The 56,568-nt window shown below is 58.3% G+C and carries 55 protein-coding genes (2 of these 55 running past the window's edge); 21 read left to right on the forward strand and 34 right to left on the reverse strand.

Features of this window, described 5'->3' with window-relative positions; translation table 11 throughout:
- Positions 1 to 228, reverse strand: partial view of a DUF3369 domain-containing protein gene (locus I6L41_RS20080; protein ID WP_101529634.1) — the start only. The gene continues 1,353 nt to the left of window position 1, outside the view; 228 of the gene's 1,581 nt are visible here — the first part of the coding sequence; the start codon lies at positions 226 to 228; the stop codon falls past the left edge of the window.
- 109 nt (positions 229 to 337) lie between these two features.
- Positions 338 to 1,219: a LysR family transcriptional regulator gene (locus I6L41_RS20085; RefSeq protein WP_216960897.1), complete on the reverse strand. Its 882-nt coding sequence runs from the start codon at positions 1,217 to 1,219 to the stop codon at positions 338 to 340.
- A gap of 158 nt (positions 1,220 to 1,377) precedes the next feature.
- Here I6L41_RS20085 and I6L41_RS20090 point away from each other — a divergent pair, with 158 nt between their 5' ends.
- Both I6L41_RS20090 and I6L41_RS20095 read left to right on the forward strand, forming a co-directional pair.
- Entirely contained in the window at positions 1,378 to 1,764 is a 387-nt protein-coding gene (locus I6L41_RS20090; protein WP_216960899.1) for a multidrug efflux SMR transporter, read from the forward strand.
- The gene (locus I6L41_RS20095; protein ID WP_005335659.1) at positions 1,761 to 2,081 is read left to right on the forward strand and encodes an SMR family transporter; all 321 of its coding nucleotides are present in this window, start codon (positions 1,761 to 1,763) and stop codon (positions 2,079 to 2,081) included. The genes I6L41_RS20090 and I6L41_RS20095 overlap by 4 nt, the downstream gene beginning before the upstream one ends.
- A gap of 78 nt (positions 2,082 to 2,159) precedes the next feature.
- On the opposite strand, the gene I6L41_RS20100 is transcribed toward I6L41_RS20095, so the two are convergent.
- From I6L41_RS20100 to hrpB, 3 genes are all read right to left on the reverse strand, one after another.
- Positions 2,160 to 2,561: a VOC family protein gene (locus I6L41_RS20100; protein WP_118854596.1), complete on the reverse strand. Its 402-nt coding sequence runs from the start codon at positions 2,559 to 2,561 to the stop codon at positions 2,160 to 2,162.
- Between the two features lie 58 nt (positions 2,562 to 2,619).
- Complete coding sequence (gene mrcB, locus I6L41_RS20105) at positions 2,620 to 4,938, reverse strand: penicillin-binding protein 1B (protein WP_118854597.1); 2,319 nt, start codon at positions 4,936 to 4,938, stop codon at positions 2,620 to 2,622.
- Positions 4,939 to 5,011: 73 nt separating this feature from the next.
- Positions 5,012 to 7,459, reverse strand: a complete 2,448-nt coding sequence (hrpB, locus tag I6L41_RS20110) for an ATP-dependent helicase HrpB (protein ID WP_216960901.1) — start codon at positions 7,457 to 7,459, stop codon at positions 5,012 to 5,014.
- Between the two features lie 178 nt (positions 7,460 to 7,637).
- Here hrpB and thpR point away from each other — a divergent pair, with 178 nt between their 5' ends.
- The 9 genes from thpR to I6L41_RS20155 all read left to right on the forward strand — a co-directional run bounded on the left by thpR (position 7,638) and on the right by I6L41_RS20155 (position 16,020).
- Positions 7,638 to 8,180, forward strand: a complete 543-nt coding sequence (thpR, locus tag I6L41_RS20115; RefSeq protein WP_216960903.1) for an RNA 2',3'-cyclic phosphodiesterase — start codon at positions 7,638 to 7,640, stop codon at positions 8,178 to 8,180.
- A complete protein-coding gene (gene sfsA, locus I6L41_RS20120) occupies positions 8,177 to 8,920 on the forward strand; it encodes a DNA/RNA nuclease SfsA (protein WP_216960905.1) in 744 nt (247 codons plus the stop codon). The genes thpR and sfsA overlap by 4 nt, the downstream gene beginning before the upstream one ends.
- Positions 8,921 to 9,039: 119 nt before the next feature.
- Entirely contained in the window at positions 9,040 to 9,489 is a 450-nt protein-coding gene (dksA, locus tag I6L41_RS20125; protein WP_005335644.1) for an RNA polymerase-binding protein DksA, read from the forward strand.
- Between the two features lie 111 nt (positions 9,490 to 9,600).
- Positions 9,601 to 10,509, forward strand: a complete 909-nt coding sequence (gene gluQRS, locus I6L41_RS20130; RefSeq protein WP_113739795.1) for a tRNA glutamyl-Q(34) synthetase GluQRS — start codon at positions 9,601 to 9,603, stop codon at positions 10,507 to 10,509.
- A 168-nt stretch (positions 10,510 to 10,677) separates the two neighbouring features.
- A complete protein-coding gene (gene pcnB, locus I6L41_RS20135) occupies positions 10,678 to 12,144 on the forward strand; it encodes a polynucleotide adenylyltransferase PcnB (protein ID WP_005335642.1) in 1,467 nt (488 codons plus the stop codon).
- An 11-nt stretch (positions 12,145 to 12,155) separates the two neighbouring features.
- Entirely contained in the window at positions 12,156 to 12,665 is a 510-nt protein-coding gene (gene folK, locus I6L41_RS20140; protein ID WP_005354659.1) for a 2-amino-4-hydroxy-6-hydroxymethyldihydropteridine diphosphokinase, read from the forward strand.
- Positions 12,662 to 13,456, forward strand: coding sequence for a 3-methyl-2-oxobutanoate hydroxymethyltransferase (gene panB / locus I6L41_RS20145; protein WP_005335640.1), 795 nt, complete (start codon positions 12,662 to 12,664; stop codon positions 13,454 to 13,456). The genes folK and panB overlap by 4 nt, the downstream gene beginning before the upstream one ends.
- Before the next feature lie 200 nt (positions 13,457 to 13,656).
- The gene (gene panC / locus I6L41_RS20150; protein WP_040068294.1) at positions 13,657 to 14,511 is read left to right on the forward strand and encodes a pantoate--beta-alanine ligase; all 855 of its coding nucleotides are present in this window, start codon (positions 13,657 to 13,659) and stop codon (positions 14,509 to 14,511) included.
- A 144-nt stretch (positions 14,512 to 14,655) separates the two neighbouring features.
- Positions 14,656 to 16,020: a cation:dicarboxylase symporter family transporter gene (locus tag I6L41_RS20155; protein ID WP_216960907.1), complete on the forward strand. Its 1,365-nt coding sequence runs from the start codon at positions 14,656 to 14,658 to the stop codon at positions 16,018 to 16,020.
- 83 nt (positions 16,021 to 16,103) lie between these two features.
- On the opposite strand, the gene I6L41_RS20160 is transcribed toward I6L41_RS20155, so the two are convergent.
- The 8 genes from I6L41_RS20160 to hpt all read right to left on the reverse strand — a co-directional run bounded on the left by I6L41_RS20160 (position 16,104) and on the right by hpt (position 21,874).
- The gene (locus tag I6L41_RS20160; RefSeq protein WP_216960909.1) at positions 16,104 to 16,631 is read right to left on the reverse strand and encodes a rhodanese-like domain-containing protein; all 528 of its coding nucleotides are present in this window, start codon (positions 16,629 to 16,631) and stop codon (positions 16,104 to 16,106) included.
- A gap of 4 nt (positions 16,632 to 16,635) precedes the next feature.
- Positions 16,636 to 17,073, reverse strand: a complete 438-nt coding sequence (locus I6L41_RS20165; RefSeq protein ID WP_216960935.1) for a MauE/DoxX family redox-associated membrane protein — start codon at positions 17,071 to 17,073, stop codon at positions 16,636 to 16,638.
- Complete coding sequence (locus I6L41_RS20170) at positions 17,070 to 17,378, reverse strand: DUF3343 domain-containing protein (RefSeq protein WP_216960938.1); 309 nt, start codon at positions 17,376 to 17,378, stop codon at positions 17,070 to 17,072. The genes I6L41_RS20165 and I6L41_RS20170 overlap by 4 nt, the downstream gene beginning before the upstream one ends.
- Positions 17,375 to 18,157: an acyl-CoA dehydratase activase gene (locus I6L41_RS20175; RefSeq protein WP_216960940.1), complete on the reverse strand. Its 783-nt coding sequence runs from the start codon at positions 18,155 to 18,157 to the stop codon at positions 17,375 to 17,377. The genes I6L41_RS20170 and I6L41_RS20175 overlap by 4 nt, the downstream gene beginning before the upstream one ends.
- Positions 18,158 to 18,166: 9 nt before the next feature.
- The gene (locus I6L41_RS20180) at positions 18,167 to 19,318 is read right to left on the reverse strand and encodes a double-cubane-cluster-containing anaerobic reductase (protein ID WP_216960943.1); all 1,152 of its coding nucleotides are present in this window, start codon (positions 19,316 to 19,318) and stop codon (positions 18,167 to 18,169) included.
- Between the two features lie 226 nt (positions 19,319 to 19,544).
- Positions 19,545 to 20,318: an ABC transporter permease gene (locus I6L41_RS20185; protein ID WP_005362866.1), complete on the reverse strand. Its 774-nt coding sequence runs from the start codon at positions 20,316 to 20,318 to the stop codon at positions 19,545 to 19,547.
- Positions 20,315 to 21,232, reverse strand: coding sequence for an ABC transporter ATP-binding protein (locus I6L41_RS20190; protein WP_201933394.1), 918 nt, complete (start codon positions 21,230 to 21,232; stop codon positions 20,315 to 20,317). The genes I6L41_RS20185 and I6L41_RS20190 overlap by 4 nt, the downstream gene beginning before the upstream one ends.
- A gap of 111 nt (positions 21,233 to 21,343) precedes the next feature.
- Positions 21,344 to 21,874, reverse strand: coding sequence for a hypoxanthine phosphoribosyltransferase (gene hpt / locus I6L41_RS20195; protein ID WP_005335618.1), 531 nt, complete (start codon positions 21,872 to 21,874; stop codon positions 21,344 to 21,346).
- A gap of 201 nt (positions 21,875 to 22,075) precedes the next feature.
- Here hpt and I6L41_RS20200 point away from each other — a divergent pair, with 201 nt between their 5' ends.
- Positions 22,076 to 22,690, forward strand: a complete 615-nt coding sequence (locus tag I6L41_RS20200; RefSeq protein ID WP_042079938.1) for a TetR/AcrR family transcriptional regulator — start codon at positions 22,076 to 22,078, stop codon at positions 22,688 to 22,690.
- Positions 22,691 to 22,762: 72 nt separating this feature from the next.
- On the opposite strand, the gene I6L41_RS20205 is transcribed toward I6L41_RS20200, so the two are convergent.
- Both I6L41_RS20205 and mpl read right to left on the reverse strand, forming a co-directional pair.
- A complete protein-coding gene (locus I6L41_RS20205; RefSeq protein ID WP_069529846.1) occupies positions 22,763 to 23,374 on the reverse strand; it encodes a flavin prenyltransferase UbiX in 612 nt (203 codons plus the stop codon).
- A complete protein-coding gene (gene mpl, locus I6L41_RS20210) occupies positions 23,371 to 24,741 on the reverse strand; it encodes a UDP-N-acetylmuramate:L-alanyl-gamma-D-glutamyl-meso-diaminopimelate ligase (RefSeq protein ID WP_042030470.1) in 1,371 nt (456 codons plus the stop codon). The genes I6L41_RS20205 and mpl overlap by 4 nt, the downstream gene beginning before the upstream one ends.
- A 257-nt stretch (positions 24,742 to 24,998) precedes the next feature.
- On the opposite strand from mpl, the gene I6L41_RS20215 reads away from it, so the two are divergent.
- Entirely contained in the window at positions 24,999 to 25,700 is a 702-nt protein-coding gene (locus tag I6L41_RS20215; RefSeq protein ID WP_005354622.1) for a phosphatase PAP2 family protein, read from the forward strand.
- Positions 25,701 to 25,769: 69 nt separating this feature from the next.
- On the opposite strand, the gene galE is transcribed toward I6L41_RS20215, so the two are convergent.
- The 7 genes from galE to barA all read right to left on the reverse strand — a co-directional run bounded on the left by galE (position 25,770) and on the right by barA (position 34,749).
- Positions 25,770 to 26,783 carry a UDP-glucose 4-epimerase GalE gene (galE, locus tag I6L41_RS20220; protein WP_100652867.1) on the reverse strand — a complete coding sequence of 338 codons (1,014 nt, stop codon included), beginning with the start codon at positions 26,781 to 26,783 and terminating at the stop codon, positions 25,770 to 25,772.
- 94 nt (positions 26,784 to 26,877) lie between these two features.
- Positions 26,878 to 27,867 (reverse strand): hybrid-cluster NAD(P)-dependent oxidoreductase, encoded by a 990-nt coding sequence (locus I6L41_RS20225; protein WP_110303520.1) that lies wholly within the window; start codon positions 27,865 to 27,867, stop codon positions 26,878 to 26,880.
- Positions 27,868 to 27,978: 111 nt separating this feature from the next.
- Entirely contained in the window at positions 27,979 to 29,628 is a 1,650-nt protein-coding gene (gene hcp, locus I6L41_RS20230; protein WP_216964007.1) for a hydroxylamine reductase, read from the reverse strand.
- A 289-nt stretch (positions 29,629 to 29,917) separates the two neighbouring features.
- Positions 29,918 to 30,385, reverse strand: a complete 468-nt coding sequence (locus I6L41_RS20235; RefSeq protein ID WP_216964009.1) for a Dps family protein — start codon at positions 30,383 to 30,385, stop codon at positions 29,918 to 29,920.
- Positions 30,386 to 30,540: 155 nt separating this feature from the next.
- Complete coding sequence (locus tag I6L41_RS20240) at positions 30,541 to 31,428, reverse strand: N-acetylmuramoyl-L-alanine amidase (RefSeq protein ID WP_216960945.1); 888 nt, start codon at positions 31,426 to 31,428, stop codon at positions 30,541 to 30,543.
- Between the two features lie 34 nt (positions 31,429 to 31,462).
- Positions 31,463 to 31,942 carry a DUF1456 family protein gene (locus I6L41_RS20245; RefSeq protein ID WP_005335594.1) on the reverse strand — a complete coding sequence of 160 codons (480 nt, stop codon included), beginning with the start codon at positions 31,940 to 31,942 and terminating at the stop codon, positions 31,463 to 31,465.
- Between the two features lie 89 nt (positions 31,943 to 32,031).
- Complete coding sequence (barA, locus tag I6L41_RS20250) at positions 32,032 to 34,749, reverse strand: two-component sensor histidine kinase BarA (protein ID WP_088868517.1); 2,718 nt, start codon at positions 34,747 to 34,749, stop codon at positions 32,032 to 32,034.
- A gap of 153 nt (positions 34,750 to 34,902) precedes the next feature.
- On the opposite strand from barA, the gene rlmD reads away from it, so the two are divergent.
- The 5 genes from rlmD to eno all read left to right on the forward strand — a co-directional run bounded on the left by rlmD (position 34,903) and on the right by eno (position 42,711).
- Positions 34,903 to 36,225, forward strand: coding sequence for a 23S rRNA (uracil(1939)-C(5))-methyltransferase RlmD (gene rlmD, locus I6L41_RS20255; protein WP_069528883.1), 1,323 nt, complete (start codon positions 34,903 to 34,905; stop codon positions 36,223 to 36,225).
- A 231-nt stretch (positions 36,226 to 36,456) separates the two neighbouring features.
- A complete protein-coding gene (gene relA / locus I6L41_RS20260) occupies positions 36,457 to 38,670 on the forward strand; it encodes a GTP diphosphokinase (protein WP_005335588.1) in 2,214 nt (737 codons plus the stop codon).
- 73 nt (positions 38,671 to 38,743) lie between these two features.
- Entirely contained in the window at positions 38,744 to 39,541 is a 798-nt protein-coding gene (mazG, locus tag I6L41_RS20265; protein ID WP_164536116.1) for a nucleoside triphosphate pyrophosphohydrolase, read from the forward strand.
- A 141-nt stretch (positions 39,542 to 39,682) separates the two neighbouring features.
- Positions 39,683 to 41,320 carry a glutamine hydrolyzing CTP synthase gene (gene pyrG, locus I6L41_RS20270; RefSeq protein ID WP_033113091.1) on the forward strand — a complete coding sequence of 546 codons (1,638 nt, stop codon included), beginning with the start codon at positions 39,683 to 39,685 and terminating at the stop codon, positions 41,318 to 41,320.
- Between the two features lie 89 nt (positions 41,321 to 41,409).
- A complete protein-coding gene (gene eno / locus I6L41_RS20275; RefSeq protein ID WP_005335583.1) occupies positions 41,410 to 42,711 on the forward strand; it encodes a phosphopyruvate hydratase in 1,302 nt (433 codons plus the stop codon).
- Positions 42,712 to 42,834: 123 nt separating this feature from the next.
- Here eno and I6L41_RS20280 read toward each other — a convergent pair whose 3' ends face one another.
- The 3 genes from I6L41_RS20280 to I6L41_RS20290 form a co-directional block, all read right to left on the reverse strand.
- On the reverse strand, positions 42,835 to 43,320 hold the full coding sequence (locus I6L41_RS20280; RefSeq protein ID WP_216960950.1) for a GNAT family N-acetyltransferase: 486 nt from the start codon (positions 43,318 to 43,320) through the stop codon (positions 42,835 to 42,837).
- Positions 43,321 to 43,609: 289 nt separating this feature from the next.
- A complete protein-coding gene (locus I6L41_RS20285) occupies positions 43,610 to 44,812 on the reverse strand; it encodes an SIR2 family protein (protein ID WP_128815161.1) in 1,203 nt (400 codons plus the stop codon).
- Between the two features lie 139 nt (positions 44,813 to 44,951).
- On the reverse strand, positions 44,952 to 45,632 hold the full coding sequence (locus I6L41_RS20290; protein WP_005362823.1) for a hypothetical protein: 681 nt from the start codon (positions 45,630 to 45,632) through the stop codon (positions 44,952 to 44,954).
- A gap of 732 nt (positions 45,633 to 46,364) precedes the next feature.
- Between I6L41_RS20290 and I6L41_RS20295 the strand changes: the two genes are divergently transcribed.
- A complete protein-coding gene (locus tag I6L41_RS20295) occupies positions 46,365 to 47,540 on the forward strand; it encodes an aspartyl protease family protein (RefSeq protein ID WP_216960953.1) in 1,176 nt (391 codons plus the stop codon).
- Between the two features lie 38 nt (positions 47,541 to 47,578).
- Here the strand turns inward: I6L41_RS20295 and I6L41_RS20300 are convergent, their stop codons facing one another.
- Together I6L41_RS20300 and I6L41_RS20305 are read right to left on the reverse strand one after the other, a co-directional pair.
- The gene (locus tag I6L41_RS20300; RefSeq protein WP_216960956.1) at positions 47,579 to 48,175 is read right to left on the reverse strand and encodes an MliC family protein; all 597 of its coding nucleotides are present in this window, start codon (positions 48,173 to 48,175) and stop codon (positions 47,579 to 47,581) included.
- Positions 48,176 to 48,361: 186 nt separating this feature from the next.
- Positions 48,362 to 48,727: a DUF2061 domain-containing protein gene (locus I6L41_RS20305; protein ID WP_216960960.1), complete on the reverse strand. Its 366-nt coding sequence runs from the start codon at positions 48,725 to 48,727 to the stop codon at positions 48,362 to 48,364.
- Between the two features lie 191 nt (positions 48,728 to 48,918).
- Here I6L41_RS20305 and I6L41_RS20310 point away from each other — a divergent pair, with 191 nt between their 5' ends.
- Positions 48,919 to 49,125, forward strand: coding sequence for a hypothetical protein (locus tag I6L41_RS20310; RefSeq protein ID WP_043821654.1), 207 nt, complete (start codon positions 48,919 to 48,921; stop codon positions 49,123 to 49,125).
- A 427-nt stretch (positions 49,126 to 49,552) separates the two neighbouring features.
- On the opposite strand, the gene I6L41_RS20315 is transcribed toward I6L41_RS20310, so the two are convergent.
- From I6L41_RS20315 to I6L41_RS20345, 6 genes are all read right to left on the reverse strand, one after another.
- Positions 49,553 to 50,452, reverse strand: coding sequence for an HNH endonuclease (locus I6L41_RS20315; protein WP_216960963.1), 900 nt, complete (start codon positions 50,450 to 50,452; stop codon positions 49,553 to 49,555).
- Positions 50,453 to 50,586: 134 nt separating this feature from the next.
- Positions 50,587 to 51,249, reverse strand: a complete 663-nt coding sequence (locus I6L41_RS20325) for a hypothetical protein (RefSeq protein WP_216960965.1) — start codon at positions 51,247 to 51,249, stop codon at positions 50,587 to 50,589.
- Positions 51,250 to 51,432: 183 nt separating this feature from the next.
- Positions 51,433 to 51,807: a hypothetical protein gene (locus I6L41_RS20330; RefSeq protein ID WP_025594819.1), complete on the reverse strand. Its 375-nt coding sequence runs from the start codon at positions 51,805 to 51,807 to the stop codon at positions 51,433 to 51,435.
- Positions 51,808 to 52,558: 751 nt separating this feature from the next.
- Positions 52,559 to 53,413, reverse strand: coding sequence for a 23S rRNA (adenine(2030)-N(6))-methyltransferase RlmJ (locus I6L41_RS20335; RefSeq protein ID WP_216960970.1), 855 nt, complete (start codon positions 53,411 to 53,413; stop codon positions 52,559 to 52,561).
- The gene (locus I6L41_RS20340; RefSeq protein WP_005343337.1) at positions 53,407 to 53,868 is read right to left on the reverse strand and encodes a DUF2390 domain-containing protein; all 462 of its coding nucleotides are present in this window, start codon (positions 53,866 to 53,868) and stop codon (positions 53,407 to 53,409) included. The genes I6L41_RS20335 and I6L41_RS20340 overlap by 7 nt, the downstream gene beginning before the upstream one ends.
- The gene (locus tag I6L41_RS20345; RefSeq protein WP_040068347.1) at positions 53,861 to 55,771 is read right to left on the reverse strand and encodes an ABC transporter ATP-binding protein; all 1,911 of its coding nucleotides are present in this window, start codon (positions 55,769 to 55,771) and stop codon (positions 53,861 to 53,863) included. The genes I6L41_RS20340 and I6L41_RS20345 overlap by 8 nt, the downstream gene beginning before the upstream one ends.
- A gap of 154 nt (positions 55,772 to 55,925) precedes the next feature.
- On the opposite strand from I6L41_RS20345, the gene I6L41_RS20350 reads away from it, so the two are divergent.
- The gene (locus tag I6L41_RS20350) at positions 55,926 to 56,339 is read left to right on the forward strand and encodes a CBS domain-containing protein (RefSeq protein WP_040068349.1); all 414 of its coding nucleotides are present in this window, start codon (positions 55,926 to 55,928) and stop codon (positions 56,337 to 56,339) included.
- 119 nt (positions 56,340 to 56,458) lie between these two features.
- On the opposite strand, the gene I6L41_RS20355 is transcribed toward I6L41_RS20350, so the two are convergent.
- Positions 56,459 to 56,568, reverse strand: the final stretch of a protein-coding gene (locus tag I6L41_RS20355) for a hypothetical protein (protein ID WP_216960973.1). Its footprint extends 1,552 nt past the window's final position; 110 of the gene's 1,662 nt are visible here — the last part of the coding sequence; its start codon lies beyond the right edge, outside the window; its stop codon occupies positions 56,459 to 56,461.

The raw sequence follows: 56,568 nt of genomic DNA on the forward strand, positions 1-56,568 counted from the left end.
CATGCGGCCAGCTTCGGCACCGCTGTAGGCATTGAGCAGCTCCAGCGGACGGGATTTGTAATGAATGTTGGATAGGGCCAGGCGGGTGGCATGATGGATATCCGGCTCATCATCCACGATCAGCACTTGCCATGGGTTGAGTGCCTTGGGGACCACGACCTCCTCATCATCGAGTTCGATGATGTCGTCGTCCAGCAAGATATCGTCCTTGTCTTGGGCACTGCTCATATCGGTTACGCCTCCGGCGCTCAATGAGTATGTGAACAGTATGCACGATCACATCCTCTCGGATCATCAGGATAAGTAGATATCGTGAGCTGGCTCCGCCTCTTTATCGCTACTCGAAAGGTTCCAGATACCCCTGGATCGACTTCTTCAACCAGGCCAACACCTTGCCGTGATAGGCGTTTTCCGCCAGATAGACCCCGTAATCCCGCCACTGCAGGCTGAACTTGTGTTTCAGGGTCAGCAGGGAGCCTTGTCGCAGCTGGCTCTGGATCAGTGGCGAGGGGAGTACCGCCCAGCCCAGTCCGTCCAGCACCGCATTGCACATCAACTCGAAGCTGGAGAGGCCGATATGCTGGCCTCCCACAGGTAGCAGGCTTTTTACCGAAAATTCATCTACATACGAGAGGGTGACCTGGGTGTGCTCGGTCAGATCCTGCTGTTTGACCCGCTTCAGTCCGGCCAGCGGATGGCTGGGTGCCACCACCATCAGGGTGCGGATCGGGTTGAGCACGTCGATATTGAGGCCGCTGCGCTCCTGATCTTCGGTAATAAGGCCAAAAGCGGCATCGACGAATCCCTCTTCCACCAGCGCCGGCAGTTCGGGTGGGGAGGCGAGCACCAGCGAGATACTGGTACCGGGAAACTGATTGTGCAGGCTGGCCAGCATCTCGCGCCACACCTGCTCGGGAATGGCGTCATCGCGGGCAACCCGCAGCGCCACTTCGGCCCCCGAAGCGTAATGTTTGCACTTCTGCTGCAGGCTGTTGGCTGCCTGCAGCAGGCGAGTGCAATCATCAAGCACCAGCTCGCCGATCTCGGTCAGGCGACTCTGATTGGCGCCTCGTTCAAAAAGTTCGACGCCAAGCTCAACTTCCAGCGCCGCGATGGAGGTGCTGACGGCGCTGCGGCTTTTGCCGAGGCGACGGGCAGTGTTGGCAATAGAGCCACTATTGGCGGACTCTACAAAGAGTTCTATCTGATATAGCTTCATGTTTTACAGGCTATGGCGGAGTTTTTCACTATCACCTTAGCGTGTCGAACTAAGGCAAGGCAAACCTGTGGCGTCGAAATAATCGACGCTGAGCGATTGTCGCGAGTTGCTTCTCCCCGTTTACCATCTCTCCCGTCGAAGCAACAAAGGCATCTTATATGTTATTAAGTCGTATGTTTCTGGCCCGGCTGTTTTTGACCGGCGCCATCGTGACCGAGGTCGCCGGTACCTCCAGCATGGCCATGATCCCCGAGCAGGGGGCTGGCTGGATGAATTACATCCCGATGTGGCTGTTGATCGGTTTCTCGTACTGGTTGCTGGCGAAAGCCGCCAAAACAATCTCCATTGGTATTGCGTTTGCGCTCTGGGAGGGGCTCGGGATCACCTTGATCACCATAGTGTCGGTCATGTTCCTTGGTTACGATGTGACCGTTCAGGAGCTGATTGGCCTGGCTCTCGCGATAGTGGGGATTGTTATGGTGACCATGGGGGAGACCCATGATGAGCCTGCAGGCAAGTCAGTAGAAGCGGAGGCCACAGCATGAGTCCGTTTGTGATTGTACTGGGTGCCGCACTGATCGATATCGGCGCCAACATGGCCATCAACCGCTCCAAGGGTTTTCGTTACAAGGGGTGGGGATTCCTGGGGATCATGCTGGTACTCGGCGCCTTTACCCTGCTCTCGGAAGCGGTAAGTGGCGGCCAGATTGACCTGGCTGTTGCCTACGCCACCTGGGGGGCTATCGGCATCGTCGGTACGGCGCTGGGCGGTTTGCTCTTCTTCGGTGAGCGGCTCAAGCCCATCGGCTGGGCTGGCATGATGGTGATGGCGCTGGCTGTCGTTATGCTGACTACCGCCTGATAACCTGAAGCAATAACAAAAGCCGCCCGATTGCAACCGGGCGGCTTTTGTTTGGCTGATTGCTTGGTCGATGCAGGCTCAGCGCGGCGCTTCGTAGAGTTCCAGCGGCAGGCCGTCGGGGTCGGCGAAGAAGGTAAAGCGCTTGCCAGTCAGCTCGTCCACCCGCACCGGCTCTACCTCGACCCGATTGGTCAGCAGGTGGGCGATGACCCGGTCAAGGTCGCTGACCCGAAAGGCGAGATGGCGCAGGCCGCACGCCTCGGGGCGGGAGGGGCGCTCGGGAGGCGAGGGGAAGCTGAACAGCTCCAGCTGGCTGCCGTCCGGCAGGGCCAGATCCAGTTTCCATGACTGGCGCGCTTCGCGCAGGGTCTCGGCGATGATGGGCAGCCCCAGCACCTCGTGGTAGAAGTGGCGCGAGCGTGGATAATCGCTGGCGATGATGGCCACATGGTGGATGGCGTCAAACAGCGGAAAGGTCATGGTGTTTCCTTGTCAGCAGCATAGTGAACGGGCAGCCTGCTCTGCCCGTGTCGTTGATCTAGTTGAAGAAACCGCCGAACCAGTCATCCAGCGCACTGCGCGGTGTCGCATTGCTGGCGCAACCGGCCGGGGAGCCCATGGTGGATGCTTTGGCCGGCACCTGCAGGCTGCCCGGGCAGTCGCTGGCGACGCGGGTGCCGCTGGCGCGGGAGAAGTTGGCCCAGGTGACCCCTTCCGGCATCTTCAATCCCAGACTGTTGACGCCGCGCTGGCTCATGTAGCCGCTAAAGAGCTGCAGGGCTCCGCTGGCACCCGTCAAGCCCGCCGGGGTGTTGTCGTCGCGACCGACCCAGATACTGACCAGCTCGTTGTTGTCCATCCCGGCAAACCAGGAGTCGCGCAGCTCGTTGGTGGTGCCTGTCTTGGCCGCCATGGTGGCGCCGGGGAACTTGGCACTGAGCGCGCGGGCTGTGCCCTGACTCACCGTCTTGGTCATGGCGAACAGGGTCAGCCAGCTTGCTTGCTGGTCGGTGACCCGCTTGGCGGTCTGATCATGCTGATAGAGCAGGCTGCCATCTCCGTTCACCACGGCGCGAATGGCCGACAACGGCTGGGTGAGCCCCTGATTGGCAATGGGCAGATACATCTGGTTCACCTCCAGCGGGGAGAGGGCCACCGCCCCCAGCACCAGCGACGGGTAGGGCTGGATCTCCTGCTGGACTCCCAGCTTGTGCAGGGTATCGACAACCTTCTCCAGCCCCACCTGCAGACCCAGATTGACGGTCGGCACGTTGAGGGAGCTGGCCAATGCATCCATCAGCGGCACGCTCTGGCGGAACTTGCGATCGTAGTTTTGCGGCGTCCAGACCTGACCATCCTGACCGCGAATACGGATCGGCTGATCTTTGAGCGGGGTCGCCAGGGTCAGGCCGTTGGAGAGGCCGGTGAGGTAGACCGCCGGTTTCACCAGCGAGCCGATCTGACGGCGGGCATCCAGCGCCCGGTTGAACCCGGCGTAGCGGGGATCGCGGCCACCCACCAGCGCCACCACTTCGCCCTTATGCCAGTCGGAGACCACCATGGCCGCCTCCAGCTTCTTCTTGCCGCGCAGTTTCTCGATATCGGCGAGGCCCGATTCGACCGCCCGCTCGGCCGCATGCTGGGCGATGGGGTCGAGGCTGGTGAAGATCTTGAGGCCGGACTGCTTGAGCAGATCGGCGCCGAAGCGGCTCTGGATCTCTCGCTTGAGCAGTCCCATAAAGGCCGGGGTACGGCCATAACTCATCTGGCCGCGGGCGATGATGCCGAGGGGCTGACGGCTGGCCAGTTCATACTCTGCCTGGGTCAGGCTGCCGTGATCCATCAGCAGCTTCAGCACCAGATCACGGCGGGTCTTGGCCCGCTCCGGGAAGCGCCATGGGTCGTAATAGGAGGGGCCTTTCACCAGACCGACCAGCAGGGCGACCTGATCGATATCCAGCTCGTTGACCGGAATGCCGAAGTAGAAGTAGGAGGCGAGGCCGAAACCATAGACCCCTTGCGAGAAGTTCTGCCCCAGATAGACCTCGTTGAGGTAGGACTCCAGGATCTCGTCCTTGCTGTAGCGATAGTCGATCAGCACCGCCATATAGGCTTCCTGCAGTTTTCGCCACAGGCTGCGCTCACGGGTCAGGAAGAAGTTTTTGGCCAGCTGCTGGGTCAGGGTACTGCCCCCCTGCACGGTGCGACCCGCGATCAGGTTGGCGAACATGGCGCGCATGATGGCCACTGGCGAGACGCCGCCATGCTGGTAGAAGTCGCGATCCTCGGTGGTGAGCAGGGTCACCAGTAGGCTGTCGGGCACTTCGGCGATACGCACCAGCAGGCGATCTTCCCGATCTTCGGTATTGAGGCGATCGAGCAGCACTGGGTCCATCTGGGCGTAACCGAGCTGGCGCTGGTTCTCCAGCGACTGGATCCCCTCAAGGCGCGGGCCGTTGAAGGTGAGGCGCAGGCCACGGGCTCCGTCGGCGCCGTCATAGAACTCGAACGGACGGCGAATAAGCTCGATGCGATTGCCGTTGATGGTGTATTCACCCGGCGTGTGAGGCTGGCGCACCTGCTTGTAGCTCAGCATGTTGAGCTCGCGCAGCATCTGGTCCCGCGACAGGCGCTGGCTGGGGTAGAGCTCCAGCGGACGGCTGTAGACCATCACCGGCAGCTGCCACTTCTCGCCATCGAAGCGCTCGCGCACCTTGGTATCGAGGTAGATGCCAAACACCACCATAAAGGCCGCCACCACCAGGGAGAGCTTGAAGCCAAGCCAGAACAGCTTGCGCCAGATGGTGCGTTTGGGCGCTGCCTTCTTGGGGGCACGCTTGCGTCGTTGGGTTGCCATAAATCCTCTTTGCTTTCCTTTATACTTGTTATGTCGCATTCGCGAACGTTCGAGCGGGATTAACCCATCGAACCTAGATGCCCATCTTCTTCTTGGTGACCTTGGTCGGCATCGCTTCCAGCGGATTATCCGGCCAGTAGTGGCGGGGATAGCGCCCCTTCATCTCTTTCTTCACCTGCTCGTAAGAGCCAGCCCAAAAGGCGGCCAGATCGGCGGTGATCTGCAGCGGTCGCTGGGCGGGGGAGAGCAGCTCCACCACCAGCGGCACCCGGCCATCGGCCACGCAGGGGGTCGAGCCTTGCCCGAACATCTCCTGAATGCGTACCGGGATCACCGGTGCCTGCCCCGGCTGATAGCGGATCCGCACCCGGCTGCCGGTGGGCGCTGCAAAGTGGCTCGGCAGCGCCTCGTCCAGCCGTTTGGGCAACGGCCAGGGCAGGGATTGGCGCAGGATGTCGCTCATATTGAGCCTCTTCAGCTGCTCCAGCCGTGTCATACCGCTCACCGCTGGCAGCAGCCACTGTTCCAGCGTGGCCAGCAAAATTTCCTCATCCATCGCGGGCCACCCCTCATCGGGCAGCCAGTCGCGGGCGCAGCGCAGGCGGGCCAGCAGCCCTTCGCTGCTCTCGTCCCAAGGCAGCACATGCAGCCCCTTGTGGCGAATGCCTTGCAGCAGGCAGCGTCCTTTCTGCTCGTCAGAGAGTTCGGTCAGCGGTCGTTGGCTCAGCACCAGCTCGCCGATCACCTGCTGGCGCTCGGCGCGCACCCGCTCCTCGCGCTCGTCCCAGTCGAACCATTGGCGCTCGCTTACCAGTTCCGGCAGCAGGCGCGCCAGCTCATCCAGCTCTATCGGTTCGGCGATAAAGATGCGGCTGCCGCGATCATTCTGCCCCATCTCGATGGCGATCAGCGCCCCTTGTCCCTGACAGGGATGACCTTCTACCAGATCGCAGCTCACCCCACCACTGAGTTGATAGCGACTGCCGCTGCGCAGTTTGCCGATGCGATCCGGCCAGGCGAGGGCACAGAGCAGCCCGAGCCACTGGCCCTGCGCATTGGCAGGGCGGGCGCCAAGCCGTTCAAACCAGCGGGCAGCGTTCTGGCGCAGGGCGTTTTGACGGCGGTGGAACAGCACAGAGAGGCGCTCCGATCCTCGCAGATCTTCTTCCTGCAACGCCAGCAGATAAGCGGCATCGGCGACAATCCCTGTCAGACCCTCGGACTCCAGCTCGCGGGCGCGTAGCAGCATGCGGGCTAGGCGAGGGTGGATACCGAAGGCGGCCATGGCACGGCCAGCGGGAGTGAGTTGTTGCTCACCCTCAGGCTTCATGGCGCCAAGGGCCACCAGCAGCCGCTTGGCACTGGCCACCGCAGCGGCGGGGGGCATGTCCAGCAGCGGCAGATCTTCCACCTTGGCCCCCCACTGGGCGGCATCCAGCAGCAGACCGGTCAGCTCCTGAGTGAGAACATCTGGCGGGCTCTGCTCGGCGAGCCGCTCCTGCACCTCGCTGCTCCAGAGCCGGTAGCAGACGCCGGGGCCGAGACGACCGGCGCGACCGGCCCGCTGGGTGGCGGAGGATTTGGCTATCTGGCGGGTCTCCAGTCGGGTGACGCCGCTTTTCAGATCGAACGAGGCGCGCCGCTCCAGCCCGCTGTCGATCACGACAGAGACGCCTTCGATGGTGAGCGAGGTCTCCGCCACATTGGTGGTAAGCACCAGCTTACGGCGGCCCGCAGGCGCCGGTTCGATGGCCGCTTGCTGTGCCGCCATGTCGAGGCGGCCGTAGAGGGGGGCGAGGGTCACGTCGTCCGGCAGTTTGTCTGCCAACCACTGCGCCAACCGCTCGATCTCACCCTGTCCCGGCAGAAAGACCAGCAGGCTGCCATCTTGATCGGCCAGCGCTTCGAGCACCACGGCGCCGACTTGCGGCTCCAGCCACTGCTGGCGGTTGGCGGGGCGGTAGTGGTAGTCGATGGGAAAGCCGCGCCCTTCGGAGCGAATCACAGGGGCATCCGGCAACAAGGTCTCGAGTGCAATGCCATCTAGGGTTGCGGACATAATCAAGAGCTTGAGGTCATCGCGCAGCCCTTGCTGGCTCTCGATGGCGAAGGCCAATGCGGTATCGGCGTGCAGGCTGCGTTCGTGGAACTCATCGAAGATGACCAGCGAGACGCCAGTAAGCTCGGGATCCTGCTGCAACATCCGGGTCAGTACCCCTTCGGTGACGATCTCGAGCCGGGTTGCTGCGCTGGTGCGGCTCTCGCCACGCACTCGCAGGCCGATGCGCTCGCCCACCTTCTCCCCCAGTTGGCGCGCCAGAAAAGTGGCGATATTGCGCGCCGCAAGGCGCCTTGGTTCCAGCATGATGATGCGGCCGGGTAGCCGGTTCTGACGCACCAGCTCCAGCGGCAGCAGGGTCGATTTGCCCGCGCCGGGTGGCGCCTGCAGGATCACGCTGGTGTGGCTGTCGAGGGCGGCAAAGAGTTCGGGCAATACCGAAACGATGGGGAGCTGGGACAAAGCGATGAGCACCTTCTGTGGCAACCGGTAAAACGGCGCCTATTCTGCCACAGCCGCCCGCGCCACCGTGAGTGGATGTGCGGATATGGCCACTCGGGCGGGAGGCTGGCGAGACATGGCCGGATAGCTGCCATAGAATGGGCCCATCCAATGAGCGTGAAAAAGGCATTATCACCACATGGCCAAACTCTTCTTTGCCCTGCCCGTCAAGGAGCTCGCCCCCGAGCTCATCGCCTGGCGCGATCAGCTGCCCTGGCCCGGTCAGCCGGTGCCGCAAGCCAACCTCCACCTGACCCTCGCCTTTCTGGGTGAGGCTGACGAGTTGACCACCCGCCGCCTGATCGCCGCCGTGGAGCGTCAGCACTGTCCGCCGCTCTCCATCAGGCTGGATGAGACCGGCTGGTTCAGCCGGGCCAAGGCCGCCTGGATTGGCCCGAAGGAGTGGCCCAACGAGCTGACCGTGCTGGCGAAGGCGCTGCGCCGCCACGGCGAGAAGTTGCGCCTTGGCAATGGCGAGAAGGGTTATCGCCCCCATGTCACCCTGTCGCGCAAGGCGGGTGAGGCGCCAGCCACCCTGCCTGCCCCAAATTTTCTGCTGCAGGCCGATGAGTTCTGCCTCTATCAATCCATCTCGACCCCGGACGGGGTGCGCTACGAGCCGCTTGCCTGCTGGCCGCTGCGCGCCCGGGTAAAAGAAGACGCGCGGAGGGCGAACCCGTGATATTCGATCCGCCGCTGCAATCCGGGCAGCTTATTGCCCGCTACAAGCGCTTTCTGACCGATGTCGAACTGGCCAATGGCGAGGTGATCACCATCCACTGCGCCAACACCGGTGCCATGACCGGTTGTGCCGATCCGGGCACCCGGGTCTGGTACTCCACTTCCGATAACCCCAAGCGCAAGCTGCCCAACAGCTGGGAGATCGCCGAGAGCCCGGCGGGCCACTTTATCTGCGTCAACACGGCGCGCGCCAACCAGATTGCCCGGGAGCTGATCGAGCAGGAGGCCATCGCTCCGCTGGCGGGTTACAGCCGGTTGCGCACCGAGGTGAAGTATGGCGAAGAGAACAGTCGCATCGATCTGTTGCTGGAAGATGACGAGAAGGGCAATTGTTACATCGAGGTAAAATCGGTCACCCTGCTCGACGAGCGGGAGGAGGCTGGCATGGGCTACTTCCCCGATGCGGTCACCGCCCGTGGTGCCAAGCATTTGCGCGAGTTGATGGCGATGAAAGCGGCGGGCCACAGGGCAGTGCTGCTCTTTATGGTGTTGCACTCCGGAATAAGCCGGATGCGCCCTTCAACCCATATAGATCCGCACTATAGTCTGCTAATTGAGCAGGCAATCGCGGCGGGGGTTGAAATTTTATGCTATCGGCCCCATGTTGTGGTGCAAGGCATGGTGGCTCAAGGGTTTATCCCGTTTGAATCTGGTCACCTGTTACCCGAGGGGAGTGCATAAATATTGGAGTGGGTAACATTATTGGTACGGCTCGTTTGCTTACCCGTTACCCTTCTGCTATAGATGTCGCCCTCAATTTATGGATGGCACGGGTAGCGTGCTGAATTAGGAGACAGGGCATGCCAACAGGCGAAAACAGGAAATCTCTGGGCCCCCTGGCCATTGCGGGTGTCGCGCCTTACCAGGAAAAGCCGGGTGAGGAGTACATGAATGACCAACAAAAGGCGCATTTTCGCAAGATCCTGGGTGCCTGGCGCAACCAACTGATGCAGGAAGTTGATCGTACCGTCGACCATATGAAAGACGAGGCTGCCAACTTCCCGGATCCCGTGGATCGTGCCGCGCAAGAAGAAGAGTTCGCTCTTGAACTGCGTACCCGCGACCGTGAACGCAAGCTGATCAAGAAGATCGAGAAGACCTTGCAGCTGCTTGAAGACGATGATTTCGGTTACTGCGAACACTGCGGTATCGAGATCGGTATCCGTCGTCTGGAAGCCCGTCCGACTGCCGACCTCTGTGTCGATTGCAAGACGCTGGCCGAGATCAAGGAAAAACAGATGGCCGGTTGATCCCGACCCTCTGGTATATGAAAAAGGGAGCTCGCGGGCTCCCTTTTTTATTGAGCTTTTGGCGGTCGCGCCCCAGAATGCAGCCTCAATGAATCGCTTACCCGAACAGTCATGCCAGTGAATCCCCCGTCCTCACCCTTTGCACGTCCCTATGTCGGCCGCTTTGCCCCCTCACCCTCAGGCCCGCTTCATTTCGGTTCGCTGATCGCCGCCCTCGGCAGCTTTTTGCAGGCCAGAGCGCAGCAGGGACGCTGGCTGGTGCGCATCGAGGATATCGATCCGCCGCGGGAGATGGCGGGGGCTGCGGCCCTGATCCTCAAGACCCTTGAAGCATATGGCCTCGAGTGGGATGGGGAGGTGATGTTCCAGAGCGTGCGCCACGGCCGTTATGACGAGATCATCGACCAGCTCTATCGGGCGGGGGACCTCTACTGGTGCCGCTGCACCCGGCGCGAAATCATGGCCGCGGGCGGTCTCTACAGCGGCCACTGCCGCACCCTCGGGCTTGCGGCCGAAGGTTGCGCCGCCCGGCTGCGCCAGCACCATCCGGTCTACCACTTCGACGATCGTTTGCAGGGCCATATCGCGGTCCCGGCGGCGCTCGCCGAGGAGGATTTTATTATCCGTCGCCGCGACGGGCTCTACGCCTACAACCTGGCGGTGGTGGTGGATGATATGGACAGCGGTATCACCGAGATAGTGCGCGGCGCCGATCTGCTGGAGCCCACGGTGCGCCAGATTGCCCTCTACCAGACCCTGGGGGCGCCGGTGCCCGACTGGGTGCATCTACCGCTGGCGGTGCTGGCAGATGGCAACAAGCTCTCCAAGCAGAACCATGCGCCGGCGTTGGCGCTCGATGAGGTGCGACCGGCCCTGTGGCAGGCACTGCACTTCCTCGGCCAGTGCCCGCCGCCCGAGCTGATGGCAAGCCGGATCGACGAGATCATCCGGTGGGGCATCGCCAACTGGCTGCTCGAACGGGTGCCCGCCAGCGAGAAGATCCCGCTCGCGGATTGCTGAGTCGACCAGGTGATTTTTGTTTGATTGAGCGTAAATTGCCGCTGTTGATTGTGATTTTATCGGGATGATCCGTTTCAAACGGGATCAATTGTCAGCACGGTTTTTCATTTGGTTAGGCGTGAGCTATGATAGGCCGCTATTTTTTGGCCTCCCGTCAATTTAGAAGTCATGAAGAGGTGTACCATTTTTTCCCAGATCGCAAACTTTTGCCGCAAGGTGCTCGGCAAGGAAGACGGCGAGCAGTCGGTGGAATCCCCCATTCCAGCCCGTGTCGCCGGTCAACGTCGTACCTTGAGCCGTGATCAGCACCCTATTTCGCGCAAAGAGATCAGCGAGAATGCACTCAAGGTGCTCTATCGCCTGAACAAGGGCGGCTACGAAGCCTACCTGGTCGGCGGCGGAGTCCGGGATCTGCTGCTCGGGAAGACGCCCAAGGATTTCGACATCGCAACCGATGCGACGCCGGAGCAGATCAAGGCGCTGTTCAGCAACTGCCGCCTGATTGGCCGTCGTTTCCGCCTGGCCCACATTGTCTTTGGTCGTGACGTGATCGAAGTGGCCACCTTCCGGGGTCACCACCATCAGGTCAATACCAGCAAACATGTGTCGGCCCAGTCTGATGAAGGCATGCTGCTGCGCGACAACGTCTACGGCACCATCGAAGAGGATGCCGAGCGCCGCGACTTTACCGTCAACGCCCTCTACTACAGCGCCAAAGATTTCACCCTGCACGATTTCGAAGGGGGTCTGGAAGATCTGGCCGAGCGCAAGCTTGAGCTGATCGGCGATCCCGAGACCCGTTATCGTGAAGATCCGGTGCGCATGCTGCGCGCCGTGCGCTTTGCCGCCAAGCTGGATATGACCATCAGCCCGCGTACCGCCGCCCCCATCAAGGAGCTGGCGCCGCTGCTGCAAGACATCCCTGCTGCCCGCCTGTTTGAGGAGACCCTCAAGCTGTTCCTGGCTGGCGACGGTCTGGCGACCTACAAACTGCTGCGCGAGTATGGCCTGTTCCAGCAGCTGTTCCCGCAAGTAGCGGCGTTGTTTACCCCGCACGGCAACTCGCCCTATGAGCAGTTTATCGAGCAGGCACTGATCGATACCGATACCCGCGTTCGTGAAGATAAACGCGTCACCCCGGCCTTCCTCTACGCCACCCTGCTGTGGGGCTGCGTCGAGGCCCGTGGTCGGGTGCTGGAGAACGAGAGCGGCCTGCCCTGGTATGACGCCTTCATGCTGGCGATCAACGAGGTACTGGACAATCAGGTGCGGATCATCGCCGTTCCACGCCGTTTCACCACAGATGTCCGCGACATCTGGGCACTGCAACAGCGGTTGACCCGTCGTCAGGGCAAGCATCCCGAGCGCGCCATGGAGCATCCCAAGTTCCGCGCGGCGTTCGACTTCCTGTTGCTGCGCAACCGGGTCGAGCGCGGTCTCGGCGAGCTGGCCAGCTGGTGGGAGCGCTATGTCGCCTCCAATCCGGATGTGCGCCCGCAACTGCAGCGTGAAGCGACCCGTCGCCCGGCCAGCGGTGAGCGCGGTGAGGCCCGTAGCCACGATGGCGAGAAGCGCAGCAGCAACAGCCGCAACCGTCGTCGCCCCCGTCGCCGCAAACCGAAAGTGGCCGAGTGACAACAGACGTGATGACCGAGGTCTTCATCGCCATTGGTTCCAACCTGTCTGATCCGCTGGGTCAGGCTCGTCGCGCCGTTGCCGCGTTGGCAAGGTTGCCGGAATCTGTGCTGGTGGAGGCCTCGTCGTTTTACAGCAGCCGCCCCATGGGGCCTGCTGACCAACCGGACTACGTCAATGCCGTGGCCCGGCTCAATACCCGGCTCGCGCCCCTTGCGCTGCTGGATCAATTACAAAAAATCGAGCTGGAACAGGGACGTGTGCGCAAAGATGAGCGGTGGGGGCCGAGAACTCTGGATCTCGATCTGCTGCTCTATGGGGATCAGGTGATCAACCATGAGCGCCTGATCGTACCCCACTACGGCATGAAGGAGCGGGAGTTCGTGCTGCTGCCCCTTGCCGAAATTGCGCCTGCTCTGGTGCTGCCCTGCGGCACCCCGCTCGCCCGACTGGTTGCCCGCTGCCCGCACAATGATTTGGCCATCATTGCCCCGCGTGCAGACGTACAGGAGCCTCTATGAGCAAGATCACCACCGCCAGCCTGTTGAAGATGAAGCAGGAAGGTCAAAAGTTCACCGCCATCACCGCCTATGATGCCACCTTTGCCAAGCTGTTCGACGACGAGGGGGCCCACGTGCTGCTCATCGGCGATTCACTGGGCATGGTGCTGCAAGGGGGTCAGGATACCCTGGCGGTCAACATGGATGAGATGGTCTATCACACCCGCTGTGTGGCGCGCGGTGCCAGCAAGGCACTGGTGGTCGCCGACATGCCGTTCATGAGCTACGCCACCCCCGAGCAGACTTACCAGAACGCTGCCCGCCTGATGGCGGCCGGTGCCCGCATGGTGAAGATGGAAGGGGGCGACTGGCTCTGCGACTCCATCCGCCACCTCACCCGCAACGGGGTGCCGGTGTGCGGTCACCTCGGCCTCACTCCGCAATCCGTTCATGTCTTTGGTGGCTTCAAGGTGCAGGGGCGCGATGAGTTTCAGGCACAGGAGATTTACCGTCAGGCCCTCGAACTGCAAGCGGCCGGTATCCAGCTGCTGGTGCTCGAGTGTGTGCCCACTGCGCTGGCCGAGCGCATCACCAAGGCGCTTCGCATCCCGGTGATCGGCATTGGTGCCGGCCCCGCGACCGACGGTCAGATTTTGGTGATGCACGATGCTTTTGGCGTCACCTCCGGCTATGTGCCCAAGTTCACCAAGAACTTCCTGGCCGAGACCGGCGATGTGCGTGCCGCCATCCGCCTCTATGTCCAGCAGGTGAGCGAGGGGAGCTTCCCCGGCCCGGAGCACTGCTTCAACTGATCCTGGCGGTTGCATGATGGGGGCTGCGGCCCCCGTCTCTGCTTGTCAGCCTTGCACAGTTAATCCGTATAGCTAATCCGTATCTTATTGATTCATCTAAGGTGAACTGCTGATAGCCATGTTCGTGCCTCATCCCGCCCGAGCGCTATCTGTGGATGCAACCCGTCTCTCTTTTTGATTTATCGGAAGGTGAACTGCTGATGTTGGTCGTAAATAATCCCGTCGTTCTGCGTGAGCAGATCAGCCAATGGCGCCGTGAAGGGCGTGCCATCGCATTCGTGCCCACCATGGGCAACCTGCATCAGGGCCACCTGACGCTGGTGAAGGAGGCGCACAGCCACGCCGAGAAGGTGGTGGTCAGCATCTTTGTCAACCCGATGCAGTTCGACAAGGCCGAGGATCTCGCCAACTACCCGCGCACTCTGGAGCAGGATTGTGCTGCGCTGGAAGCTGCTGGCGTCGACATGGTATTCACCCCGACCCCGGAGATCATGTATCCGCAGGGGCTGGCGAGCCAAACCTTCGTCGAGGTGCCGGGTCTCTCCAATCTGCTGGAGGGGGCGCTGCGTCCGGGTCACTTCCGCGGGGTCAGTACCGTCGTCACCAAGCTGTTCAATCTGGTGCAGCCTGATGTGGCCTGCTTTGGCCAGAAGGATTACCAGCAGCTGGCGCTTATTCGCAAGATGGTGGCCGACATGGCGATGCCCATCGAGATCGTTGGCGTGCCCACCGTGCGGGCCGAAGACGGGCTGGCGCTCTCTTCACGCAACGGCTACCTGACTGCCGCCGAGCGGGCCATTGCCCCCGAGCTGGCGCGCACCATGAACTGGATCGCCGAGCAGATCGAAGCGGGTGACCACCACCTGCCCTCCTTGGTGGCGCAGGCCAGCCAGCGTCTCGACAACGCCGGTTTTCGTACCGATGCCATCGACATCGTCGATGCCGCCACCCTCGAATCCGCCACTGACGAGAGCGCACAGCTGGTGATCCTGATGGCCGCTTATCTTGGCAAGGCCCGCCTTATCGACAACCGCGTCGTCGCCGTAAAGAAGTAATTCCCCCGATTGCCAGCGGACGCCCTCTTGGGCGTCCGCTGCTTTTTCACGCCTGCAATCCGGCGTTCTCCCCCGCGACCCCGCTCGCACCCGCTGTTTTCGCTTTCCACAATCGGCCCTGATGGCCGCTACAGGTGTTTATTTATGTTTACCTTGTTTGCTTCGTTGCTCTTCTGTCTGCTCTGTTTTGCCCTGACCCAGATTCCCTCTACTGTGCCGCTCTCGCGCAAGGTACTTGCGGGTCTGCTGCTTGGCGCCCTGTTCGGGCTGGCGCTGCAACTGGGTTGGGGCGCCGATGATGCCGACGTTCAGCAGACCCTGGAGTGGGTCAATATCGTCGGCGGCGGCTATGTCAGCCTGCTCAAGGTGGTGATGATGCCGCTGGTGTTCACCTCCATCCTCTCCGCCATCAACAAGCTGGAGCAGGCCCAGTCCCTCGGCAAGATCAGCGCCGTGCTGATCGGCTCCATGCTGACGTTGGTGATGATTGCCGGTGTGGTGGGGATGACCATTACCAACCTGAGCGGTCTCACCGCAGCCGGGTTGTTGAGTCACGGTAGCGACAGCGCCACCCTGCAACAGAGCATGAGCACCATCGACAGTGCCCAGACTCTGCCCGCCCTACTGCTCTCGCTGGTGCCCACCAACTTTGCCGCCGATATGGCGGGTAGCCGCGGTCTCTCGGTGATCGGGGTGGTGATCTTCACCGTGTTGGCCGGGGTTGCTCTGCTGCAGTTGAAGGCGGAGCGCCCGGAGGCGGGTGCTCGCGCCGCCGTGGCCATCGACACCCTGCAGTTGTGGGCGATGAAGATGGTGCGGGTGGTGATTGCGCTCACCCCTTATGGCGTGATGGCGCTGATCGCCCGGGTGGTGGCCCACTATCCCCTGAGCGAGATCCTCAGCCTGCTCGGCTTTATTCTGGTCTGCTACGTCGCCATTCTGGCGATGTTTGCGGTACACATGGTGATCCTGCTGCTGATCGGCCAGAACCCGCTGCACTATCTGCGGGAAGTGTGGGGTGTGCTCACCTTTGCCTTTATCTCACGCAGCAGCGCGGCTTCCATCCCGCTCAGTATCGAGACCCAGCAGCGTCTTGGGGTGCCCGCCAGCATCGCCAACTTCGCCGCCTCCTTTGGTGCCAACCTCGGCCAGAACGGCTGCGCCGGCATCTATCCGGCCATGATGGTGGCGATGATTGCCCCCATGCTCGGCATCAACCCGTTTGATCCCCTGTTCCTGCTGACTCTGTTGCCGGTGATTGCGCTGGGCTCCATCGGGGTGGCCGGCGTCGGCGGTGGCGGCACCTTCGCCGCGCTGATCGTGCTCTCCACCCTCAACTTCCCCATCGCGCTGGTGGGGGTGATGATCGCCATCGAGCCACTGGTGGATATGGGCCGCACAGCTCTCAACGTCAACGGCTCCATCATGGCGGCGATGATCACCAAGCGGTTGCTGGGCAAGCAGCAGCTGGCCAACGTGGAGACGGTGCAGACGCAGGCCGCCAGTTAACTCCAAGTGTTGCCCAATATGAAAGAAGCCTGCAGTTGCGGGCTTCTTTCATATCGGCTGTGTTGCCTTGTGGGCAGACGCGGTCATTCGGCAGATACGGGGTAACCGGCCCCTTTCCAGGCAAAGATGCCGCCCGGCACCCGATAGACTTGCTGATAGCCCTGAGTCACCGCCCAGGCGGCAGCGTTGTGGCTGCGGCCGCACTTGACGAAGCCGCAGTAGATCACCACAGGACGGGACTTGTCTTCACCCAACAGCGCCTGGAACTGCTCCGCCGTGCCGCTCCCCTCGACGATTTCGCTCCAGTTATCGCCGGATTTGGCCTCCTTCACGAAGACAAAGTTTTTGGCGCCCGGAATGTGCTCTTTCTTGTAGGAGTCCTCATAGGGCATGGTGTCGATGATCACCAACTCCTCACCCTTGTCCATCCGGGTCTTCAGCTCGGCCACGGTCAGCAGCTGATAGCCCCCCTGCTGCGCCTCCTGTGCCAGCTGCACCGCCGACTGCTCCAGCTTCACCTCCTGCTCGAACTGGTTGTCGCCACAGCCCGTGAGGGCAAAGCTGGCGGCGATCAGCGAGGCCAGCAGGGTGCGGGATCGCAATGTCATCATGTCACTACTCCTTTAGAACGGGAAAAACGGGGCGGGAAGTTCGCAGCAGGGCGCCCGCAAGCGTCAGTAGCAGCAGATCCCGCACAATGGCCTCCGGCAACGAGCTGAGATCAGCCCTGCCCAGACAGCCGCAAGAGATGTCGAGCCCGATGGCAACGCCATAGCCCAACACCGGAATAAACAGGGCGAGCAGCCCGATCACCAGACACAGTCCCCAGCGCCGGTTGGCGATGACTGCAAGCCCGGCGCAGAGCTCCAGCGCGATCAGCCCCCAGGCCACCGGCGGGATCAGTGACGGCCAGATCAGCCCGAAGGCCGCGATCTGTTCGACAAACAGGGCGGGGGAGACCAGCTTGAACCCGGCGGAGGCGAGGAAAAATCCCCCGAGTGCCAGATTGGCCAGCATGCGCAGATAAACGGCCATGGGATAGATCTTTATCATCCATGACTCCGACTGCCAGCCACAGGCGTTTGCTTCGCCATGTCCGGGCTATCGGCCGGATAGCGGGCCAGCTCCTGATAGTCGCCGTCTGCTTCGCAGCGAAAGACGGCGGCGGTTTCACCGTTCTGACACCACTGTTGCCACTCGTCTGGTGGGCAGTGGAGGCGAATGGCGAGGCCACAGCCGGCGCTGAGCAGGCGCGGCACATCGCAGACCCGAAACGACTGACCGTGCTGCTCCAGCCGCTTGCGCAGCCTGACCGTGCCGAGGGTAGAGTGGAACAGGTAGAGAAACTCCTGATTCATGATTTACCTCCCGTGCTGGCGCGCACGCCGAACAGGGCGGCCCCCAACGCACCGGCAAACTGGGCATCCGGGTGAGTGGCGACCTCACAGCCCAATCCTTGCGCCAGATAGTGGCGGAAGGTGGCGCAGTGGCTGACTCCGCCGGTAAAGAGCACGCTCGGTCGGGCGCCGAGGCGGCCGATAAAGTTGGCGCTGCGCCGGGCCATGGAGCGGACGATGCCGGCCAGGATCGACTCGGCGGGAATGCCCGCCGAGCGCAGGCTGATCGCCTCCGATTCGGCAAACACGGTACACATGCTGCTGATGTCGTGGGGCTCTGCGCCCTCCAACAGTTCGTCGAGCTGCTCGACCCGAGCCCCCAGAGTGCTGGTGATCACCTCGAGAAATCGACCGGTGCCGGCGGCGCACTTGTCGTTCATCAGAAAGTCGGTGAGGTTGCCCTCGCCATCGAGCTGGATCACCTTGCTATCCTGCCCGCCGATATCGATGACGGTGTGTACCGACGGGCAGAGCAGGCGAGCCCCCAGCCCATGGCAGGAGATCTCGGTAACCCGCCGATCGGCGAACGACGCCAGATCCCGGCCATAGCCGGTCAGGGTCAGGTGGGGGCGCTCTGGCAAATCGGCCGAGAGCTCCTCCCAGCCTTGCTCGATGGCAGCCAGCGGACGAAAGGGGGTCGGCACCAGAAAACGGTGGACGATGCGCCCGCCATCCCGGCTGTCGAACAGGATCCCCTTGGTCGCGGTGGAGCCCGAGTCAATCCCGATGGAGAGTGACACGGCGCCTCCTCACAGCATTTCGATAAAGGCGGCCAGCCGGGTGGCCAGTTGTCCCTTATCGGCGCTGGAGTAGTCGGTCTCGACCGCCATGTAGGGGATGCCGTGGCGTTCGCGCACATGGCGCTTGATGGCGAGCGACTCCACCGCATAGGTGTGGCAGGCCTGCAGGATCACATCGATCACCCCGTCTGCCTGATACTCCTCCACCATCTGGCTCAGCAGATTCATGCGCTGGTGGTTGGGGGAGATGCAGGAGCAGCCGATAGCGAGATACTTGTCGGTCAACGCATCGAACAGGTCGCCCTCTTCGCTGACGCACTGCTCGGTCGCCTTGGCGCCGGTGCAGTTCTCGTAACCCACCACCCAGCCGCCGTGCTCCTCGATAAGGCGCACTACCTTGTCGGCGGCGCCGCCGATGGGGCAGCCGGTGATGAGGATGCGCGGGCGGGCATCGAGCCGCTTGCCCTCGGCATACTCGGCCTTGATGCGGCGGGTCATCTCCTGCAGTTCGCTGATGAGCTGCTCCTTGTCGAAGCGGAAGGTGGCGCCATAGACCACCTTGAGCAGGTCGGTGCCGCTCAGCGCCGGCGGGTTGAGCTGGCCCAGCCGGTAGAAGTCGGCCAACGCGCGGCGTTCGCGGTTTTTCAGCACGATCGCCTCGTGCAGCGCCTGCTCGCTGATGGGGTTGCCGAACTGCTGCTCCAGCAGATCCTTGAAGCGGACGATCTCGCTGCGCCACAGGGTGCGGGAGGCCTCGTCATCGGCGCGGTTGGGCAACTGCATCACATGCACCGGTTTGAACTCTGCCATGTACTCGTACATCTTCTTCTTGCCGTCGCAGGTGGTTTCCCCCACCACCAGATCGGAGAAGTAGAAGTAGGGGCACTTGTCGGTCTTGCCAAAACCGTAGCTGCTCTTGATCAGCGGGCAGAGGTTGCGGGGCAGATCTTTCTCGGCCTCCTCGATGGTCTCGTCGCTGGTGGAGCAGAGCGATACCACCACGGCGCCGGCGGCTATCGCCACCTCCTGCGGCATAAAGGTACAGTAGGTGCCGACCAGGGGGATCTGTCGCTCCTTGAGTGCCATTACAGCCAGAAAGCCCTGACGACGGGCATCTGAAAAGCTATCGAATATGGCTGGCAACTCGGTGATAAGTGACATAGGCGATCCTGCCCTGATGAGAGAAATGAAGAGACGGACGAGCCATCCGTGACGGCACATCCAACCGCGAGAATTATACCTTTGGGGGTAATTAGAAAATTGCGGTGGATCACAAGGTGTCAGGTAAATCCTTAATGACAGGCAGGTTATTGAGAAGGGGGCTGGCAGGTTGAAGGGGCTACAGGGGGAATAAAAAACGGGCACCGCGAGGTACCCGTTTTGGCTATCAGTGGCGCAGGCCGGTGCCGCGGGAGATAAGCCACCAGGCGATACCGTAGAGGGCCACGATAAAGCCGATGATGATGAGGTAGGCGGTGCCGAGTGGCACATCGGAGATACCGAGGAAACCGTAACGGAACGCGTTCACCATGTAGATGATGGGGTTCACCTGGGAGACGCCCTGCCAGAAGGGGGGCAGCAGACTGATGGAGTAGAACACCCCGCCCAGATAGGTGAGCGGCGTCAGCACGAAGGTGGGGATGATGCTGATGTCGTCGAAGGTCTTGGCAAACACCGCGTTGATAAGGCCCCCAAGCGAGAAGAGGATGGCGGTCAGCAGCACGGTCACGCAGACGCTGAATAGATGGTGGATCTGCAGCGGCACGAAGAAGAGCGACACCAGAGTGACGATAAGGCCGACGCAGAGGCCGCGCGCCACGCCACCGCCCACGTAACCGGCGATGATTACGTAGTTGGGCACCGGCGCCACCAGCATCTCCTCGATATTGCGCTGGAACTTGGCGCTGAAGAAGGAGGAGGCGACGTTGGAGTAGGAGTTGGTGATCACCGACATCATGATGAGGCCGGGCACGATGAACTCCATGTAGGTGAAACCGCCCATGTCACCGATGCGCGAACCGATCAGGTTGCCGAAGATGACGAAGTAGAGGCTCATGGTGATGGCCGGTGGCACCAGGGTCTGGATCCAGATGCGGGTAAAGCGGCTCACCTCCTTGGCCAGAATGCTCTTGAAGGCGATGTAGTAGATGGCCAGATTCATGCTTTTCTCCCCTCTTCGACCAGATTGACGAACAGCTCTTCCAGCCGGTTGGCCTTGTTGCGCATGCTCACGACCTGCACCTGCTGGTTCGACAGCTGCTCGAACAGGCTGTTGAGTGACTGGCTCTTGTCGAGATCCACCTCGAGGGTGCGCTCATCCTGCATGCGGCCGTTGAACTCTGGCACCTCGGGTACGGCAGAACCTGGCGCAAGGTCGAGCAGGAAGGTCTCGCGACCCAGCTTGCCCAGCAGATTCTTCATGCTGGTGTTCTCGATCAGACGACCCTTGTCGATGATGCCGATGTTGCGGCAGAGCATCTCCGCCTCTTCCAGATAGTGGGTGGTGAGGATGATGGTGACCCCCTGCTCATTGAGATCCTTGAGGAAACTCCACATGGAGCGACGGATCTCGATATCGACCCCGGCGGTCGGTTCATCGAGGATCAGCAGTTTGGGCTCGTGCATCAGGGCGCGGGCGATCATCAGACGGCGCTTCATGCCGCCGGAGAGGGTGCGGGCAGGCATGTCGCGCTTCTCCCACAGATCGAGCTGGCGCAGGTACTTCTCGGCGCGGATCTTGGCTTCCGCCTTGGGCACGCCGTAGAAACCGGCCTGATGGGTGACAATCTGGATCACCTTCTCGAACTGACTGAAGTTGAACTCCTGCGGCACCAGTCCGAGCTGGGCCTTGGCCTGTTCGAGATCGCTGTCGATGTCGTAGCCAAACACCTTCACCTTGCCGGCGCTCTTGTTTACCAGCGAGCTGATGACGCCGATGGTGGTGGACTTGCCCGCGCCGTTGGGGCCGAGCAGGGCGAAGAAATCCCCCTGCCTGACGGTAAGATCGATGCCTTTAAGGGCTTCGACGCCCCCCTGATAGGTCTTTTTCAGGCCGCTGATTTCCAGTGCGTTCATTGCAACCTCTGTGATGGTTGAATCCGGCTCGATACAGAAAAGGCGGCCAAGGCCGCCTGCACAGAGTAAAGGGCGCAAGGCCGCTTCACCCGTGATATTCCTGAACCTGGCTTACTCCTGGGGTACCACTTTGCCGATAAACGGCAGGTTGCGGTACTTCTGGGCGTAGTCGATGCCACAGCCGACCACGAATTCGTCCGGAATGGCGAAGCCAATCCAGTCGACCGGCACCTGCACTTCTCGGCGGGAGGGTTTGTCCAGCAGAGTGCAGATGGCAAGGGATTTCGGCTCGCGCAGGGAGAGGATCTCGCGCACCTTGTTGAGGGTGTAACCGGTGTCGATGATGTCTTCCACGATCACCACATCCTTGCCCTTGATGTCGTCGTCCAGGTCTTTGAGGATGCGGACGTCACGGGTGCTGTGCATGCCGGAGCCGTAGCTGGAGGCGGTCATGAAGTCCAAGGTGATGGGCAGCTGGCACTGGCGGCAGAGATCGGCAAGGAAGATGCAGGAACCGCGCAGCAGCGCAATCATCACGACTTCGTCAGAACCCTGATAGCGGGCGGTGATCTCTTCACCCAATTTGGCGATCCGGGCGGCTACTTCAGCCTCGGAGATCATCACCTCGACGGTGTGTTTCATCACTTACTCCCATAAGGCCAAAGGGGATTTGGCCGTTCATGAATATCAAAACCGATGATTCTACCACTCATGTTGAAGGGTGCTAGAGATACGTGGTGCTTTTATCGGCTTATTTTAATTGATAGAGTTAGCAGGCACTCAGGCATGATTAGTTAAAATACTATAAACACCATAATCAATAACTATTAGATGATAAAAACTATGGAACCACGCGCAGAAATAAGACGTCGTACCCGGCTGTCGCCGGAAGCTCGTCGCTCCCAATTGATGGAATGTGCCATCGAGGTGTTCTCCCGTCGCGGTATTGGCCGTGCAGGTCACGCCGAGATAGCCGAACAGGCCAAGGTCTCTGTGGCAACCGTCTTCAACTATTTCAACACCCGCGAGGAGTTGGTAGATGAGGTGCTGGCCGAGATCGAACGCTTTGTGAACCAAATGCTGTCGCAGGCATACGGTGACCAGGGCTCCATTTTCGACAAGATCCAGCGTCATGTACGCCTCTCTGTCGATGCCGCCTACGATCAACCGGATTATGCCGGTATCTGGCTGGAGTGGAGCTCATCGGTTCGGGAAGAGGTATGGCCCCGCTATACCCGGCTGCTCGATCACTGCCTTGAGCTGATCGCCAGCGAGCTGCAAACCGCCATGGATGCAGGGGAGATCACCAGCGTGCTGTCAGCACAGGATCTGGCCCGCTCTCTGACCGGTTTTGGCTATGTGATGATGCAGATGATCAATCAACCTCAGCGCCCGGCGCGCCAAGAGGTGACTGATTTCCTGTTCAAGTACGTGACGGCGCCAATTCAGGCTCGCTAACACGGCTTAACGAAAAAACGGCGTCACTCATTGAGTGGCGCCGTTTTTTTATGGCCGAATGTGGCGGTCACCTCAATGGTGGCCATAGCCCCAGCGGTGGGTCAGCTCATGCTCGACACCCAGATGATCTAGGATGCGGGCAACCATAAAGTCCACCAGATCGGCGATGCTTTTCGGCTCATGATAGAAACCGGGCGCAGCGGGCATGATGGTCACCCCGAGCCGTGCCAGTTTCAGCATGTTCTCCAGATGGATCGCCGAGAAGGGGGTTTCGCGGGGCACCAGGATCAGCTGACCTCGCTCCTTGATCACCACATCCGCTGCCCGTTCCAGCAGGTTGTCCGAGGTGCCATTGGCAATGGCCGAGACGGTGCCCATGGAGCAGGGGCAGACCACCATCTGTTTGGGCGCGGCCGAGCCGGAGGCCACCGGCGAGAACCACTCCTCCTTGCCACAGGCGACAATCTGTCCCTCCTTGGCGCCATATTGGCGACAAAGATAGGCAGAGAGCTCTTTCGGCGAGCCCGGCCAATCCTGTTGCTGTTCGGTCTTGAGTACCACACGAGCCGCCGAGGAGGCGAGCAGGTAGACCCTATAGTCCGCCTGCACCAGACACTGGAGGAGGCGCAGGGCATAGGGGGCGCCGGAGGCGCCGGTCAGCGCCAGGGTGATCGCTTTGTTCATAGTTCGCCGTGGTAATCCTTGAGGCGGGCGATCAGCTTGTCATGAATACCGCCGAAGCCGCCGTTGCTCATGATCAGAATATGGTCGCCATCGCGGCTCTCGGCTACCAACCGGTTGATCAAGGTCTCCAGATCGTTGAATACCTTGGCCGGTCGGGTCATATGGGCCGTCACCTCGCCGAGATCCCAGCCGATGTTGGGGGGTTGGAAGAAGAACACCTCGTCGGCGCCATCGAAGCAGCCAGCCAGCTCCTCCTTGTGAACCCCCAGCTTCATGGTGTTGGAGCGTGGCTCCAGCACCGCCAGAATACGGGCTTCTCCCACCTTGGCGCGCAGGCCGCCGAGAGTGGTCTCGATGGCGGTGGGGTGGTGGGCAAAGTCGTCATAGACGCTGATGCCCGCCACTTCGCCCTTGAGTTCCATCCGCCGTTTGGGGGATTTGAATTGGCAGAGGGCGGCGATGCCATGCTCCACCATCACGCCAGCATGACGTGCGGCGGCAATGGCCATCAGACCGTTGTTGACGTTGTGTTCGCCGATGCACTCCCAGTGCACTTCGCCCTGTTTCTCGCCATCCAGCCACACCTCGAAGGCGGAGCCGTCATCGGCCAGCTTGACCGCTTTCCACTTGGCGTCGTCCTGACCCACCAGCTCTACTTCACTCCAGCAGCCCATCTTGCGCACGGCGGTGAGGTTGTCATCCGCCTGCGGGAACAGCACCCGGCCGTTGCTTGGCACGGTGCGCATCAGGTGGTGGAACTGGCGCTGGATCGCGGCGAGATCCGGGAAGATATCCGCGTGATCGAACTCCAGGTTGTTCATCACCAGGGTGCGCGGGTGGTAGTGGACGAACTTGGAGCGTTTGTCGAAGAAGGCGCAGTCATATTCGTCCGCTTCGATCACGAAGAAGGGGGCAGAGCCGAGGCGGGCCGAGACCGGGAAGTTGCCCGGCACGCCGCCAATAAGGAAACCGGGCTCCAGCTTGGCGTACTCCAGCACCCAGGCCAGCATGCTGGCGGTGGTGGTCTTGCCGTGGGTGCCGGCTACGGCCAGCACCCAGCGATCTTGCAGCACGTGCTCCAGCAGCCACTGGGGGCCGGAGATGTAGGGCAGATTGCGGTCCAGCACATATTCAACACAGGGGTTGCCGCGGCTCATGGCGTTGCCGATCACCACCAGATCCGGCGCCGGATCGAGTTGGGAGGGGTCATAGCCTTCGGTCAGTTCAATGCCCTGTTGCTCGAGCTGGGTACTCATGGGGGGATAGACGTTGGCATCCGAACCGGTCACCCGGTAACCAAGCTGTTTTGCCAACACCGCCAGACCACCCATAAAGGTGCCGCAGATCCCGAGAATGTGAATATGCATACCGCTTCCTTTCGCAGTAAAGGGAAGTGCGCATTCTAGGGGGTGTTGCGGTGGTGGCACAAGCCGCACTCATGGTGAGAGGCCACAGATGCAGCACTGGAGGCAGAAATCTTGGCGCTGTTGGGATATGCGAGATTGGAATGGGCTGGAAGGCTTTATTTGAGACTTGATATTGTGTCGCACTTTCTTACAATTCTTCGGTTTTGTGACGCACTCTACAGTTTTACGATATCGCCCTTTTCCAAAGGAGAGTCCCCATGGGCAAGTTCCTGCTTTGCTATCTGGTCGGTGGTCTGGTGGCCATCAGTTGGGCTGCGCTGCCCGCTCATGGTCCCTGGGATCAGTGGGACCTCACGATTTTTCACACCGTTAACGGCTGGCTCGGCCAGTCGGCTCTGTGGGCCGATCTGGTGGCCATCACCAACAACCGGCTGTTCGATCTGGCGGTGCTGGCCTGTATGGGGCTGATCCTGGCCCGCTGCTTCTTTGCACGGGATCTGGCGGGTCGTCGCCAACTGGTAGCGATGGGCATAGTGATGCTGCTGAGTGCTCTGGTGATCAACCAGCTTGGTCACCGATTGCCGGTGGAGCGACCCAGCCCGACCCTGATGGTGGCTGATGCGCTGCGGGTGACCCAGATCAGTGCTATTCCGACCAAGGACTCTTCCGGTGATAGTTTCCCCGGGGATCACGCCCTGTTCCTGATGATCTTCGCCGGCTACGCCTTGCGCTATCTACCGCGCTGGGCGGGAGTCACCGCATTGCTGATGGTGCCGATCTTTTCCGCGCCGCGCATTCTGGCTGGGGCTCACTGGTTTACCGATGTCTACGTCGGCGCACTGGGGCTGGCGACCCTCTGTCTGCCCTGGTTGCTGCTGACCCCGCTGGCGGATCGGCTGATAGAGCGCATCGCCCCCCGATTGGCCCGTGTGCCGCTGCTGCGCAGTCAGACCCACTGATTGAACGTCGCAAAATAAAACGCCCCGACATGAAAATGTCGGGGCGTTTTGTTATCAACCCGCGAGAGATCAGCCTTGATAGCCGTTCGGGTTGTTGCTTTGCCAGCGCCAGGTATCGACCATCATCTGCTCCAGACCGCGTTCTGCCTGCCAGCCCAGCTCGGCACGGGCCAGCGTTGGCTCTGCCCAGCACTCGGCGATGTCGCCCGGGCGACGGGGTTTGATCTGGTAGGGAATGGGTCGGCCGCTGGCCGCTTCAAACGCCTTGACCATCTCCAGTACCGAGTAGCCCTGACCTGTGCCCAGGTTGTAGGTGAAGACGCCGGTGTCGCTCTTGATGCGCGCCAGTGCTTTCAGGTGGCCGATGGCCAGATCCACCACATGGATGTAGTCGCGCACGCCGGTGCCATCCGGGGTCGGGTAGTCGTTGCCAAATACCCCCAGCTCCTTGAGCTTGCCGACACCCACCTGGCTGATATAGGGCAGCAGGTTGTTGGGGATGCCGTTGGGATCTTCACCAATCAGGCCGCTCTCGTGGGCGCCGACCGGGTTGAAGTAACGCAGCAGTACGATAGCCCAGCGGGGGTCGGATTTGGCGAGATCGCGCAGGATCTCCTCCACCATCAGCTTGGAGCGGCCGTAGGGGTTGGTGGCGCTGGTGGGGAAATCTTCCCGCAGCGGCACCGAGGCGGGATCGCCATAGACGGTGGCCGAGGAGCTGAATACCAGGCGGAAAACCCCGGCCCTGGCCATCTCTTCGCACAGTACCAGAGTGCCGCTGATGTTGTTCTGGTAGTAGGTGAGCGGGATCTGGCTCGACTCCCCGACCGCCTTGAGACCGGCGAAGTGGATGACCGATTCGATCTGGTGGTTGGCGAACAGCTGCTGCAGGCAGGCTCTGTCCAGCACATCCCCTTCGATGAAGGTGACCGGCTTGCCGGTGATCTGCTCGACCCGCTTGAGTGACTCCGGTGAGGAGTTGGAGAGGTTGTCGAGTACCACGACCTGCTGCCCCGCGCCGAGCAGCTCAACCAGGGTGTGGGAGCCGATATAGCCGGCGCCCCCTGTGACCAGTATTGTCATTTTTTATCCCGTGTTCTGGTGAAACTGGGGCAGAGTCTACCCGTCCTGCCCGCTCGGGAAAAGGTTGAGATACCAATGAAGCCCTTTGCGTATCTCAATAATCGAGACTTATATCCCCTTTCGCGGTGCAGGAGCAGGCCAGAGCAACGCCGCTCTCCAGATCCTGAGCACTCAGGGTCATCACGCTCTGGCGCTCGATGTCACCTGTGGTGGTGCAACGACAGCTGCCACATACCCCGGCGCGACAAGCCGCCATCATGGTTTCGCCCGCCGCTTCCAGCGCCGCCAGCAGGGTCTGACCCGGCAGGATCTTCACCTTTTTGCCGCTCTTTTTCAGGGTCAGCCAGAAGTGGTCGCTGGTGGTTGTGGCAGGCTCTGCTGGAGGAAGGCCAAAGGACTCCTGATGCAGCTGCTCCGGCGGCAGTCCCAGCTCAGCCAGCATGCTGCTGACCGCCGCCATATAGGGTGCCGGGCCGCAGAGATAGACATGGCGTTCGCGCAGATCCGGGGCCAGCTCGGCCAGCATGGCGGGGGTGAGTCGGCCCACCCAGGGATGAGCCGTTGGCGCCTCTTCCAGTATCAGGGCATGGCGTACACCGGGATGAGCTTCGGCCAATGCAGCCAAGTCATCTGCGAAGATCACATCTGCTGGCGAGCGGGCGCTATGGATAAAGCGGATGTCTGCGTCCGGCCGTTTGGCCAGTTCGTCCCGCAGCATGGCCCACATGGGGGTGATGCCGGAACCGGCGCTTAGCAGCAGTGGCCGTTCGCAAGGCAGGGCGGTCAGGTTGAAATCGCCGAACGGACCATCCACCCGGATCTTGTCTCCCACCTGCAAGGTCTGATGCAGATGGTGGGAGACCCGTCCCACATCCTTGATAGTCACTTGCCAGCAGGCATCCTGTGGGCTGGAGGAGAGGGTATAGGCGCGGCACTCCGGCTGGCCGTCAATCTCGGTATGCAGGGTGATGCACTGGCCAGCCAGTACGGGAGGGAGGCTGCCGGAAAGCGGCGCCAGCTGCCAGCTCACGACGTCGTGGGTGTTCTGTTGGCGGCCAATGCAGGTGAGCGTGAGAGAGGTCATCACAAGGCTCCTTAGGTTTTAAACGGTTCGAAAAACGTCTGGTGAAAAAGCCGGATCCAGAAAAAAGGCGAGCCGGGCGGCTCGCCAAACGCTTACAACATGAGGTGCCGATCAGGCCGCCAGGATCTCGGCCAAGTCAGCCTCGGCCGTGGTGGTCCCTTTCAGGCCAAATTGCTCCTCCAGCACCTTGAGCAGCGCCGGGGTGAGGAAGGCGGGGGCGGTCGGCCCGGTACGAATGTCCTTCACCCCGAGGGAGAGCAGGGTGAGCAGAATGACGATGGCTTTTTGCTCGAACCAGGAGAGCACCAGCGTCAGCGGCAGATCGTTGACCCCGCACTCGAAAGCCTCGGAGAGTGCCAGCGCCAACTGGATGGCGGAATAGGCATCGTTGCACTGACCCACGTCCAGCAGGCGCGGAATGCCGCCGATGTCGCCAAAATCGAGCTTGTTGAACTTGTACTTGCCGCAGCCCAGCGTTAGCAGCAGGCTGTCGCGCGGCGCCGCCTTGGCAAACTCGGTGAAGTAGGCGCGCTCGGCCTTGTCACCGTCACAGCCCCCCACCAGGAAGAAGTGGCTGATCTCTCCGGCTTTGACCTTCTCAATCACCGCGGGGGCGGCCTGCATCAGGGCGTTGCGGGCAAAGCCGATGGTGATGAAGTGCTCGAGCTCGGTGTGCTTGAAGCCTTCCAGCGCTTGGGCCTTGGCGATCACGGTGGAGAAATCATCCCCCTCCAGATGAGTGACGCCCGGCCAGCCGACGATGGAGCGGGTGAAGATGCGATCCGAGTAGTTGCCCACATTCGGGTCGATGATGCAGTTGGAGGTCATCACCACGGCGCCCGGGAAGTTGGCAAACTCCTTCTGCTGGTTTTGCCAAGCGGAGCCGTAGTTGCCCACCAGATGGGGGTACTGTTTGAAGAAGGGATAGGCTAGTGCGGGCAGCATCTCGCCGTGGGTGTAGACATGAATGCCGGTCCCCTTGGTCTGCTCCAGAATGAGTTTGAGATCCATCATGTCGTGGCCGGAGACCAGAATGCACTTGCCGGAGATGGGTGTTACGCGTACCTGGGTGGGTTCCGGATGGCCGAAGGCGCTGGTTTCACCGAGATCCAGCATCTCCATGATTTTGAAGTTGAGCTGACCGATCTCCATGGCACAGCTGAACAGCCGACCCATTTCGCTCGGGTCTGTGCTGAGCCAGCTCATGATGCGGTGGAATTCGGCGGCCACCTCATCACTCTGCTGATCCAGCACCCGGGCGTGCTCCATGTAGGCGGCGGCGCCCTTGAGGCCGTAGAGGCAGAGCAGACGCAGCCCCATGATGTCTTCGTTCACTTCGTTCTTGCCCCGATTGGGGGCGGCTGGCGCGGCATGGGCAAGTTGTTCCAGCAGCTCGGCACCGGGTTCGAAGTAAGCGGAGTGTGGCAAGTCGTTGACCTGCACCGCCATGGCGGTCAGACGATCGGCCAACTGCTGGCGATAGGCGATGGCCTGATTGACGTACGCCACGATACGGGCGGAATCGAAGTTGACGTTGGTGAGGGTAGCGAAGAAGGCCTTGGGTACGAAGGCATCGATCTCGCGATCTATGATGCCCTGCTCGCGGGCGGCCAGAGCCCAGGCGCTGAGCCCCTGCAGGGTGTAGATCAGCACATCCTGCAGATCCGAGGTTTCAGCCGTCTTGCCGCACATACCTTGTGCGTAGGCACAGCCGTTGCCAGCCGGGGTACGAATTGTCTGTTCACATTGCACACAAAACATCATGCCTCTCCTAATTGGACATTTCAGTTGTCTGTTTTGTAGCGATTCTATTCCTCTCGCGAAAAACTTAATAGGCATTCAATTTGCCAATTAAGTTTCCCTTGATGCAGATCAAAAACAAAAAAAGCCGCCCAAACAGGGCGGCAAGCGGGTGGATAAAAGGAGAGACAACTCAGGTTTGCAACAGAACATAACAATCAGACGGATTGGGCCGTGGTCTGGTCAGGAGCTTTCGGCCCGGTACTTACTCAAGCAATCATACGTACGCTGCAGTCAGCTTGGTTCACTATCAGGCCAGATAAGCGCGCAGCATCCAGACCAGTTTTTCTTGTTGCTGCACATAGTCGGAGAGAATGGAGGCAGTGCCCTCATCACCGGCTTCGGCGGCCTGACCCAGAATACGGCGCTGGGCGACCAACAGTTCGCGGAAGCTATCCAGCAAGGATTCGACACAGGCGCGGCCATCGTGCAGCCCTTTTTGCTCCGGGATGGCAGAGACTTTCAGGTAGTCACTGAAGCTGTGCATTGGCACGCCATCCAGGGTCAGGATCCGCTCGGCCAGTGCATCGACTTTCAGCACCAGGTCGTTGTAAATCTCTTCAAATTTCAGGTGCAGTTCGAAGAACTGGTTGCCACGGATATTCCAGTGGAAGCCGCGCACGTTCATGTAGAGGATCTGGTAGCTGGCCAGCAATTTGTTCAACTCGGCTGCCAGGGCTTGTGATTGAGCAGTATCAAGACCAATCGGGCTTTTCATCATTCACCTCCAGATTTGGAAATCGGTTTTAAATTCTCTTTCGGAACGCAGTCAGAATAACGCCTTGCAAAATGCAGGGACAATTGCTTGTGCCTAACTGTTTGATAGCTAACGGCTATCAAACAGTACGCAGCAACGGGGGCAATGGATGAGGATTAGGGGAAGTATTTTTCCAGAAGCGCCATCAGGATGGCCTGACACTCGCGGTCCGGTTTGCTATCGACCTTGCTGGCGCGAAAGTGGAGCTGAAAGGCGCCCAAGACGGCGCGGCTCTGCTCATCCCACTGGCCGCTCCGGGGCAGGCCATAGCCATAGCGGGCCAACTGCTGCTGCCACATGGCCGCATCCCAGTCGGGCAAGGGGCTGGCCAGCAACTCGGCCACCCGACCTTCATCGGGCCAGGCGCCGACCCCATACGTCAGATAGAGCTGGCGCCAGGGGAAGTGGGGGCCGGGATCCTGCTTGCGCTCGGGGGCGACATCGCTGTGGCCCAGCACCTGGGTCGGTGGAATCTGGTAGCGGGCGACCAGCTCCCGGCTGAGGGTGCCGACGGCGGCAATCTGCTGCGGGGTATAGGGTTGCCAGCGGCGGGCATCGGGGGCCAGCGGCTCATCTTCTGCTGGATAGCCGAGGTTGACGATCTCGATGCCAAGGGAGCTGGCATTGAGCCCGGCATATTGGTGCCAGCGGCTGCGTCCCGCATGCCAGGCGCGCGCGTTGTCCGGCACCAGCTGATAGACGGTGAGCGGTGTTTCGTGGCTGTCGCGGGGGATCAGGTAGTGGGCGCTCACCTTGTGCTCCGGCTCGGTCAAGAGGCGCAGGGAATTGGCATCATCTTCGTCGGTGTAGTGGAGGATCAGAAAGGCTATCCGCTCGTTCTGGTTGGCGCTCTGATAGCGGGTAGATAGCTGGTACTCGGACGGTGTGCAGGCGCTCAGCAGCAGAACCAGTGGTAGAAAGAAGAGGGGAAGAAGACAGCGCCAGCACCATCCCCCTGCCACAGTCAGTCTGCTGAGCGTGGGAGGAGTGAGTTGCTGGCACATGTCGAAGGCCCGGTCTGGTCAGTCGCGCGGCTGGTTAGCCGCGGTATTTGGCAGTGAGGCCGATCAGGAAGTTGCGCAGGATCTGATCCCCGCAATCCTGATAGTGCTTGTGATCCTTGGAGCGGAACAGGGCACTGAGCTCGGACTTGGAGAGGTTGAAGTCGGCGAGCTTGAGGGTGCCGAGCATATCCTCTTCCTTGAAGTTGAGACCGATGCGCAGCTTGCGCAGGATCATGTTGTTGTTGATCCGGTTCGGGATCACCTGGGCCGGTGCATCTTCCCGCACGCCGCGGCGGGCGATGATGAAACCGTCGAGGAACTGGCTCAGGGCCGAGTCGGGACAGGCGACATAGCCTGCCTCTTGCTCTTCACCTTCCGCCGCCTCTTTCATCAACCAGCTGTGCAGCTGGGCGTGAGTGACCGTCAGGTTGCCCTTGGCAAACATCTCGACCATCTGGTCGTTGCTGATGGTGAGGGCGTAGCGCAGACGGCGCAGAATATCGTTGTTGGTCATGCTGACTCCTGTGTAAACGGCGCAACTTTACCATCTGGCGGCCCTCGCGTCAGAAAAAGCGGGGGCCGATACAGTTCGGGTCAAGCTCATCAAGCCTTGCCGAGATAGCGGGGCGCCTCCTGGCGCACCAGTTCCAGCGCATCTTGCAGCTCCAGCAGCTCTGGTTCCAGCTCGCTCACCGGCACGCCGTCACGCAGCTGTTGCTCCAGCTGGGAGAGCAGCCGTTGCAATCCCGGCACCCCGGAATAGGCACAGCCACCGTTGAGGCGATGGAGCTGGGCCAGCACCTCGCTATCTTCAATTTCGCCAGCCAGCGCGCTATCCAGCACTGGTTCCACTTCGTCGAAACTGGCCAGCAGCATGGTCAGCATCTCTCTGGCGAGATGCTCTTTCCCCGCAGCTTGCCGCACCGCCAGTGCCCAGTCGATCTGTTGGGCACCATTATTCTGGTGGCGGCGATGGGCAAAGTCAGTGATGAGCTGGGCCAGCATGCTCTCGTCGATGGGCTTGGCCAGATAGTCGTCCATCCCCTGCCGGATCAGCCGCTCCCGTTCTCCGGGGATGGCGTGGGCAGTCACCGCCACGATCGGGGTGGTGGTGTTGAGGGATTGGTTGCGGATCGCCTGGGTGGCACTGATGCCATCCATGATCGGCATCTGGATATCCATGAAGATGATGTCGAACGGCTGGCTCTGGGCCTGCTTGACCGCCTCCTTGCCGTTTTTGCACACAACTACCTGACTCACCATCTCCTTGAGCATGGCGGCGATCAGCTTGAGGTTGGCGGCGTTGTCATCCACCGCCAGCACCTTGATTGGCTGCAACTGGCGCGGCGCAGGCTGAGCAGGCAGCTTCTGGCGGCTCGATTCCGGCGAGAGCAGGGCGTGCAGCAGCTTGCGATGGTTGACCGGTTTGGAGAGACAGTGTTGGGCGCCATGGGCCAGCATCGCTTCATAGAGCGCCGGCTCGTGGCTGCTGAGCAGCACTATGGTGTTCTGCTGCTGGCCGTTCAGTCTGTCGAGACGGCCGATCACCTGCTGCGGCGTATGCAGGGTGCTGCTGCCGATGATCACCATCTCCTGCTCGCTCATCTCGGGCCAGGGATCATCGCTGGTCAGTGGGTGCACGTCGAGGTGCCACTCCGCCAGCAGGGCGAGCAGAGAGGCTTGCGCGAAGGGATCCGGCTCCAGCAGCCAGAGCCGCTTGCCACGGATCCGATCCAGCGGCAGTTGATCGGTCTGGGGCAGGGGGGAGACCTCCACATCCAGACTGAACGAGAAGATGGAGCCCTTGCCAAGCTCCGATTCAAAGCGGATCTGGCCGCCCATCTGCTGCACCAGCTTCTGGGTAATGACGAGGCCCAAACCCGTGCCGCCATAACGGCGGGAGATGGAGGAGTCGGCCTGATTGAAGGCCTGGAACAGCTGATGTTGCTGCTCCTGGGAGATGCCGATGCCGGTATCGCGGATCTGGACGTTGAGCCTCACCTTGTGGTTGCCACTGCCGGTCTGCTCGATATGGACATCGACGTTGCCCTGTTCGGTGAACTTGATGGCGTTGCCGGTGAGGTTGGTCAGCACCTGTTGCAGACGCATGGGGTCGCCGGTGAGGTAGTCCGGCACATCGGCATCCACCCGCAGGGAGAGCTCCAGCTGCTTGTCGTGGGCGCTGGGGCCGAGCAGGTGCATGGTCTCGTTGAGGGTGTCGCGCAGGCTGAACGGGATATGCTCCAGCTGCAGCTTGCCCGCTTCCAGCTTCGAGAAGTCGAGGATGTCGTTGATGATGCCAAGCAGGTTGCGCGCCGATTTCTCGATGGTCTGCATGTAGTCGGTCTGGCTCGGGGTCAGGCTGGTTTTCAGCAACTGGCGGGTAAAACCGATGACCCCGTTGAGCGGGGTACGCAGCTCGTGGGACATGTTGGCCAGAAACTCCGACTTGACCCGCGCGGCCTCTTGCGCCCGTTTCTTGGCCATGTCGAGCTCGACGTTCTGGATCTCGATCTGCTCCAGGGTTTCGCGCAAGTCAGAGGTGGCCTGATCGATATTCTGCTGCATCTCTTCGTGATATTCGGAGAGCGCCTTGGCCATGGCGTTGATGCCGTTTTTCAGCATATCCAGCTCGCCGGTGAGCTGGCCGCTGACCCGGGTATCGAGCCGCCCCTCCCTGATCTTGTGCACCGCCTGCACCATGTTGGTGATGGGTTGGGTCACGCTCTTGACCAGACGGAAGCCAAACAGGGTACTGAAGGCGACTCCGATGAGCACCATGATCACCGCAAAGAAGGTGTCGCGGTACTGCAGCAGCATGGCCCTGTCGGTCGCCATCTGCATCGAGATGTAGCCGATCATCGGCGGCTCTACATCGCTGGGCAGCGGGAAGCCATCCAGACTGGTTTCGGCCTGGATCGGAGTGCGCAAAATGATGTCGTCTCCCTGAAATGTCACGCTGGTCAAATCCGGAATGGGCTCACCATCGGGCAGCCTGAGCCGGGTGAAGTCCCTGTGGTAGTTCGAGGTAACGAATAGCTGGTTGTCCTGGGTGAAGACAGCGATGGACTTGATGAAGGGGGAGTTCTTGCGATGGGTCAGGCCAATCAGCCGCTTGAGGGATTCGCGACTGTGCTGGGTCATCCCGTATTCACTGGCGATTGCCAGCGGTTCGATGATGTTGATCCCCTGATCAATGAGGTTGTTTTCCAGCTGCTGGTAGCGGTGGAAGGTGAAGTAACCGGCCATCAGGCCACCGATGATCAGGGTTGGCAGGATGGTGAAGGCGAGAACGCGTGCTCTCAGGCCATATTTGGTCATACGAACAGGCCACCAGTGAACAGGGTTGGCGATAGGGTTGATGGCAATACACGGGCTCTGTGGCCGTATTTGGTCATACTATTATTCTTGTGGGACAATACCCGGCAGCAGATTCCACAATCATGACATAGCCACCTATAGGCACCAAGTTTTATGGCCCAGTTTTTCAAGCCCCAAAAGAAGTCCACCCAGCTCCAACGCATTGAATTTACGATAGACACCCTCGATCACCACTGCGTCGGTATCGGTCGCCATCAGGGCAAGGCGATCTTCGTCGAAGGGGCGCTGCCCGGCGAGACCGTCAAGGCACGCATCACCGAAGAAAAAAAGCAGTATGGTCACGCCGCCTTGCAACAGGTTGTGACCCCGGCGGCCAATCGTATCGCCCCCTTCTGCAGCCACTATCGCGAGTGCGGCGGTTGCAGTGCCCAGCACATGTCGGTTGCCGATCAGCAAGCCGCCAAGGCGGCCGGACTGGTCAGCCTGTTCGAGCGGTTGGGCAACATCAAGGCGCCTGCGCTGGAGCCGGTACTGACCGGTGAAGATCGTGCCTATCGCCGGGTCTGTCGTCTGGCCATCAAATTTGACAAGAACGGTCGCTGCACCCGGGTCGGTTTCCGCCGTCGCAACAGCAACGATCTGGTGGAAATCGAAGGGTGCCCTGTGCTGGCCGAGCCGCTCTCTGCGCTGATTGCCCCGCTGCGTGAGTGCCTCAATCGCCTCAAGAGCCAGCGCGAGCTGGGCCATGCGGAGCTTATCCAGGCCGAGCAGGGGATCATGATGCTGCTGCGTCACACCGGCCGCCCCAATGAGGCGGATCGCGCCCTGCTGGTGGAGTTTGCAAAAGCACAGGGGATCGACCTCTATCTGCAGGCGGCCGATGATCGCATCGAAGCGCTGCAGCAACAATTTTCCCCATCCTACTCGCTGGATGGCCTGTCTCTTGCATTTGCACCCGGTGATTTCATTCAGGTCAACGGCCCCATCAACCAGAGCATGGTTGAGCAGGCGCTGACATGGCTCGGGGCGAGCAAGGATGACAAGGTGCTCGATCTCTTCTGCGGCATCGGCAACTTCACCCTGCCGCTGGCCCGTCAGGCTCGCGAAGTGGTGGGTGTCGAAGGTGAACTGGCCATGGTGCAGCGGGCCGAAGAGAACGCCCGTCGCAACGGCATCACCAATGCCCGTTTCTACAAGGCCGACCTGAGCGATGACATCGTCGGCATGTCCTGGGCGCGGGAAGGGTTCGATCTGGTGCTGCTGGATCCGGCTCGCCCCGGCGCGCTGGAAGTGATGGGACACGTCGTGAAACTTTCACCCAAGCGGGTGGTCTACGTCTCCTGTAACCCGGTCACCCTGGCGCGGGACAGTCAGGTGCTGGTGAAAGGGGGTTACCGTCTGGTGCGCCTCGGCATGCTCGACATGTTCCCTCACACTGGTCATCTGGAGTCCATGGCGCTGTTTGAACGGGAGTAAATGACTCATCAGTACGGCGATGCGGATATGTAATCTGGCATGTCTGCGGCTGTTTGAGCTGATGTGATTGGGGTAATCTAGACCCTCGTTGTTCGGCAGGGCCTGTTGGTGCGCTCTATTGTCTTTCTGGACAATATGCCTTGAAAAGTGCGCTGGATATCCCCATTTGAGGCAATCTCATGAGGGGGGAAAGTGACAGCTTTCGGCCCGATAATTTAAAGGATTGATACCATGGTTGCGGTTCGCGATATTCATTTGAAAGACAACTTCACCCTGGAAGAGTGGGTCAGCTCGCTCTCCTTGAGTGACAGTGAAAAGGATCAGCTGCGAACCGTCTATCAGTATTGTCTGACGCTCGGTGACGAGGCGCTGACCAGCAAGCTGCTGGTGCGCGGCATCGAAATGGTGGGCATCCTGCAGATGCTCAGCATGGATATCGGCACTCTCAAAGCGGCCATCATCTACCCCTTCGTCGAAGCCGGTCTCATCAGCCAGGAGCGGATGGACGAGGACTTTGGCTCCAAGATCGCCAAGCTGGTGGAAGGGGTGCTGGAGATGGAAGCCATCCGCTCCCTGCAAACCCTCCATCGCAGCGAAACCTCGCCGGAGCAGGTCGACAACGTGCGTCGCATGTTGCTTGCCATGGTCGAGGATGTGCGCGCCGTGGTGATCAAGCTGGCAGAGCGGATCGCCTGCCTGCGGGAAGCGAAGACGGCAGATGAAGAGACCCGGGTGCTGATGGCCCAGGAGATCACCAACATCTATGCGCCGCTCGCCAACCGTCTGGGCATCGGCCAGCTCAAGTGGGAGCTGGAAGATCTCGCCTTCCGTTACCTGCACCCGGATACCTACAAACAGATCGCCAAGCAGCTCGACGAGAAGCGGCTCGATCGCGAGCGCTACATCCGCGAGTTTGTGCAATCCCTGCGTAATGGGTTGAAAGAGGCGGGAGTTGACGCCGAGGTGTACGGTCGGCCGAAACACATCTACAGCATCTGGCGCAAGATGCAGAAGAAGCACCTCGAATTCAACGAGTTATTCGACGTGCGCGCGGTGCGGGTAGTGACCAAGCGGTTGCAGGATTGCTATGCGGCGCTCGGTATCGTCCATACCCAGTTCCACCACATTCCCCGCGAGTTTGACGACTATGTCGCCAACCCCAAACCCAACGGCTACCAGTCAATTCACACCGTAGTGGTGGGGCCTGAAGGCAAGACGGTGGAGATCCAGATCCGTACCGACCAGATGCATCAGGACGCCGAGCTCGGCGTCGCGGCGCACTGGCGCTACAAGGAAGGGGCGCAAGCTGGCGGCAAGGCCAACACCTTCGAAGACAAGATCGAGTGGCTGCGCAAGCTGCTCGCCTGGCAGGAAGATCTCTCCGAGAGCGGCTCCCTGCTGGAAGATCTGCGCAGTCAGGTGTTCGAGGACCGGGTCTACGTCTTCACCCCGAAAGGGGATGTCATCGACCTGCCGGCAGGCGCCACCCCGCTCGATTTTGCCTATCACGTCCACAGCATGATCGGCCACCGCTGCATCGGCGCCAAGATTGATGGCCGCATCGTGCCGTTCACCTACGCGCTGCAGACCGGCGATCAGGTGGAGGTGATCACCCAGAAAGAGCCCAACCCGAGCCGCGACTGGATGAACCCCAACGCCGGCTTCCTGCGCTCCAGCCGGGCGCGGGCCAAGGTGGCGACCTGGTTCAGAAAACTGGATCGGGACAAGAATATCGTGGCCGGTCGCGAGCTGTTTGAGAAGGAGCTGGATCGCCACAACCTCAGCATGTCCAAGATCGACAAGGGCAACATGCTGCGCCGCTTCAATCTGGAGAGCACCGACGATCTGCTGGCCGGTATCGGCAGCGGCGATATCCGCATCAACCAGGTGCTCAACTATCTCGACACCTGTTACAACAAGCCGACGGCGGAAGAGGAAGATCGCCGCCTGCTGGAGAAGCTGGAGCAGAAGGCCAATGCGCCGATGCGCCACAAGCCCAAGGATCACATAGTGGTGGAAGGGGTCGGCAACCTGATGACCCATATTGCCCGCTGCTGCCAACCCATTCCGGGGGACTCCATTCAGGGCTTCATCACCATGGGGCGTGGCGTTTCGATCCACCGGGAAGATTGCGAGCAGTTGAAAGAGTTGTCACGGCGCAACCCTGAGCGGCTGATCGATGCGGTGTGGGGGGAGAACTACTCCGGCGGCTACGGCCTCACCATCCGGATCATCTCCAACGATCGCTCCGGCCTGCTGCGCGATATCACCACAGTGCTGGCCAACGAGAAGATCAATGTGATGGGGGTGCGCTCACGTTCCAACGTGCGCGAGCAGACCGCCGAGATCGATATGGAGCTGGAGATTTACAACATCAACGCCTTCAACCGGGCGTTGGCCAAGCTCAGTCAGCTTAACGACGTGATCAGCGCCAAGCGGCTTTGATATCGAACCGACCGGCCCCAGTGGCCGGTCTGCATTTCCGACCCTTTTTGAACGAATTGAAAGCGAATATCCCATGTCCCAACGTTATGACCTCTCCCAACTGCTCGACATCATGGCTCGCCTGCGCGATCCGCAAAACGGCTGCCCCTGGGATCTGAAACAGGACTTCCAGAGCATAGTGCCGCACACCCTGGAAGAGGCCTACGAAGTGGCCGATGCCATCGAGACCGAAGATTGGCAGGGGCTGAAAGGGGAGCTGGGGGATTTGCTGTTTCAGGTGGTGTTTTACGCCCAGCTGGGTAAAGAGCGGGGCTTGTTCGACTTCGCCGATATCGTCGATACGGTGAGCGAAAAGCTCATTCGCCGTCATCCCCACGTTTTTTCCGATGTAGACCTTGGCGACGAGAAAGCGGTAAAAGCGAACTGGGAGGCGGAAAAAGCCAAAGAACGAGCGGCCCTCGACAAAGAGAGCGTGCTGGACGATATCCCGCAGGCGCTGCCTGCCCTGACCCGCGCCGCCAAAATTCAGAAACGCTGTGCCACCGTCGGTTTTGACTGGAAGACGTTGGGGCCTGTGGTGGACAAGATCCACGAAGAGATCGACGAGGTGATGGAAGAGGCATTGATGGCCGATGTGGACGAGGCGCGGGTAAGCGATGAGCTTGGTGACCTGTTGTTTGCCACCGTCAATCTGGTGCGTCATCTGGGCAAGGATCCGGAGCAGGTACTGCGAGGCGCCAACGCCAAGTTCGAACGTCGTTTTCGTCAGGTTGAGCAGATAATCGCCGCAGAAGGCTTGAAAATGACCGATTGCACCCTCGAAAAGCTCGATGCCGCCTGGGATAAGGCGAAGGAAACCGAGCAAAGTTGATTTGGCGCAAGATGGGGGGGCGGTGAGCCTGATAGATTTTTGCTCATTGTTTGGGAGAGGGGTTTTTGGTATACTGTTTCCCCGTCCTGCTTCATCCCCGAAGCACCCCTTAAAATTCCCTAAACTTCTTTCAGGTTCAGCATGACGACCAAATATATTTTTGTTACTGGTGGCGTTGTTTCATCCCTCGGCAAAGGCATTGCCGCAGCTTCTCTGGCAGCCATTCTGGAAGCCCGTGGTCTGGATGTGACCATCATGAAACTGGACCCGTACATCAACGTGGATCCGGGCACCATGAGCCCGACCCAGCATGGTGAAGTGTTCGTAACCGAGGACGGGGCCGAAACCGATCTGGATTTGGGCCACTACGAGCGTTTCATCCGCACCAAGATGACCCGTCGCAACAACTTTACCACCGGCCGTATCTACGCCGACGTACTGCGTAAAGAGCGTCGTGGTGACTATCTGGGCGCCACCATTCAGGTTATCCCGCACATCACCAACGCCATCAAAGAGCGGGTGATTGCCGGTGCCGAAGGCCATCAGGTTGCCATCGTCGAAGTGGGCGGTACCGTAGGTGACATCGAGTCCCTGCCGTTCCTCGAAGCCATTCGTCAGCTGGCTGCTGAAGTGGGCCGCAACAATGCCATGTTCATGCACCTGACTCTGGTTCCTTACCTGGCCGCTGCCGGTGAAGTGAAGACCAAGCCGACCCAGCACTCTGTAAAAGAGCTGCTTTCCATCGGTATCCAGCCGGATGTGCTGATCTGCCGCTCCGACCGTGCCATTCCGGCCAACGAGCGCGCCAAGATTGCCCTGTTCTGCAACGTGCCCGAGCGCGCCGTCATCTCCATGAAAGACGTCGACTCCATCTACAAGATCCCGGCACTGCTGAAATCCCAGAATCTGGACTCCTACTTCACCGAGCGTTTCGGTCTGGAGTGCAAGGAAGCCGATCTCTCCGAGTGGGAACAGGTTATCTACGAAGAGGCCAACCCGACTGGTGAAGTGACCATCGGTATGGTCGGCAAGTACGTCTCCCTGCCGGACGCCTACAAGTCCGTCAACGAGGCGCTCAAGCACGGTGGTCTCAAGACCCGTCACTCCGTCAACATCAAGTACATCGACTCTCAGGATATCGAGACCCGTGGCTCCGAGCTGCTGGAAGGTCTGGACGCAATCCTGGTGCCGGGTGGCTTCGGTGAGCGCGGCGTGGAAGGCAAAATCCTGGCTGCCCAGTATGCCCGCGAGAACAAGATCCCCTACCTGGGTATCTGCCTCGGCATGCAGGTTGCCATGATCGAATTCGCTCGCAACGTCGCGGGCATGGAAGGGGCTCACTCCTCCGAATTCAAGAAAGATTGCGCGTACCCGGTCGTCGGCCTCATCACCGAGTGGGTTGATGAAGAGGGCAATATCGAGACCCGTACCGAGAAGTCCGATCTGGGCGGTACCATGCGTCTGGGTTCCCAGCTCTGCCACTTGGTCGAAGATTCCAAAGTGCGTCAGATGTACGGCAGCCCGACCATTTACGAGCGTCACCGTCACCGTTACGAAGTAAACAACAAGCTGCTGCCGCAGATTGAAGCGGCAGGTCTGAAAGTGACCGGTCTCTCCGCCGACAAGAAGTTGGTGGAAATCATCGAGATCCCGGATCACCCCTGGTTCGTGGCTGCGCAGTTCCACCCGGAGTTCACCTCTACTCCTCGTGATGGCCACGCTCTGTTCGCCGGTTTTGTGAAGGCGGCAGGCGAGTATCAGAAGCGTAATTTGAAGTAATTGAAAATAAATGCGGTTGGGGCACTGTGCCACAGCCGCTTTTTTTGGCATATTTTTGTTGTTTTTTTACGAAACCTGAGGAAATACACATGTCCAAGATCGTTAAAGTGATCGGTCGTGAAATCATCGACTCCCGTGGTAACCCGACCGTTGAGGCCGAAGTTCACCTGGAAGGTGGTTTTGTTGGTATGGCAGCCGCTCCGTCTGGCGCGTCCACCGGTTCCCGCGAAGCGCTGGAACTGCGTGACGGCGACAAGAGCCGTTTCCTGGGTAAAGGCGTGCTGAAAGCCATCGAAGCCGTAAACGGCCCGATCGCTCAAGCTCTGCTGGGTAAAGATGCCAAGGACCAGGCCACCGTTGACCAGATCATGATCGACCTCGACGGTACCGAGAACAAATCCAAGTTCGGCGCCAACGCCATCCTGGCTGTTTCCCTGGCTAACGCCAAAGCTGCCGCTGCTGCCAAAGGCATGCCGCTGTACGCCCACATCGCCGAGCTGAACGGCACCCCGGGTGTTTACTCCATGCCGCTGCCGATGATGAACATCATCAACGGTGGTGAGCACGCCGACAACAACGTCGACATCCAGGAGTTCATGATCCAGCCGGTTGGCGCCAAGACCCTGAAAGAAGCCGTTCGCATGGGCGCAGAAGTGTTCCACAACCTGGCCAAAGTGCTGAAGTCCAAGGGCTACAACACTGCAGTTGGTGACGAAGGTGGTTTCGCTCCGAACCTGAAATCCAACGCCGAAGCGCTGGAAGTTATCGCTGAAGCCGTTGCCGCTGCCGGTTACAAACTGGGCACCGACATCACCCTGGCTATGGACTGCGCTGCTTCCGAGTTCTACGACGCAGAGAAGAAAGAGTACAACCTGAAAGGCGAAGGTCGTGTCTTCACCTCCAACGGTTTCTCCGACTTCCTGGCTGACCTGACCACCAAGTTCCCGATCGTCTCCATCGAAGATGGCCTGGACGAATCTGACTGGGAAGGCTTCGCCTACCAGACTGCTGAACTGGGCAAGAAAATCCAGATCGTGGGTGACGACCTGTTCGTAACCAACACCAAGATCCTGAAGCGCGGTATCGACAACGGCATCGCCAACTCCATCCTGATCAAGTTCAACCAGATCGGTTCCCTGACCGAAACTCTGGCTGCCATCAAGATGGCCAAAGACGCTGGCTACACTGCCGTCATCTCCCACCGCTCCGGTGAGACCGAAGACGCGACCATCGCCGACCTGGCTGTTGGTACCGCTGCTGGCCAGATCAAGACCGGTTCCATGAGCCGTTCTGACCGTGTTGCCAAGTACAACCAGCTGATCCGTATCGAAGAAGCTCTGGGTGCCAAAGCTCCTTTCCGCGGTCTGAAAGAAGTTAAGAACCAGGCTTAATTTGCTGGTTTGCCAGCCTCGGCTGGAATGAAAAAAACCGGAACCCAAGGGTTCCGGTTTTTTTATGCCTGAGCCTTGCCACAACGCCCTGAGAGGCGAGGGCGTTGTGGCTCTGGTCTCGGGTCAGACAAAGGGGTGCATGCGCTGATAGCGCCCTGCATGCGCCTTGAAGCCCAGTTTTTCAAACAGGGCGATAGAGCGGACATTATCGGCATCGATATCTGCGGTGAGGCAGGTGACTCCCAGTGTGCTAGCGTGGGCGAACAGCAATCCCAGTGCCTCCGACATAAACCCTCTGCGCCAATAGGCCGCATTGAGCAGGCAACCTACCTCGCAGCAGCGACCCGCCTCGCTGAAACTGTGCAGGCCGCAGGTGCCGATCACCTTGTTGTCCTCCCGCTCGACAATCGCCCACTCCAGCGACTCACCGGTTTGCTCCAGCCGCACCACGCTCGCCATCAACTGCGCCACCATGGCGGGAGAGGTAAAGCAGGGATCAGAGGCAAACTCCATGGTCAGCGGATTGCCATAAATCTCGAACAGATCGGCGGCATCCTGCGGGCCAATGGTGCGCAGTACAACCCGAGTGCCGGTTAAGTCTGGCTTCATAAATCTCCTTGGCGCGGGTGTTTGCCAGCAAAGATACAGGTGGAAAATGAGACAGCGTGAAAGTTGGTCTCTAAAGGCTACTGGTACTATCACGAAATATTTGTATCGCGAGCGTCCGATTACGTTTCGCTAATCGAACCTACCGGCTGCAGGGGATCACCTTCAGCAATTGACGCTCCAGCCCCAAACATGAAGAGAACATCTCGTTTTTCGTCGTATTTTATGTATGTTTCTCTGTGCGATATCAAAACTGCTCCTTTCGCCTAACGCTTTTGTAAAAGGCGCGACGTCAGGAGCGTCCTTTTAACAAACTTGTTAGATTTTCAATCTCTGACTTAGACAATGACTCAAGATGTTGAATAAGCATTCTTTTTTGCTTTTTATCATCAGTGTCACCCTCAGGATCAAATGATAGAAGCAAGTCTGTAAATCCCAAATTTCTAATTTCTACCTGATTAGAATTTCTTGATAAACAGTCTGGAACTTCGGTCCTATATGGGTCACAGACTATTAACTTTGTGCCAGGTATCTTCAACCAATCACAAAAGACCACATTTACATGTTCATCTCCGAAACCATAGCCAATGACAACAAGTTCACGAACAGACATAATTCTAGTTTTAAATTCTTCAAATAACTCCCTAGGTGCAATCTGTTCAAATTTTTCTGAAAACTTGTGTCCACCTGAAAGCAAAGATCGCCTTAGAAATTGAAGCTCACCGGAATCATCATTAACAAAAAGCTCATTGACCCCTCGAACGCCTGACTTTTGGCACTCCGCCAAGCTAAGTCTTTCGATATTTCTAACCGCCATAACGTAAGACCCAAACTCGCTGTCTCCAACAGATTTCAGGTATTTACCTTTGTCTTCTATTGCAAAAATATCAAATGATCCGTGTAGCTTGACAAGATTAACTCCAGACTGGTTTTGATCAAAGAAATCTAAACGGTGCTGCTGAAGCTCCTCTTTCGTAACAACCCTGAAAGAACCCAATCGACTATATCCATGTTCACGATCAGCATAGAAGCCATCTTTCAAAGGAATTTTATAGAATGCGCATAGCTCCTCTATAATCAAGTCATGATTCAGTGAATAGATATCTAAACAGCCAAATTTTTTGATGATCGCTTTCAGTCCAAAATAGTGCTCAAATCTCAACTGCATTCTAGAATTGCATTTCTCTTGCAGCTCCAAGAGTAATAACTGGATGCATTCTGTGGCTTGCTTAATTAACCCATCAACAATTTTACGCTCTTTTCCAACCGAAGATAGCTTCCATTTCTCTAGCTCGCTTACCATCTGCTCATAGTGCATATCCGTATTGCCTATGATTGCCACAAATCGCTCTTTAATTTCTTCATTGTCTGAAAAATTGAATAGCTTTGTATCAACCCGCTTTAAAACATTCTCCTTAAAAGTAGCTGTAAATGGCCAGACAAGCGGCATCCCACACTCTACTGACGCTCCTGCACCTAGAAAAAATGCCAACATTCGGTACGTACTCCTTGAAAATATAACGTCCGCTTAAGTGGTGAGCAACGCGATACGGTGTTTCTGCACACCACCTAAATCACTAAACTTAACGCATGGTAGAAATTCCACGCGTTGCGAATCCGTCTTAAAGCGTTTGTTAGTTTACCTCTGCGACATTCACGACGTGATATTTGTTGTCTTCATCCAATTTAAGATCGAACATTTTATTGTAAGAATTGGTGTTTGCATCTTTGCAACTGATGATTAATTTCAATTCAGATGGAGCCTTACCACTTTTCTCGGTATCCCACTGCAGAGTGTGACTTTGTCCTTCATTAAAATAATGAACGACACTTTTTTGGTTTATTTCCTCTATCTCTGGCACTGTACTAAAGCTAACACTCGAAGCTGGTCGTCCAGAGTTAATTAAATTAATTTGATAGGTTACTTTTGCACCCGACATAGAACTCCAGCCAGCACCCGTTATTGAAAAATTTGGATGTGCCTCTCTCATTGCGCGGATTTCTTCGATTTCCAAAGCTTTGAGGTCTGCTTGTACCTGCTCCCTAGTAGCTTTAACTAGTTCTTTGTGCTGCTCTACAGACTTCTTGAGTTCTTCGGCTTGTAACTCCAGTGCCTTCGTATTTTGCTGAAGTTCACTCTGCTGCTGAATGTAACCTAGAATTAACCAAAAAAGCATAAGCGGTCCAAACACACCCGCAAAAAAATCACCAAACTCATTGAGAGGCATGGTTGCAAGGTCTGGGAGGCTCCCCCATCGTAATAGCAGTATCAGCGCTATGTATAATGCTGTAATTATCACTCCAAATTTAGTCACAAATTCTCCTTGTAAGCTAACCTAACAGTGATTAGATGGAAGGCGGCATTAATCCGTTAGCAGAGAATTCAATATAACTCCGTAACATCTTCACCGCCGTCGAGTTAAAAGCATCATTACATCATAATGTTACCAGCTTACTTTTCGTAATAGGTGTATTCGCTTGATTTCCTCTTTTTGCGCCACCGTTACTACTGTGTGAAAAATCAGTGCTCAGCGCAGTCTTGGAAAGCGCCGCCAAAGCACGCCTGCATGAACAGGTCAGAAATAAACATAAGGCCGTCACCATGTTGGGTGGGTCATTGTGGGCAAGGTTCACTTATCCATTCCATCCAGCATGGCTACCGCCCCTGAATTTCAGCCTCCAGTCTGCTGCGGTTCACCAACGGGATGGGGTTGGCATGGCTCATGGGAGACTCCGACAAGGCAATTGTTGCCAAATGGCAATATTAACTATGGCTCTGTGGATAGAAAGCTCAATATTGAGGATTTCTGTGCAAGATCAATAAATTAATCAAATGTCACCCACGATTGATGACGCGCCGAGATAGCGTGAACAACCATTCTTGAACTATCTCCATAGAATATTTATGGTCATATCTGGCTTGAACCAGCATAAAACTCTTTGTTATTGTCCGCATCCCCCGCTGAAATAGCTTATTTATCTATAAATCAACAAGATAGCATTATGTGGTGGCGTCGCGGGGGCATCTGCTATCGGGAAGGAGAGTTATGAAGTCGCAGTTCAAAGTGGCGCTGGCCATGTTGGCCCTGTTCGTCGTCCAAGGCTGCACAGCCCCGGATTCATCCACCAAGCGCAATGCACCCGGCCCGGTGCTGACCGTGCATTACGAAAGTGCCCCCCTGATCCCCGTCACCATCGCAGGTGAGCAGTACCAGTTTTTGCTGGATACCGGGGCCAGTATCACCTTTATCGATCGTCGTCTGGCCAGCCGCTTCAAGGCGCTGACCTTAAGCGAATTGCCCAGGGCCTATCAGGCTGATTTTGCCACTGTGAGCAGCGTTTCGAGCCAACTGGGCAGCGAGCAGCTTGGCTTTGTTGAGCCGCAGCCCTTCTCGGTGGGGTCGGTCACCATTGATGACAGCGAGCTATGGGCAACTATTGATTTCGATCTTTTCTCCCAGTCTCTTGGCAGCCGTATCGATGGCATCCTCGGGATCGACACCATCCGCCGTTTCAACTGGGTGTTTGATCGCGACAAGCATCAGCTAACTGCTTTGCTGACGGCACCGTCGGCAGCTACGTTCGAGCGTTGCATCGGCTATGAAGACAGCTACAACCGCTCCCCGGCAGTGTATCTGACCCACGGCGAGAGCAGCGTGCGCATGTATCTGGATACCGGGGCCGATCAGAGCTATGCCGACCATGCCTTTATCGACTTTATGGCGAGCCAGAAGGCGATCTCTGGCGAAGATGCGATGCCACGCAAAGGGGTGGACGCCAGCGGTATGGTGGAGGGGCGTGACCATATCCTCACCGGCCTGCACTTTGATGAGCGCCAGCTCGGTGAACTGCGCGTGTCGGAAAACAGCAATGAGCAGTATGGTCTGGGGCTGGATTTTGTTAACCGCTTCAATCGCTTTGCGATCATGCCCGGGCGGATGATGCTCTGCTACGACGCCGACAGCCTGGCGCGCAAAGTGCCGCCAGTCCTGCGCAATATCGGGGTGCGTTTTGATGGCGAGCATCTGCAGGTCTACTACAGCGATGAACGGGATCTTGCCCCCTATGGTCTGGCCAACGGCGACATTCTGGAGCAGATCAACGGGATGGCTTATCGTCCCCTCGATATCGACAAGGTGCGTGAACTGCTCAGCACCAGCAAGCCGGGGTCGCTCAAGTTGCGGATTGTGCGGGAAGGAAAACCGCTGGATATCGCCATCTAGTCAAGGTGGGGCGGCAAGATGAGCCGCCCCTATGAGCGTCAGCCCTTGGTCGGATTTTCCATGCAGGTGAGGGTTGGCTGGCCGTAACGCTCCAGCGTGGCGTCGTCCCCCTTGGTGAAGAAGGTAAGGTTTTGCCCTTCATAACGGGCGCCGCTGGCGCTGGGGGCTTCATAGGCGAGCACTTGTTGCTGCTGGTCGCCCTCGCTCAGGTTGATCACCGCGGCGGGCAGCTTGGCATCGTTATAGAAGTAGGTAGAGAGCATGACGTTCTTGCCGCACTTGTAGTTGACCGGAGCCGGCACCATCAGCTGGCCGCCGCTGATCTGCAGTTCGGTGATCCGCAGCAGGTAGTTATCCTCCACACACTGGCGCAGATCTTGCCCCTTCCAGCAGTCGTTACGCCCCTTGATCCAGCCGCGCTGCATGGCGCGCTCGGTCTTGAGCTGCTCGGGAGAGAGTGCAGCAATCGCCTTGGGGTAGAGGGCCGCCAGTTCGTTATCAAGGGCGGCCAGTCCGGCATCCTTGCAGATCAGGGTTTCGACCGACCCGGAGGCTTTGGTGCAGTCAAAGGAGGGGGTTGCGGCGCTGGCCAGCAGAGGAGCAAACAGCAGGGTGGCAAGCAAGGTCTTGTTCATCGATAGATTCCAGCAATGAGGAGGGTGTTTTGGCCTACTACAGCACACTCTACAGGGCAATGCAGCAGGGACGCCGAGCGCACTTGCACTGCTGAATGGCTGCCAAACGGAAAAACCCGACACTCCTGGCCGGAATGTCGGGTTTTTTGTGGCCGCGATAAAGGGGGAGGCGGGTTGCCCGGTCGATCAGGCCAGCGCCAGTTGCTGACTGCGGGCGCGCCACAGCCGCTCGTGGAAGAAGAACACCACGGTATTGATGGCCGGTTCGATCATCGCCATCACGCCGCCGGTGAGCAGCTCGCCGCTTAGCAGGAAGGCCACTCCGAAGGCCACCGAGAAGTGGACCACCGCGAAGCTGCTGGTCTTGGCCTGCAGGCTGTGCTTTGGCTTGAGCTTGTGCCAGCCAAGGTCATGAAAGTAGAAGGCGACCGTGTTGACGGCGGGCTCGATCAGGGCGATCAGGCTGGCGGTCAGCAGCTCACCGGTCAGCAGGTAAGCCACGGTAAAGGCGACACCGAAGTGCAGGATGGCAAAGCTGATGGTCTTATTCATGATGGCGGCTCCCTTTGTTGATGATGAGAGTATCCGCCGAAATGAGATTAAATGAAAACTATTCTCATCTATTGCCAGAATAGAGAGAACCTATCAACGGGCGAGTGGCCGGTGCGGTTCAGCGGTTGCCAATCGCAACCAAGGCGATAAAGTACAGGTTCTTCACACTTGCCCATGAAAAAGGATCTTTCATGAATATCAATGCCACCCTGCTTGGCCAGTTCATTGCGTTGCTAATGGTCATCGTCGGCCTCATCGCCTGGCGACTGGCGCGCCGCAAGAGCGAGCATCCGGCGCTGATCACCCTTATCTGCTCCCTGCTCTGTCTGTTTCCGCCCTTTGGCCTGCTGGCCCTGTTGCTGGTTGCGCTGAAACAGGATCTGCCCGCCCGCTCATAGGACGCGCAGGTTCAGGCTGCCGCACACACCGGCCGCACCAATAGAAAAAGCCCCGTGATGGGGCTTTTGCTTTTGAACTCGGTGAGCAGAAGACCTTGGACCCCCATCTTTTGGGTTCGGGCTCTGCTACGCCTTGCTCAAAAAGGTAGGTGTCCCAGATTTGTCTGAGCATTCACTGTGTGCTCATCAGCGATGTGACTTTCTATCCCAGCACTATCTAGACTCGCTTTCGCAATATGAGCTTCATGAGGAAAAGAAAACCTTGCTACTACAATCACATATTGCTCCTTGTGGTATAACGCCGCGTTAAGTGGTGAGCAACGCAACCACCATGCCTAAACTATTGTGCCGTAAACACTAAAGCTGAATAAAACCGAAAATGCCAAGCGTTGGGAATCCGTCTTAAACGCTTTGTTATGTAATAATTCTATTTATTAAGCCAATTTTGCCTATCGTACTCAGCTCCATTTTTCATACAGAAATCACCTTCCAAATAGAATTGCTCTTTTCCATTTACCATTCTTTTAACCAGTTCGCTTCCCGTTCTCTCTAAAGGGTCATTATCCTTTAGCCACATTTCATAGCCGTGAATAGACGGTCCCCCAACATTCATAGTGAACTGCACACCATATAAATTGAAAGATACATATGTTTCAGGAGTCGGTGTAATGACAATGTCATGCCCAAACCCTACTTGAACCCATTCACCTGTTTCTGGGTGCCTCATCAATGTATCCATTGGAAACAAAACTTGGCGGTGAAATGGCCATTCCTTAACTCCCTTACCATAACGAGCATAGTTTCTGATTAAATCAAAACTTGGCTCATCAATTATGAGGCCCTGATCCCCAGCATAAGAAAAGCGCAAAGCTAAAGCTTCCAAAGCAAGCATGGCTAGAAACCGAGACATTTCTTGCTGAGGTGGATCTATGTCAACTGGAAAAATAAAAGGTGGAAACTCTCCTGTTGTCTGCATATCTTTTAGATATCCATCAACAATTGCTTGCTCTGACGCTTTTTCAGCTCTTATTTGAAGCTTTTCGTTTTTATCTAGCTTCATATTGATCTGTATTTCCGTTCCAGCTATATAGCCTAATACACTTGGCATTTTCCCTTTTTTATTTGGTACTTGATACCACCCCCTGACGTTTCTCATAGAAGGGTGCGACATTACTGGCCTCTCAACCTTTCTAGCAAAATAGTTATTGCATTTATCACAAACCAACCCTTTAGGTAGTACTAGCTTTTTGCTGCCAAAAGACTCTGGAATAAGATGCTCTACACCCTTGGTGTCATGACTAGATTCTTTACAAAATAAACAACGCACAATTACCCCTTGTTACATAACGCCCTGTTAAGGGGTGAACAACGGAATACAAAAGCCGCCGCATACTACCTTAATCACTTAAACCAACGCATAGTAAAAATGCCACGCGTTGCGAATCCCTCTTGAACAGTTTGTTAGATTTTATAAAGCCTCGAAGTTTCCAAATCAAACTCAATAATCTTGCCTAAAATCACTTTCATATTTTTAATTGTGTCATCTTTTTCATCAATTAAAGTCATAAAGTATAAAATCCGCCCCCACTTTTTGAGGTGCTTTCCACTGACTTGTGCAATAACAGGAGTCAGGGAGTGAAACGCAGGTAAATCTAATCGTATATGAGTTTTGATGTGTGAGATTACCGATTCACTCTCTAGCCCATCTAGAGATTTTTGGATCGCCTCTATTATTGCTTGGTTTAACTCTCTCTCTTGAGAAAGGAACTCATAGTCTCGCGGGTTATTCTCAAAATCTTTTAATCTAGGCTCAATCTTAACTGCACGTTCAAAAATAGATTTATTCTTAAGTAAATTAACAATTATAAATCTTAAATACTCACGCGCTCTTTGTTCTAACTTTTTATTCTTCTCTTTCTCTTGCTTCTTAACAATCAAGTCTAAAGCAACCATGATCAAAACAAGTTCAATTGCAACCCCAACTAACTCTGGAATTATATTACCAACAAAGGCTGCTTTGTAATTTTCGGTAAAAGTGAAAAAAAGAATAGCAACCACAAATGCTACAGCCATCACTAAAGAATTTTTAGGATTCCTCTTTACTTTGTCTATAAACCAACTCACGATACAAACTCTCTCATTTATTATCTAAATTTAACAACTCAACTCAAATATAAAATCTAACGCCGCGTTAAGTAGTGAGCAACGCCGCCACCTAACCTAAACCATTGCACCGTAAACACAAAAGCCAATTTGAACTGAAAATGCCACGCGTTGCGAATCTGCCTTAAACGTTTTGTTATAAAACTATCGAATCTCTGGCAACCTTAGTTCAGATATAAACTGCTCCGCCTCAACCAACTGCGAATGAGTCGCTGTTTCAAGTTGCGCATTTAGTATCATGTCTCTTTCAGCAGCAGAAACAATAATAGTCGTAAATATGGCATCGATAATGGCATAAGAAAAAGTTACTGGACTAGAGCTATTGTTGTAGGGAATATCATAAAGCTTGGCGAGTGTAAGTAACTCTTTAACTGCTGATGGAAGCCTATTTTTGACATCATATCTATTCAGTTCGGCATACCTTCTCAATGAAACTGAAGGCTCCACAACTCTATTTTCCTCAACAACTTCTCCAAACTCTTCCCACTTAATAAACTTAAATTCCTTAACTAAACTCACTGTGATCTCCTGTTTTATAACAGTGATTAGATGGAAGGCGGTATTAATCCGTTAGCAGAGCATTCCATATAACTCCGTAACATTTCCACTGCCGCCAAGTAAAAACAACCATTAAATCATAATGTTACCCGTTTGCTTCTTATGCTGAGCGTATTCGCTTGACTTCCTCTTTTTGCGCCACCGTTACTACTGTGTGAAAAATCAGTGCTCAGCGCACTCTTGGCAAGCACCGCCAAAGCACGCCTGCGTGAGCGGGTCAGAAATCAGCATAAGGCTGTCACCATGTTGACTGGGCAGTCGTGGGCAACGTTCGCTTATCCATTCCATCCGGCATGGCTACCGCCCCTGAATTACAGCCTCCAGTCTGCTGCGTTTAACCAACGGGATGGGGTTGGCATGGCTCATGGGGTGACTCCTACGAGGCTTTGTTGCCAATCGGGTATATTAGCGGCGGGCAGGCGGAGGGAAAGGACCAGATGGCCGATTTCTGATCTGGATCGGCTAATTAGTCAATAACGACTGATCTGGTGTGCAGATGGGGCGCGTGCTGCCATTGGTGAGGAAAATGGTGAGGAAAACCGTTAGTGGGGAAAGAGTGGTTGGGTAAAGCGGTAGCGGGTAAAAAAACAAGAAGCCCCTGAACGGGGCTTCTCTTTGCTGGCCATGTTGCTGGCCATGCCGCCACTTTTAACGGCTTGGGTGAGCGACTCGCTGGCGCCTTGACCGGGCGCCAGAGCGGGCTGGTGCAGGTTTACTCTTCGACCTTGTTCAGCCACTCGACCTTGTATTGGGCACCGGCACCCTGCGCCAGCTTGGCGCACAGTGGTTTGAGAAAGGCTTCAATCTGCTCGTCCAGCATCCAGGGTGGGCTGATGATCAGCATGCCTGAGCCGTTCATGCCCCAGTCGGCTGTTTGACTGGCCACTTCCAGCTCGGCCACCAGGACGTTGCCGAAGTTCTCGCGCTTGATGGCGCGCAGCATGTCGCGGGATTTGTCCGCCTCCTGCCCGAGGATCGGATACCAGAGGGCGTAGATGCCGGTTGCCCAGCGCTTTTGCGCCTTTTTCAGGGTATCGACCACGGCGAAATAATCTTCTTTGAGCTCATAGGGCGGGTCGATCAGCACCAGCCCGCGGCGCGGGGTGGGCGGCAGCAGGGCGATCAGCCCCTCGAAGCCGTCACGGTGGTGTACGGCGACGCGAGGGTCATAACCCATGTTGGCGCGCAGATCTTCGACCTCGTTGTTGTGCAGCTCCATCAGCGCCAGCTTGTCCTGCTCGCGGGTGAGGCGACGGGAGAGCTCCGGCGAGCCGGGGTAGTAGTGCAGCTGGCCATCGCTGTTCATCTCTTCGATGACGCCGAGATAGGGAGCCATGGCAGACCACTGGGCCCGCTCGTCCCACAGGCGGCCGATGCCGTCGGCATACTCCGCCTTCTTCTGGGACCAGTCGCCGCGAAGGTCGTAGAGACCGCCACCGGCATGGGTGTCCAGCACGATGAAGGGTTTCTCCTTCTTTTTGAGGGACTCGATGATCAGGGCCTGAACGGCGTGTTTCAGCACGTCGGCATGGTTGCCGGCGTGAAAGGCGTGGCGGTAGCTCAGCATATTAGATCTCTGAGGGGGCCCTGCTGGGCACCCAGTAACGATAGATAGTTCAACAAATTGCGGCTGTTGCCGCGAAACAGGGAGAGGCTGCGCAGGGTTTGCAACAGGACGCCCTGTTGCAGCCGCTCCAGCTCCAGCTCGTGGGCCAGCATCGACTGATACTGCTGCTCGTCGAGTCGCGTCTTGGCGCTCTGGCGCAGAGCGCGCCACGGGGTCAGCACCGCCTCGGTCTGCACCAGCGCCGGTTGCAGGTCGGTCAGATCGACCACGATGCCGAGTTGATCGAGCCGGTGCAGCAGCAGCGCCAGATTGACGTTGCCCCCCTGCTCCTGCACGGTGAGCCAATCCTGGCTGCGCTCACCATAGACCTTGCCGCTCCAGTGCCAGAAGCCGATCGGCGTCGGCAATTCGTGGACCGCGACCCGCTCGCTGGCCATCAGCTGTTCGTCACGCAAAGAAGGCTTGCTCCATGGTTTCCAGCTCTTCGGAGAGGCTCATCCACTCCAGCTCCACCTCTTCCAGCTGCTCCTTGAGGGGGCCCTGGGATTTGAGCAGTTCGGAGAGCTTGGTTTTAGCGCTCTCTTCGTAGATAGCTGGGTCGGCCAGTTGGCTCTCGATGTCGCCAAGCTTGCCTTGCAGCTTCTCCATACTCGCTTCGAGCTTTTCCAGCTTCTGGCGCAGGGGACGGGTTTGCTGGCGGAACTCCGCCTCGCGCCGCTTCTGATCCTTGCGCGCCACTGCCGAGTTGGCAGAGACGGGGCCATCCGCCGGTTTGGCGTTGGCCTCTTTCTCCTGCTCGCCGAGCCACTTGTGGTAGTCGTCCAGATCGCCGTCGAACGGCTCGACCCGGCCACCGTGCACCAGATAGAAGTCATCTGTGGTGGTACGCAGCAGGTGACGGTCGTGGGAGACCACTACCATGGCCCCTTCGAAACCTTGCAGCGCCATGGTGAGGGCGTGGCGCATCTCCAGATCCAGGTGGTTGGTCGGTTCATCCAGCAGCAGGAGGTTGGGCTTTTGCCAGGTGATCAGCGCCAGCACCAGCCGCGCTTTTTCGCCGCCGGAGAAGGGCGCCACCTTGTCGAGCGCCTTGTCACCGTGAAAACCGAAGCTGCCCAGATAGTTGCGCAGCTCCTGCTCGGTCTTGTCCGGCGCGAGGCGGGCCAGATGATCGAGCGGGGAATCATCGAGACGCAGGGTCTCCAGCTGATGCTGGGCAAAGTAACCTATGCTCACCCCGGCGCTCACTTCGAGCTTGCCGGAGAGCGGCGGGTTGGAGCCCGACAGCATCTTGATAAAGGTCGATTTACCAGCGCCGTTGCGACCGAGCAGACCGATGCGCGAACCCGGTACCAGATTGAGTTTGATCTTCTCCAGGATCACCTTGTCGCCGTAACCGGCAGAGAGGTTCTCCATGGCGATGAGCGGGGTCGGCAGGGCCGACGGCTCGCGAAACTCGAAGCTGAACTCCGAGTCGGCGTGGGCGGGCAGGATCTTCTCCATCCGCTCCATCGCTTTCAGGCGGCTCTGGGCCTGACGGGCCTTGGAAGCCTTGTAGCGGAAGCGGTCCACATACGCCTGCATGTGGGACATCTCCCGCTGCTGCTTCTCGTACATCGACTGCTGCTGGGCCAGATGTTCGGCGCGCTGCAGTTCGAAGTCGGAGTAGCCGCCGGTGTATTCGTTGAGCTTGCCGTTCTCGATATGGATGATGCGGCTGATGACCGAATCGAGGAAATCGCGGTCGTGAGAGATGAGCACCAGCGTGCCCTGATAGCCCTTGAGCCACTTCTCCAGCCAGATCACCGCATCGAGATCCAGGTGGTTGGTCGGTTCATCGAGCAGCAGCAGATCGGAGCGGCAGAGCAGCGCCTGAGCGAGGTTCAGACGCATGCGCCAGCCACCGGAGAAGCTGCGTACCGGCGAGCTCAGCTGCTCGTCGCTGAAACCGAGGCCGTGCAGCAGTTCGGCGGCGCGGGCGCGAATACTGTAGGCGCCGATGGTATCGAGGCGACTGTGCAGCTCGGCCACCAGCAGACCATTGTCATCCTGCTCGGCTTGCACCAGCTGAGCTTCCAGCGAGCGGAACTCCTTGTCGCCGTCGATCACATACTCGAGCGCGGAGCAGTCGAGCGCCGGGGTCTCCTGCGCGACGCCTGCAATCTGCCAGCCAGCGGGCAGGCTGAAGGTGCCGCTGTCGATGGCCAGCTCGCCCCGTACCAGTGCAAAAAAGGTGGACTTGCCACAGCCGTTTTTGCCCACCAGACCCACTTTGTGGCCCGGGTGAATGGTGGCGGAGGCGTTGTCCAGCAGCTTGCGGCCGCCGCGGATCAGTTCGATTTGACTGGCAACTATCATGGGTGGGATCTGCTTGCTCAAAATGGAGGAGAAAAACTGGCGCGGATCTTACGTGAAATGACGCTGATTTGCACTGTAGCGAAGGGCTGGCTACTGGCTGGCACTGCAAAAACATGCCATAACAGAGAAACCAGTTTGGTTACGGGAGGTTAGCATGCATATCAGGGATATTATGACGACCCGGGTCGCCACCGTTTCAATGGATGATCGACTCCGAGTCATCAGGGATATCTTCGAGCAGGCACACTTTCGCCACCTGCTGGTGCTGGAAGAGGAGGAGCTGGTGGGGGTCATCTCGGATCGGGATCTGTTCCGCGCCATCAGCCCCTATCTCGACTCCGAAGCCGAGATGAGCCGCGATACCGAAACCCTCAACAAGCGGGCCCACCAGATCATGAGTCGTCAGCTCGTCACCATCGCTCCTCATCTCACCGTGCGCGACGGCGTCAAGCTGATGCTGGAGAAGGGGGTCTCCTGCCTGCCGGTGCTGGAGAATGGCGCTCTGGTCGGCATCATCAGTTGGAAGGATTTTCTCAAGGCGGCGCTGGAGAGTGACGCACTGGTTTGAGCCCAACGCTTATCGCCACTAGCTGACAGAGAACCAATATAGAGAGAGGGGAGCTAAGGCTCCCCTCTCTCTATATATTGGCTTTGCCGACAATGCCGGTTTGCACGCCGCCAGCATCATCACGGCTCGGGCTGCCCTGCGACAAGGCAGGAGGGGCCGCTGCCGGAGAGGTGCGGCTGAAGATGAGTGCGGATCTCCTGCAGGGTGCGCTGGTACTGCTGGGCATGTT

It is taken from the genome of Aeromonas sp. FDAARGOS 1411 (assembly GCF_019047125.1).
Lineage (GTDB): Bacteria > Pseudomonadota > Gammaproteobacteria > Enterobacterales > Aeromonadaceae > Aeromonas > Aeromonas veronii.

Bases quoted from the DNA above. Each gene is read 5' to 3' on its own strand.
- I6L41_RS20335 (WP_216960970.1), bottom strand. From the start codon at position 53,413: ATGCTGAGCTACCGCCACGCCTTTCACGCCGGCAACCATGCCGACGTG.
- I6L41_RS20085 (WP_216960897.1), bottom strand. From the start codon at position 1,219: ATGAAGCTATATCAGATAGAACTCTTTGTAGAGTCCGCCAATAGTGGC.
- I6L41_RS20215 (WP_005354622.1), top strand. From the start codon at position 24,999: ATGGGCAAGTTCCTGCTTTGCTATCTGGTCGGTGGTCTGGTGGCCATC.
- I6L41_RS20305 (WP_216960960.1), bottom strand. From the start codon at position 48,727: ATGAATAAGACCATCAGCTTTGCCATCCTGCACTTCGGTGTCGCCTTT.
- I6L41_RS20100 (WP_118854596.1), bottom strand. From the start codon at position 2,561: ATGACCTTTCCGCTGTTTGACGCCATCCACCATGTGGCCATCATCGCC.
- mazG (WP_164536116.1), top strand. From the start codon at position 38,744: ATGTCCCAACGTTATGACCTCTCCCAACTGCTCGACATCATGGCTCGC.
- I6L41_RS20240 (WP_216960945.1), bottom strand. From the start codon at position 31,428: ATGTGCCAGCAACTCACTCCTCCCACGCTCAGCAGACTGACTGTGGCA.
- I6L41_RS20295 (WP_216960953.1), top strand. From the start codon at position 46,365: ATGAAGTCGCAGTTCAAAGTGGCGCTGGCCATGTTGGCCCTGTTCGTC.
- I6L41_RS20300 (WP_216960956.1), bottom strand. From the start codon at position 48,175: ATGAACAAGACCTTGCTTGCCACCCTGCTGTTTGCTCCTCTGCTGGCC.
- I6L41_RS20280 (WP_216960950.1), bottom strand. From the start codon at position 43,320: ATGAAGCCAGACTTAACCGGCACTCGGGTTGTACTGCGCACCATTGGC.
- I6L41_RS20200 (WP_042079938.1), top strand. From the start codon at position 22,076: ATGGAACCACGCGCAGAAATAAGACGTCGTACCCGGCTGTCGCCGGAA.
- I6L41_RS20345 (WP_040068347.1), bottom strand. From the start codon at position 55,771: ATGATAGTTGCCAGTCAAATCGAACTGATCCGCGGCGGCCGCAAGCTG.
- folK (WP_005354659.1), top strand. From the start codon at position 12,156: ATGACCGAGGTCTTCATCGCCATTGGTTCCAACCTGTCTGATCCGCTG.
- I6L41_RS20180 (WP_216960943.1), bottom strand. From the start codon at position 19,318: ATGTCACTTATCACCGAGTTGCCAGCCATATTCGATAGCTTTTCAGAT.
- I6L41_RS20245 (WP_005335594.1), bottom strand. From the start codon at position 31,942: ATGACCAACAACGATATTCTGCGCCGTCTGCGCTACGCCCTCACCATC.
- hpt (WP_005335618.1), bottom strand. From the start codon at position 21,874: ATGAAACACACCGTCGAGGTGATGATCTCCGAGGCTGAAGTAGCCGCC.
- I6L41_RS20160 (WP_216960909.1), bottom strand. From the start codon at position 16,631: ATGATGACATTGCGATCCCGCACCCTGCTGGCCTCGCTGATCGCCGCC.
- I6L41_RS20165 (WP_216960935.1), bottom strand. From the start codon at position 17,073: ATGATAAAGATCTATCCCATGGCCGTTTATCTGCGCATGCTGGCCAAT.
- rlmD (WP_069528883.1), top strand. From the start codon at position 34,903: ATGGCCCAGTTTTTCAAGCCCCAAAAGAAGTCCACCCAGCTCCAACGC.
- I6L41_RS20155 (WP_216960907.1), top strand. From the start codon at position 14,656: ATGTTTACCTTGTTTGCTTCGTTGCTCTTCTGTCTGCTCTGTTTTGCC.
- mpl (WP_042030470.1), bottom strand. From the start codon at position 24,741: ATGCATATTCACATTCTCGGGATCTGCGGCACCTTTATGGGTGGTCTG.
- mrcB (WP_118854597.1), bottom strand. From the start codon at position 4,938: ATGGCAACCCAACGACGCAAGCGTGCCCCCAAGAAGGCAGCGCCCAAA.
- relA (WP_005335588.1), top strand. From the start codon at position 36,457: ATGGTTGCGGTTCGCGATATTCATTTGAAAGACAACTTCACCCTGGAA.
- I6L41_RS20225 (WP_110303520.1), bottom strand. From the start codon at position 27,867: ATGACCTCTCTCACGCTCACCTGCATTGGCCGCCAACAGAACACCCAC.
- I6L41_RS20185 (WP_005362866.1), bottom strand. From the start codon at position 20,318: ATGAATCTGGCCATCTACTACATCGCCTTCAAGAGCATTCTGGCCAAG.
- barA (WP_088868517.1), bottom strand. From the start codon at position 34,749: ATGACCAAATATGGCCTGAGAGCACGCGTTCTCGCCTTCACCATCCTG.
- I6L41_RS20190 (WP_201933394.1), bottom strand. From the start codon at position 21,232: ATGAACGCACTGGAAATCAGCGGCCTGAAAAAGACCTATCAGGGGGGC.
- galE (WP_100652867.1), bottom strand. From the start codon at position 26,783: ATGACAATACTGGTCACAGGGGGCGCCGGCTATATCGGCTCCCACACC.
- pcnB (WP_005335642.1), top strand. From the start codon at position 10,678: ATGAAGAGGTGTACCATTTTTTCCCAGATCGCAAACTTTTGCCGCAAG.
- hcp (WP_216964007.1), bottom strand. From the start codon at position 29,628: ATGTTTTGTGTGCAATGTGAACAGACAATTCGTACCCCGGCTGGCAAC.
- I6L41_RS20090 (WP_216960899.1), top strand. From the start codon at position 1,378: ATGTTATTAAGTCGTATGTTTCTGGCCCGGCTGTTTTTGACCGGCGCC.
- I6L41_RS20350 (WP_040068349.1), top strand. From the start codon at position 55,926: ATGCATATCAGGGATATTATGACGACCCGGGTCGCCACCGTTTCAATG.
- eno (WP_005335583.1), top strand. From the start codon at position 41,410: ATGTCCAAGATCGTTAAAGTGATCGGTCGTGAAATCATCGACTCCCGT.
- I6L41_RS20285 (WP_128815161.1), bottom strand. From the start codon at position 44,812: ATGTTGGCATTTTTTCTAGGTGCAGGAGCGTCAGTAGAGTGTGGGATG.
- panC (WP_040068294.1), top strand. From the start codon at position 13,657: ATGTTGGTCGTAAATAATCCCGTCGTTCTGCGTGAGCAGATCAGCCAA.
- gluQRS (WP_113739795.1), top strand. From the start codon at position 9,601: ATGCCAGTGAATCCCCCGTCCTCACCCTTTGCACGTCCCTATGTCGGC.
- pyrG (WP_033113091.1), top strand. From the start codon at position 39,683: ATGACGACCAAATATATTTTTGTTACTGGTGGCGTTGTTTCATCCCTC.
- I6L41_RS20170 (WP_216960938.1), bottom strand. From the start codon at position 17,378: ATGAATCAGGAGTTTCTCTACCTGTTCCACTCTACCCTCGGCACGGTC.
- I6L41_RS20205 (WP_069529846.1), bottom strand. From the start codon at position 23,374: ATGAACAAAGCGATCACCCTGGCGCTGACCGGCGCCTCCGGCGCCCCC.
- I6L41_RS20310 (WP_043821654.1), top strand. From the start codon at position 48,919: ATGAATATCAATGCCACCCTGCTTGGCCAGTTCATTGCGTTGCTAATG.
- dksA (WP_005335644.1), top strand. From the start codon at position 9,040: ATGCCAACAGGCGAAAACAGGAAATCTCTGGGCCCCCTGGCCATTGCG.
- panB (WP_005335640.1), top strand. From the start codon at position 12,662: ATGAGCAAGATCACCACCGCCAGCCTGTTGAAGATGAAGCAGGAAGGT.
- I6L41_RS20095 (WP_005335659.1), top strand. From the start codon at position 1,761: ATGAGTCCGTTTGTGATTGTACTGGGTGCCGCACTGATCGATATCGGC.
- I6L41_RS20235 (WP_216964009.1), bottom strand. From the start codon at position 30,385: ATGAAAAGCCCGATTGGTCTTGATACTGCTCAATCACAAGCCCTGGCA.
- thpR (WP_216960903.1), top strand. From the start codon at position 7,638: ATGGCCAAACTCTTCTTTGCCCTGCCCGTCAAGGAGCTCGCCCCCGAG.